34 protein-coding genes and 9 pseudogenes are annotated in these 43,356 nt (G+C 68.8%); 20 read left to right on the top strand and 23 right to left on the bottom strand.

Translation table 11 applies throughout. The features are described from left to right. Nucleotides 1-582, top strand: a 582-nt coding sequence (locus ACFYOH_RS41425) for a fumarylacetoacetate hydrolase family protein (protein ID WP_388636607.1), incomplete at its 5' end; no start/stop codon positions are given. Continuing rightward, the gene (locus tag ACFYOH_RS41420) at nucleotides 579-923 is read left to right on the top strand and encodes an FAD-dependent monooxygenase (protein ID WP_388636605.1); all 345 of its coding nucleotides are present in this window, start codon (nucleotides 579-581) and stop codon (nucleotides 921-923) included. The genes ACFYOH_RS41425 and ACFYOH_RS41420, both read left to right, overlap by 4 nt. 144 nt (nucleotides 924-1,067) lie before the next feature. On the opposite strand, the pseudogene ACFYOH_RS41415 reads toward ACFYOH_RS41420, so the two are convergent. The 5 genes and pseudogenes from ACFYOH_RS41415 to ACFYOH_RS41395 all read right to left on the bottom strand — a co-directional run. Continuing rightward, nucleotides 1,068-1,211: pseudogene (locus ACFYOH_RS41415) on the bottom strand (TniQ family protein); the annotation flags it as partial. Between the two features lie 893 nt (nucleotides 1,212-2,104). After that, nucleotides 2,105-2,740, bottom strand: coding sequence for a diguanylate cyclase (locus tag ACFYOH_RS41410; protein ID WP_388636603.1), 636 nt, complete (start codon nucleotides 2,738-2,740; stop codon nucleotides 2,105-2,107). A 128-nt stretch (nucleotides 2,741-2,868) separates the two neighbouring features. Next, nucleotides 2,869-3,194: pseudogene (locus tag ACFYOH_RS41405) on the bottom strand (plasmid stabilization protein). Between the two features lie 500 nt (nucleotides 3,195-3,694). Further along, a complete protein-coding gene (locus ACFYOH_RS41400) occupies nucleotides 3,695-3,865 on the bottom strand; it encodes a hypothetical protein (protein ID WP_055705189.1) in 171 nt (56 codons plus the stop codon). Nucleotides 3,866-4,923: 1,058 nt separating this feature from the next. Continuing rightward, nucleotides 4,924-5,799, bottom strand: a complete 876-nt coding sequence (locus ACFYOH_RS41395; RefSeq protein WP_388636601.1) for a YihY/virulence factor BrkB family protein — start codon at nucleotides 5,797-5,799, stop codon at nucleotides 4,924-4,926. 552 nt (nucleotides 5,800-6,351) lie between these two features. Here ACFYOH_RS41395 and ACFYOH_RS41390 point away from each other — a divergent pair. Then, nucleotides 6,352-7,206 (top strand): DUF2127 domain-containing protein, encoded by an 855-nt coding sequence (locus ACFYOH_RS41390; RefSeq protein WP_388636599.1) that lies wholly within the window; start codon nucleotides 6,352-6,354, stop codon nucleotides 7,204-7,206. A 489-nt stretch (nucleotides 7,207-7,695) separates the two neighbouring features. Here the strand turns inward: ACFYOH_RS41390 and ACFYOH_RS41385 are convergent, their stop codons facing one another. Continuing rightward, nucleotides 7,696-8,121, bottom strand: coding sequence for a hypothetical protein (locus tag ACFYOH_RS41385; RefSeq protein ID WP_388636597.1), 426 nt, complete (start codon nucleotides 8,119-8,121; stop codon nucleotides 7,696-7,698). 142 nt (nucleotides 8,122-8,263) lie between these two features. Continuing rightward, nucleotides 8,264-8,392, bottom strand: a complete 129-nt coding sequence (locus tag ACFYOH_RS41380; RefSeq protein WP_388636595.1) for a hypothetical protein — start codon at nucleotides 8,390-8,392, stop codon at nucleotides 8,264-8,266. Nucleotides 8,393-9,218: 826 nt separating this feature from the next. Here ACFYOH_RS41380 and ACFYOH_RS41375 point away from each other — a divergent pair. Next, nucleotides 9,219-12,569 carry a lectin gene (locus ACFYOH_RS41375; protein WP_388636615.1) on the top strand — a complete coding sequence of 1,117 codons (3,351 nt, stop codon included), beginning with the start codon at nucleotides 9,219-9,221 and terminating at the stop codon, nucleotides 12,567-12,569. Between the two features lie 185 nt (nucleotides 12,570-12,754). On the opposite strand, the gene ACFYOH_RS41370 is transcribed toward ACFYOH_RS41375, so the two are convergent. Further along, nucleotides 12,755-14,290 (bottom strand): glycoside hydrolase family 43 protein, encoded by a 1,536-nt coding sequence (locus tag ACFYOH_RS41370; RefSeq protein ID WP_388636593.1) that lies wholly within the window; start codon nucleotides 14,288-14,290, stop codon nucleotides 12,755-12,757. 99 nt (nucleotides 14,291-14,389) lie between these two features. On the opposite strand from ACFYOH_RS41370, the pseudogene ACFYOH_RS41365 reads away from it, so the two are divergent. Beyond that, nucleotides 14,390-14,496 (top strand): annotated as a pseudogene (locus tag ACFYOH_RS41365) (IS5/IS1182 family transposase); the annotation flags it as partial. Between the two features lie 62 nt (nucleotides 14,497-14,558). Here the strand turns inward: ACFYOH_RS41365 and ACFYOH_RS41360 are convergent. The 5 genes and pseudogenes from ACFYOH_RS41360 to ACFYOH_RS41340 all read right to left on the bottom strand — a co-directional run. After that, nucleotides 14,559-15,074, bottom strand: a pseudogene (locus ACFYOH_RS41360) (acetylxylan esterase); the annotation flags it as partial. A gap of 17 nt (nucleotides 15,075-15,091) precedes the next feature. After that, nucleotides 15,092-17,461 carry a beta-glucosidase gene (locus tag ACFYOH_RS41355; RefSeq protein ID WP_388636591.1) on the bottom strand — a complete coding sequence of 790 codons (2,370 nt, stop codon included), beginning with the start codon at nucleotides 17,459-17,461 and terminating at the stop codon, nucleotides 15,092-15,094. Then, on the bottom strand, nucleotides 17,458-18,276 hold the full coding sequence (locus ACFYOH_RS41350) for a carbohydrate ABC transporter permease (RefSeq protein WP_388636589.1): 819 nt from the start codon (nucleotides 18,274-18,276) through the stop codon (nucleotides 17,458-17,460). Before ACFYOH_RS41350 ends, ACFYOH_RS41355 begins: the two co-directional genes overlap by 4 nt. Then, nucleotides 18,276-19,208 (bottom strand): carbohydrate ABC transporter permease, encoded by a 933-nt coding sequence (locus ACFYOH_RS41345; RefSeq protein WP_388636587.1) that lies wholly within the window; start codon nucleotides 19,206-19,208, stop codon nucleotides 18,276-18,278. Before ACFYOH_RS41345 ends, ACFYOH_RS41350 begins: the two co-directional genes overlap by 1 nt. Before the next feature lie 9 nt (nucleotides 19,209-19,217). After that, on the bottom strand, nucleotides 19,218-20,522 hold the full coding sequence (locus ACFYOH_RS41340) for an ABC transporter substrate-binding protein (RefSeq protein ID WP_388636585.1): 1,305 nt from the start codon (nucleotides 20,520-20,522) through the stop codon (nucleotides 19,218-19,220). A 212-nt stretch (nucleotides 20,523-20,734) separates the two neighbouring features. Between ACFYOH_RS41340 and ACFYOH_RS41335 the strand changes: the two genes are divergently transcribed. Then, nucleotides 20,735-21,754: a LacI family DNA-binding transcriptional regulator gene (locus tag ACFYOH_RS41335; protein WP_388636583.1), complete on the top strand. Its 1,020-nt coding sequence runs from the start codon at nucleotides 20,735-20,737 to the stop codon at nucleotides 21,752-21,754. A gap of 957 nt (nucleotides 21,755-22,711) precedes the next feature. On the opposite strand, the gene ACFYOH_RS41330 is transcribed toward ACFYOH_RS41335, so the two are convergent. Beyond that, on the bottom strand, nucleotides 22,712-24,046 hold the full coding sequence (locus ACFYOH_RS41330) for an alpha/beta hydrolase (protein ID WP_388636581.1): 1,335 nt from the start codon (nucleotides 24,044-24,046) through the stop codon (nucleotides 22,712-22,714). Nucleotides 24,047-24,115: 69 nt separating this feature from the next. On the opposite strand from ACFYOH_RS41330, the gene ACFYOH_RS41325 reads away from it, so the two are divergent. Continuing rightward, nucleotides 24,116-24,733, top strand: a complete 618-nt coding sequence (locus ACFYOH_RS41325; RefSeq protein WP_388636579.1) for a TetR/AcrR family transcriptional regulator — start codon at nucleotides 24,116-24,118, stop codon at nucleotides 24,731-24,733. A 323-nt stretch (nucleotides 24,734-25,056) separates the two neighbouring features. On the opposite strand, the gene ACFYOH_RS41320 is transcribed toward ACFYOH_RS41325, so the two are convergent. From ACFYOH_RS41320 to ACFYOH_RS41310, 3 genes are all read right to left on the bottom strand, one after another. After that, nucleotides 25,057-25,194, bottom strand: coding sequence for a hypothetical protein (locus tag ACFYOH_RS41320; protein ID WP_388636577.1), 138 nt, complete (start codon nucleotides 25,192-25,194; stop codon nucleotides 25,057-25,059). Nucleotides 25,195-25,245: 51 nt separating this feature from the next. Next, nucleotides 25,246-25,788 (bottom strand): GNAT family N-acetyltransferase, encoded by a 543-nt coding sequence (locus ACFYOH_RS41315; RefSeq protein WP_388636575.1) that lies wholly within the window; start codon nucleotides 25,786-25,788, stop codon nucleotides 25,246-25,248. 429 nt (nucleotides 25,789-26,217) lie between these two features. Continuing rightward, complete coding sequence (locus ACFYOH_RS41310; RefSeq protein ID WP_388636573.1) at nucleotides 26,218-26,445, bottom strand: hypothetical protein; 228 nt, start codon at nucleotides 26,443-26,445, stop codon at nucleotides 26,218-26,220. A gap of 275 nt (nucleotides 26,446-26,720) precedes the next feature. On the opposite strand from ACFYOH_RS41310, the gene ACFYOH_RS41305 reads away from it, so the two are divergent. The 3 genes from ACFYOH_RS41305 (at nucleotide 26,721) to ACFYOH_RS41295 (ending at nucleotide 30,575) form a co-directional block, all read left to right on the top strand. Next, a complete protein-coding gene (locus tag ACFYOH_RS41305; RefSeq protein ID WP_388636571.1) occupies nucleotides 26,721-27,176 on the top strand; it encodes a DUF4232 domain-containing protein in 456 nt (151 codons plus the stop codon). Nucleotides 27,177-27,627: 451 nt separating this feature from the next. After that, on the top strand, nucleotides 27,628-29,472 hold the full coding sequence (locus ACFYOH_RS41300) for a trypsin-like serine peptidase (RefSeq protein ID WP_388636569.1): 1,845 nt from the start codon (nucleotides 27,628-27,630) through the stop codon (nucleotides 29,470-29,472). Nucleotides 29,473-29,870: 398 nt separating this feature from the next. Next, nucleotides 29,871-30,575 (top strand): integrase core domain-containing protein, encoded by a 705-nt coding sequence (locus ACFYOH_RS41295; RefSeq protein ID WP_388636567.1) that lies wholly within the window; start codon nucleotides 29,871-29,873, stop codon nucleotides 30,573-30,575. Here ACFYOH_RS41295 and ACFYOH_RS41290 read toward each other — a convergent pair. Next, the gene (locus tag ACFYOH_RS41290; protein ID WP_388636613.1) at nucleotides 30,477-31,244 is read right to left on the bottom strand and encodes a maleylpyruvate isomerase family mycothiol-dependent enzyme; all 768 of its coding nucleotides are present in this window, start codon (nucleotides 31,242-31,244) and stop codon (nucleotides 30,477-30,479) included. The genes ACFYOH_RS41295 and ACFYOH_RS41290 overlap by 99 nt on opposite strands. Beyond that, entirely contained in the window at nucleotides 31,130-32,884 is a 1,755-nt protein-coding gene (locus tag ACFYOH_RS41285; protein WP_388636566.1) for an MFS transporter, read from the bottom strand. Before ACFYOH_RS41285 ends, ACFYOH_RS41290 begins: the two co-directional genes overlap by 115 nt. A 53-nt stretch (nucleotides 32,885-32,937) precedes the next feature. Here ACFYOH_RS41285 and ACFYOH_RS41280 point away from each other — a divergent pair, with 53 nt between their 5' ends. Together ACFYOH_RS41280 and ACFYOH_RS41275 are read left to right on the top strand one after the other, a co-directional pair. Then, on the top strand, nucleotides 32,938-33,228 hold the full coding sequence (locus tag ACFYOH_RS41280; protein ID WP_388636564.1) for a hypothetical protein: 291 nt from the start codon (nucleotides 32,938-32,940) through the stop codon (nucleotides 33,226-33,228). Between the two features lie 4 nt (nucleotides 33,229-33,232). Then, entirely contained in the window at nucleotides 33,233-33,760 is a 528-nt protein-coding gene (locus tag ACFYOH_RS41275) for a YbhN family protein (protein ID WP_388636562.1), read from the top strand. Nucleotides 33,761-34,819: 1,059 nt separating this feature from the next. Here ACFYOH_RS41275 and ACFYOH_RS41270 read toward each other — a convergent pair. Together ACFYOH_RS41270 and ACFYOH_RS41265 are read right to left on the bottom strand one after the other, a co-directional pair. After that, a pseudogene (locus ACFYOH_RS41270) lies at nucleotides 34,820-36,213 on the bottom strand (phosphoketolase); the annotation flags it as partial. Nucleotides 36,214-36,354: 141 nt separating this feature from the next. Continuing rightward, the gene (locus tag ACFYOH_RS41265; protein ID WP_388636560.1) at nucleotides 36,355-36,729 is read right to left on the bottom strand and encodes a DoxX family protein; all 375 of its coding nucleotides are present in this window, start codon (nucleotides 36,727-36,729) and stop codon (nucleotides 36,355-36,357) included. Between ACFYOH_RS41265 and ACFYOH_RS41260 the strand changes: the two genes are divergently transcribed. Further along, a complete protein-coding gene (locus ACFYOH_RS41260) occupies nucleotides 36,612-37,319 on the top strand; it encodes an SPFH domain-containing protein (RefSeq protein WP_388636611.1) in 708 nt (235 codons plus the stop codon). The genes ACFYOH_RS41265 and ACFYOH_RS41260 overlap by 118 nt on opposite strands. A gap of 36 nt (nucleotides 37,320-37,355) precedes the next feature. After that, on the top strand, nucleotides 37,356-37,622 hold the full coding sequence (locus ACFYOH_RS41255) for a hypothetical protein (RefSeq protein WP_388636609.1): 267 nt from the start codon (nucleotides 37,356-37,358) through the stop codon (nucleotides 37,620-37,622). A gap of 42 nt (nucleotides 37,623-37,664) precedes the next feature. Here the strand turns inward: ACFYOH_RS41255 and ACFYOH_RS41250 are convergent, their stop codons facing one another. Beyond that, complete coding sequence (locus tag ACFYOH_RS41250; protein ID WP_388636558.1) at nucleotides 37,665-38,768, bottom strand: hypothetical protein; 1,104 nt, start codon at nucleotides 38,766-38,768, stop codon at nucleotides 37,665-37,667. Between the two features lie 258 nt (nucleotides 38,769-39,026). Here ACFYOH_RS41250 and ACFYOH_RS41245 point away from each other — a divergent pair, with 258 nt between their 5' ends. The 4 genes and pseudogenes from ACFYOH_RS41245 (at nucleotide 39,027) to ftsH (ending at nucleotide 42,057) form a co-directional block, all read left to right on the top strand. After that, nucleotides 39,027-39,173, top strand: a complete 147-nt coding sequence (locus tag ACFYOH_RS41245) for a DUF1918 domain-containing protein (protein WP_388636556.1) — start codon at nucleotides 39,027-39,029, stop codon at nucleotides 39,171-39,173. A gap of 30 nt (nucleotides 39,174-39,203) precedes the next feature. Next, nucleotides 39,204-39,710, top strand: a pseudogene (locus ACFYOH_RS41240) (dienelactone hydrolase family protein); the annotation flags it as partial. Next, the gene (locus tag ACFYOH_RS41235; RefSeq protein ID WP_388636554.1) at nucleotides 39,707-40,078 is read left to right on the top strand and encodes a hypothetical protein; all 372 of its coding nucleotides are present in this window, start codon (nucleotides 39,707-39,709) and stop codon (nucleotides 40,076-40,078) included. The pseudogene ACFYOH_RS41240 and the gene ACFYOH_RS41235, both read left to right, overlap by 4 nt. Nucleotides 40,079-40,191: 113 nt before the next feature. Beyond that, nucleotides 40,192-42,057, top strand: coding sequence for an ATP-dependent zinc metalloprotease FtsH (ftsH, locus tag ACFYOH_RS41230; protein WP_388636552.1), 1,866 nt, complete (start codon nucleotides 40,192-40,194; stop codon nucleotides 42,055-42,057). On the opposite strand, the pseudogene ACFYOH_RS41225 reads toward ftsH, so the two are convergent. Beyond that, nucleotides 41,959-42,420: pseudogene (locus ACFYOH_RS41225) on the bottom strand (universal stress protein); the annotation flags it as partial. The gene ftsH and the pseudogene ACFYOH_RS41225 sit on opposite strands and share 99 nt — an antisense overlap. Between ACFYOH_RS41225 and ACFYOH_RS41220 the strand changes: the two are divergent. Both ACFYOH_RS41220 and ACFYOH_RS41215 read left to right on the top strand, forming a co-directional pair. Beyond that, a pseudogene (locus tag ACFYOH_RS41220) lies at nucleotides 42,310-42,773 on the top strand (amine oxidase); the annotation flags it as partial. The pseudogenes ACFYOH_RS41225 and ACFYOH_RS41220 overlap by 111 nt on opposite strands. A 206-nt stretch (nucleotides 42,774-42,979) precedes the next feature. After that, nucleotides 42,980-43,267 (top strand): annotated as a pseudogene (locus ACFYOH_RS41215) (transposase); the annotation flags it as partial. Nucleotides 43,268-43,356: the final 89 nt, after the last annotated feature.

Below are 43,356 nucleotides of genomic sequence, written 5' to 3'. Positions count from 1 at the left end.
CTCCCGGTGGGCACAGTTGTGGAGGAGCAGGACCTTTCTTCGTACGTCGCCGGGCTCGTCCTCACCAACGACGTCAGCGCCCGCGACGTCCAGCTCACCAAGACCCAGTTCTACGAAAGCAAGTCATACCCGACCTTCACGCCGACGGGTCCGTACCTGGCCCTGCTGGAGCCGGAGGACTTCGACCGTCTGATCGACCTGCGACTGCGGCTGTCGGTGAACGGTGTAACGCGTCAGGACCGCACCCTGGCCGACATGATCGTGCGGCCCGCGCAGGCCCTCACCCGGCTCGCCCGCTTCCAGACCCTCGACCCGGGCGACCTGCTGCTGACCGGTACGCCCGGCGGCACCGCCCTGAAGGCCCCGCCCAAGCCGGTCGAGAAGATCGCAGCGCTGCTGCCGCCCGCGCTGAAGTGGAAGGCGTTCGAGTCGGCGAAGACCGCTACCGCTGGGAGTTCCGATTGGCCGAGAGTGAGACCTTGGACGGCCCGAAAGAGCTGGAACAGCTGCACGAGCTGGTCGCGCCCTGGGTCGACCTGCCGTCCGCTGCCCACGGGGGCGGGGGCGACGACTTCGAGGTGATCCGGCAGGCGCGGTACACCTTTCGGGCCCGCCTCGCCAACCGGTGGCGCCGTGGGCGCGTCTTCCTGCTGGGCGACGCGGCCCACCTCACCCCGCCCTTCATCGGGCAGGGCCTGTGCGCGGGCCTGCGCGACGCCCGCAACCTCACCTGGAAACTCGCCCGCGTCCTTCATCAGGGCGCGGACGACCGACTGCTGGACACCTACCAGCAGGAGCCCAAGCCGCACGCCCGCCACGTGATCCGTGTCGTGCTGCGGCTCGGCCGAGCAGCTCAGCTCTTCGAGTCGGGCATGGAGGTCGATGAGCGCCGAGGCAGGCGGGGGATACAAGTCCTCCGCTAGGTCCAGGGGTTGGCCGCATAGCGCATCTCTGCGAGAGACCGTGAGGCGGCACTGAGTCGGCCGAAGAGAGATGCGGCGGGCGGCCGTAAGGCGGGGGCCTGCCAGATGGCCGCAGGCCGGGCAGGTGTGCTGAAGGAATCGTTGGTGCTGCGGGCAGGCGAACAGGACGGGCAGGTGCCATTGCCGCTTCCATGGGCCGCCGTACCGGTTCTGAATTTCGGTGCCGGCCCCGGCAAGGCATGTCGGGCAGTAACGGGCCTCGGGGATGGTGACCCAGGAGTCGGTGCGAAGGCGCCGATGGACAAGTCCTTGCCCCGTTTATCCTGGCTGCCATCGCCCTTGTCATCCTCTGGACGGCGACCCGCAAGTGGCGTCAGCCCAAACCGGTCACGATCCCCGAGGACCTGCAGGCCACCGCCAAGCTCGCGCGGGAGCGAACCCGTCGAGTCGTCATCGGCACTGTGGTCATCGTCGTGGCGGCCACCGCGATGGCTGCACCCTACATGCACCGGTCCGACGACTTCGGCAGCGCCGCATCCACGGGACCCACGAATCTCACCGTCTCCCCGCCGGCCACCCTCAGCAGCTACAGGCAGATGACCGGCGCGCAAGCGGACCGGCTCAACGCCCAGATGGCCGGGAAGCTGCCCAAACACTACACCGTCGACTTCTACACCACCGCAAGCAAGCCCACTCGGCCCGTGCTGGAGGTCTTCAGCGACACCAGCACCACCGACCCACAACTCGCGCAGGAACTCGCCCAGCGCTCGGCTGCCTACGAGAACACCGATCTCATGGCCGGAGCACACATCACCGACGCCAAGGATTTCAGTCCTGGCTCGGCCGGCGGAAAGATGCAGTGCGGCAAGAACAACGTCGAACTGCTCTGCGGCTGGCGCCGACTCCGGGACCATCGGCGGACTCCTGAGCAACGTGACCAGTGGCCTCAACCTCCAGCAGGTCGCTTCCCTGACTCAGGAATTCCGGGCCACCGCCGAACACTGAGAGGCAGGACAGTCATCGCGCCGAGTGAAGTTTCCGGCGCGCGGTGGAGGCAAGCACTGACAATGGGTCAGGCACCGTGCGAGACAGGGACGGCAGCATCGAAGCAGCAGAGCATCGCACAAGCCCAAGTCGCCGACTTGACGGGGAGGTTGCTTCAGTTATGGGGGTCAACGATCCTATCGTCGCGGACGAGCCCGTACGCAGCGGATCATCTCTTCCGCGTACGGCAGGACGACGCAGAGGCCGACTCCGGCGGCGATGGCGCCGAGGTAGCCGGCGGACAGCGGGCGCTCCTTGGGAAGAAGCTTCCAGTCGTCGGCGCGGCGGCCGCCCTTGAGGGCTTTGCGGACCTGGTCCCAGTGCAGGCAGGTGGTGAAGGCTGCGGCCGTCAGCGGCAAGACTTCGAGGAAGCTGTGGATGTGCTGCTCGACGGGCGTGACTTCACGCTTGTCGGTGGCCAGCGACACGTCCCACAGCGCTGTGGCCCCATGCGCGAGAGCGGCGCCGCCCATGAGCGACAGCACCAGCGGATTCACCTTGGCGGTCAGGCCCGCGACCACCGGCAGGCCTGCCTCGGTCATCATCAGGGCGTGAACCGCTGATTCGCGCACACCGCTCGTGTGCTCGATATCGGACCGGCGGTGCATCACCCAGTCGGCGACAGCCGGCACGAACCACAGGGGCATGACGCCGTACAGCAGGAACCTGCGGTTGGCGTTCTCGACGTCGTCGGCGCCCCGCGGGATGCGCAGGGTGGGACCGGAGCGCCAGCGTTGCCAGCGAGTGAACGCGGAACGGCGAGCAATACGCATGGATGCCTTTCGTCGGTGACGCGTGCGGTGCAGGCTCCCCCTCGCTCGTCTGCCCTTCGCGGGGCCGGACTGCTGGGACGAGCTCCGGTGAAGGCTCCGCCCCTCGGGGCGCCCGCGGCAGCCGAGAGTCAGCGCCCGGCTGCCTTACGCAGCTGGTCCTTGTTCATCGAGGAGCGGCCCTCGATGTTCTTCTTCTTGGCCTCTTCGTAGAGCTGGTCCCTGGTGGGACCCTGCGCACCGCCGCGGGAGCGCTCGCCACCACGCTGCGACGCGGACTTCTTGTCGCCGGTGGAGGTCTTGCTCGCCGTCTTCGACTCCCCCGACCTCGCACGCTCCTTGTTGACCGCCGCGCGGCGATTTCCTTCGCCCGCCCCGCAGAAGCACCGCGCTTCTGCGCGCCCTCCTTGATGTGCTCGTACTGACGCTCACGCTTGGAACTGGATCCTGCCGGCATGACAACTCCCACAAAGATGGACGGTCCGCTCTCCGAAAAAAACGAGTTCCCGCCCCTGTGCAACCCACACGGCAGGAAACGCACCCTCCACTGCACCTGAAGGCTGGACGGGCCGCGACAGCACAAGGCCGATCGAGCGGTGGCGGCGTCGCAGAGCCATCCGCAACCGGGTCACCGACGTGCCCCGGCTGGGCAGCAATGAGGACCGCGCGGAGGCATACCGGGAAGGTCACCTGCGCCGGGGCCGAGCGGCCTGGCCACCCGACCGAACCAGACGCAAGCGCGTTACGCGCCGACCCCGCAGACAGGAGGAGCAGGGTTCCACTGCTGAGTCCACGGGGCCGGTGCATGACTCACGTACCCTGCGGTGCGTCCGATAAGCCCGATCCCTCCCAACCGCCGCAAAGAAGCGACTTTTACACGCCAGTGGGCCCGGCCGTAGCGGCCGGGCCCACTCATTGCTCGCGCGTGGCACGGTCCTCGCGCCGGGCGCCTTTCGCCTACCAGCGATACCAGCGGCCCCTACGGCCGCCGCTGTCCGCAGACCGGACGACGAAACCGAGCAGCCACACGATGAGCACGATCACCGCGATCCACCACAGTGCCTTGAGCGCGAAGCCCGCACCGAAGAGGATCAGAGCCAGCAGAAGAACGAGAAGCAGGGGAACCATCGTTATCAACCTCCTGGCCACCGAATGCCCTTACTCCAGCCCTACAAGCATACAAAATACGAGTTACTTCCAAGGAATGAGGGGTATATGCGCGCCGCACGCCGTGGACGGTTCCCCCTAAAGCGATGTCGTGGCTTGGATTTGCCGGGACCGTTACGGGGTAGCGCATACAGCCGACACCCGAGACCGGCAACCGAGGGAACTCAGTCGCACGACCGCCATCGAAAAGGCCGAGCTCAGGCCGAACAGCGCGCCACCGGCAACGAGGAGCTGAACAGGCGCCCACACAGGCAAGACCGTGGGCGACGCGCATGAGGCCAGTGCGTCGCTGTGAACCAATCACGTTCTCGGAAGTGAGTGACGCCATTGCTCCCCGCGGGTGAGCAGTCGCCTCAAGCGGTGGCGGGGCCGTTGGTGGTTCGTTTCTCCGGTGAACCCCCACCCGCCATCCGAGTGATACCGCTGACGGTACGCCCGCACCGGCGCGTTAGGGCCGCTACCTGTCTTGATCAGCTTCATTGCCGATCGAGAGAGATGAGCGCATGCATCCGTTCCACGCGAAGCTTGCCCTGGTGACCGCGGCGGTCACCGCGCTGCTCGCCCCTGTCAGCTCCACTCCCGCGGCTGCGGCCGCAGCCGCAGTGCCCGCCACCAACGTGGCCGGTGCCCCGAGCCTGCGCCGGGATCTTCCCGAGCCGCCGCCGGCCGAGGTCGCCCGCACGCCAGCCGTCCGGATGCTCCAGGACCACACCGCTGGGGCCGGGTCCTTCGAGGTGGAAGTCGAAGACGCTCCGCAGTCCGAAGGCGTCCTTGTACCAGGCCGTCTGGGCGGCCAAATCGCATACAGGCCAGCGGCACGCTGCGCAAGGACGCCGTCTCCCGTGGCGGTCACGAGCTGCGTGAGTTTTCGGGCGTCGTCCGCAGTGCAGGGCGTCGGCGCTGTTGCCGTCTTGTGAAGACATCGGCCAGTAGGGCCGATCGGGCCCCGCCACACCGACTCCGCTCTTGCTCGCCCCGCACCAGCCTCACGCACGCCTCACGCCGGTCGGCACCGGCCATCAGGGTTGTCGATGTCCGCGCGCATGAGTACTGGCGGCCTGCCGCGCGAGCTCGACGTTGAACTGGGCACCTGCCAGGAGTGCCAGGTTGGACAGCCACAGCCAGATGAGGAAAACCACGACCCCGGCCAGGGAGCCGTACAGGCGGTGGTAGGTGCTCACATGAGAGGCATAGACGGTGAAACCGAGGGAGGTCGACAGCAGGAGCACGATCGCCAGCCCCCCACCCGGCGCCATCTTTCGCAGCGGACGCGACGGTGCGGGACCGGAACGGTAGAGCACTAGGACCAGGGCGATGGCCACCAGTGCCAGAACGGGCCAGCGCAAGGTGTCCCATGCAGCTCTGGGAAGGCTGCCCATCTCCAGCGCTCGGCCCAGGCGTCGTACCAGGCTGCTGCTCAGCAGCAGAGCGAGCGTCGTGGTCAGGAGAAGGACGATCAGCACGATGGCCGTGCCGATGATGCGTGGGGCCGTCCGCCACACCGGCCGGTGCGAGCTGACGTGGTACATGGCGTGCAGGGCCCGGCGAAAGACACTCAGATAGCTGGAGCCCGACCACAGGGCACCGACGGCGCCGAAGAAGACCAGCAGCCAGGCTGCCGAGGACTGGCCGGCCATCTGCTCCAGGGCACTGCGCAGCAAGTCGCGGGATGCGGCAGGCGCCACGCGGGTGAGCCGGTCGATCACTTCCGGTTTCGCCGTGGGCATGGTGAGCCCCAGCACCGAGAGAAGCACCAGCAGCACGGGGAACAGGGCCAGGACCGCGTAGTAGGTCAAAGCGGCGGCCCAGTCCGTTACGTCGTCGTTCCAGATCGCCACGGGTGTCCGGCGCAGCGCAGCCCACCACCGGCCGATCCGGCCACCGGTCTCGCGCATGGCGCGGATGCTCTTGCTACCCACTGTCCACGCCCCCCTCCACCAGCGGCCGACCCCGACCGCCCTCTCGTCGCATCCCGGCATCCACCACCGGACGCGGTGCGTTGATGGCCGGCGTCAGCAGAGCGGAGGCCGGATGTCCGGCTGCCCGCCGCCTGCCTTCGTCCGGATGCCGCTCGGAGGACTCGATCCTCGTCGAGGATGTCCTGGACGGCGTCCTTGGTCCCTTCTCCGGTCGGTGCGACGCCCCCTTCGATCTGGTCAGGCCCGTCCTCCGCTTCAAGACGCTCGTTGCCGACTGCCTTCCGACCCTCTCTTTCGTCTTGCCCTTGATCTTGTCGCCCGTGTCGGCGGCCCTGCCCGACATCCTTATGGGCCCGTCCTTACAGATCCGTGATTGACGCGCGCACAGCCCGTTTACCCGCCCTGCATGGAGTGATGTGCCGCACCCACCCGGGGCTGAGCGGTTGGCCGTGCCGCCGACAAAAATGGCAAGGGGAGACACGGCCACGGGTGCTACGCAGACGCCCCTGGCGGCAAGACGATACGACCATGACCGAAGACATCGGTATGTATCCGCCCCCGGGCATCGGCTCCAAGCGACACCAGTTGTTCTGGTACGAGATTCTTGGGTGCGCGCGGCGCGGCCACTGCCTGGAGGGCACGAACGCGGCCCAGGTGCGTCCCGAGGACGGAGTCCTGGTCAAGGACTTCGGGGACGGACTTCGCTGGCACCGGTGTCTGCGCTGTGATGCCTGGCTGCCGGTACTGCCGACAGATCACCCGGACCGGGAGTTTCCACCAGGGCGCGCCGAGGTGGAGATTCCGCTGCGTGGCAGGCCTCTGCGTGACCGTTACGTGCTGCGGCTGATCGCGCTCGACCGTGTCGTTCATTTTCTGGTACTCGGCGTGCTGTCGATCGCCGTACTGGGCTTCGCACACGAACGCGGACGGCTCAGCGGGGCCTTCTACCGGACGATGGACGTGCTGCAAAACGGCGTCGGCGGGCCCACCGGAAGGTCCGGGCGAGGACTGCTGGGCGAGCTCGACAAGGCTTTCACCGCTCGGTCATCGACCTTGTGGGCAGTCGGGCTCGTCCTCGGCGCCTACGCGGTACTCGAAGGCATCGAGGCGATCGGGCTGTGGCTGACCAAGCGCTGGGCGGAGTACCTGACATTCGTGGCGACGACGGTACTGCTCGTTCCCGAGATCTATGAGCTGGCCGAAGGACGCATCACGCCGGCCAAGATTCTCACCCTGGCCATCAATGTGGCGATCAGCGTCTATCTCCTCATCGCCAAACGCCTGTTCGGCCTGCGTGGTGGTGGAAAAGCCGAAGCGGCGGAAAAGGCCCGCGACACCAGTTGGGAAGCCCTGGAGCGGGTTCTGCCGGGACCGTCGCGGTGACCGCACGTGGACCGTCGCGGTGACCGCACGTGGACCGTCGCGGTGACCGCACGCCACTTCCTGGCCCGACCGGGTACGCTCCGCGGGTGGAGGCTGGCTGAGCGTCCCCCGAGAACCGCCGTAGGAACCGCTGACCGGAGTCGTGTCACGGAGGGAAATTGCGGCTTGACCGGGATCCGCCCTGTTGTCTCGGCCTGTCCGGCATCCGGTCTTCTTAGCAGCTCGCCCGTGATGTTCTGGGCCATGGCGACCCGGTTCCGCGGCTGCCGACGGATCGGGAAGGCCAGGTGCACAAGCACCTCGACTGCCTCGGATCGGGTGCCGAGGTCTTGCCCGAGCCACGGCACCACCTGGCCGAACGCGCCTGCACCCTGAGGCGGTGGAGACCACCGAAGGTCGGCTGAAGCCGGCTGAAGAGATGCTCGTCCGATACGTGAGGGGGCGCCTGCGGAAGTAGTGGTGCCGGCTGTCCGCAGCCGCGCTGACGGCTCAGCGGACGTGCACCGTCACCGGGTCAGACATGCGCCAGCGCACTGGGTGGTGATCACTCGGGTTAGTCAGGCCGTACATCACCGCGCGGAACTCCACCGGGCCGCGCCTCGCGTCCTTCACGTGCGCGGCGGCCCGCGCCTCCGTGCCGCTGGCGACTACGGCACCGCAGGCCACCTGGCGCCACGCGTCCCCGCCGCCCCGCTGTTGCAGGCACATCCGCAAGTAGCGGACGGCATCGTCGTCCCCGTGCGCCGTGACCGTGAAGGTCTCGCCGACATGCGCGGTGTGCGGCGCCGTGACATCCACATCACCCTTGGCGTACGCAGGCACCGCGACCAGAGCCAACGAGGCCGCCCCCAGCGCACCGGCCACGGCCAGGGGGCCGCCACGCGCCTTCATCCCGGTCCTTGTCGTCCTGGTCATGGGCTTCCCTCCCGTGGATCTCCACCCAAGGCGCCCGGTGCGCCTCGCTGATCAGCAAGATGAGCCGGCCGACCGCCCGGTTGCTTCGCCGTCACGCGTGTTTGCGCAGCTTGGCGCCGGACGATCCGGAGAGCCCGGCGGTCTAGGCGGCATCCTCGTCCTTCTTCCAGGTGGGCAGGAAGTCCGGGCGGTTCGGCCACAGGCGTGTCCCGCGCGTCAGTTCCTGCCACACACCCTCCTGGACCGCACCTTGATCCGGGACCAGAGCCACCTCCTACATGTGCTCCGCGAGTTCGAGACCTTCCACAACTGGCATCGGCCGCAGCGCACCATGAATCAAGCCGCACCGCTGCGACCGCTACCCAAACCGATCAGCGTGCCGGCACAGATCGGGTACCTGGAGGTCCGCCGACGAGACCGACTCAGCGCAACCCATCATGAGTACCGACGTGTCGCTTGACCCGGCCGGATGTTTCATCGGCACCCGCAGTGGTGCCTCGGCCCGACGCTTTTGCGAAGGAGTGAACGCCGGAGGGCGCGCGTGCGTCGGGAGGGGCGTGGCGGGCCGCGTCGTGGATGACACCCCGTCGCGACGGGAGAAACGAGCCCTCGCACGCGTCTTGGGTGGTGCACGCTCGCGACGGCGGAGTGCAAGGAGCCTTTGCTGAGGTCCGCACCTCCATCACGGTTTCAGCCCTGCTCCTGGCGGGTCCGGTGAGGGCGGGTCCGCCTCCTCCGCCTCAGGTGCCTGCGCGTGAAGGCCAGTTGGGGCTACCGCCGGGTCCGTCAGGGATCCCGGCACCCGTAGGCCCGGGGACCGTGACGCCGACGGCGCCCGGCTGTGAACTTCGCACTCAGAAAGTCCTGTTGGCCTCGTTGACATGCGGCAAGCACAAGCGTTTCACTCAACAACCGTGCATGGCAACGTTGTCAGACCGTCGGAGGGACCGGCACCGTTGCCTCTCGCTGGCATGCCCCTTGTTCGGCACGTCAGCACCTCATGTGCGAAGCGCGAACCGCTGCGGAGGCAACCAATGGTCCGACCCCGACGTTCAGTTGCGCCACGTGACCGAAAGAGATTCCGTCAACGCTTGGCCGTGGTGTCCGTCCTGGGCATTGCCGTACTCCCGCTCCCGGCGATCGGGGGCGCCTATGCCGCGAGCGCCGCGACGACGGCCTTCGTGAAGGACCCCGCGTCCCTCGTCAACCCCCTCATCGGCACCTCCGGTGCGGTGGATACCTTCCCCGGCCCGGACATGCCCGCCGGCATGGTGCAGTGGGGTCCCGACACGACGCCCGACCGCCCTGCGGGCGGGGGCTACGAGTACAACGACAACAAGATCTCCGGCTTCAGCCTCACCCACCTCTCGGGACCCGGCTGTGGCGTGGCGGGCGACCTGCCCATCCTGCCAGTGACGGGCACCCTGTCGGGCGACCTGGGCAACGCGTCAGTCGGCTTCAGCCACGACGACGAGCAAGCGGGCGTCGGGTCCTACAAGGTGACCGACGCAAACGGAGTCAAGACCCAGCTGACCGACACCACCCGCGCGGGGCTGGGTACCTTCACCTTCCCCGCGGGCCGGCAGGCGAACCTGCTGTTCAAGCTCAGCGGAGGCGCCACGCAGGTGGACGGGACCCGCGTCCAGGTGGTGAACAAGAAGGAGATCAGCGGCGCGATCGACAGTGGTCACTTCTGCGGCGCGAGCAACAGGTACACCCTGCACTTCGACATCAAGTTCGACCAGCCGTTCACCGCGAGTGGCACCTGGGTCGGCAACACCATCAACCCTGGCGCGACGTCGCTGAAGGCGGGCAGGTCCCAGCAGACCCTGCAGGCGCACCCGTCGAAAGCGCTCAAGGAGAAGCACTTCACCGTTCCGGCGGCGCCGCCCCCGACCGTGCACGGGAGCGGCAGCACCTCCTCCGGCACGCCGTCCCCGGCACCGAGCGCCGGTGCTGCACCCCAGGCGTCCGCCACGGGCAAGGCCGTCGGGCCCCCCACGACGGGTGCGAACGGCATGTACCTGACCTTCGACACCTCCTCGAATCCGACGGTGAGCGCGAAGGTGGGCATCTCGTACACGAATGACGCAGGTGCGGCGGACAACGTCGCCACCGAGATCAGGAATTGGAACTTCGACGCCGTCGAGCAGGCGAACCATGATGCCTGGAACGCGGTGCTGAACAAGATCCACGTCGGCGGCGGGTCCTCGGATCAACAAGTGCAGTTCTACACGGCGCTCTACCACGCGCTGCTGCACCCGAACGTCTTCTCGGACGACAACGGCCAGTACATGGGCATGGACGACCAGGTCCACAAGCTGACCCGGGGGCAGCAGGCGCAGTACGCCAACTACTCGGGCTGGGACACCTACCGCTCCCAGACCCAGCTGATGGCGATGGTCGAGCCCAAGGTCGCCGGCGACGTCGTCACCTCGATGCTCAACGGCTACGACCAGACGGGCCTGCTGCCCAAGTGGGCCTCGAACAACGGTGAGAGCTACGTGATGGTCGGTGACCCGGCCGCCGGCATCATCGCCGACGCGTACGCCTTCGGCGCGACGGGCTTCGACACGGGCAAGGCGCTCGCCGCACTGCAGCACGAGGCCACCGTCGCGAACAACGACCGCCCGGGCGAGTCGGTGCGGGACGCGAAGGGCTACCTCCCGCTGGACGAGAACGACTACGGCTGCTGCAATTTCTACGGCCCGGTCTCCACGCAGTTGGAGTACGACTCCGCCGACTACGCCGTCGCTGCCTTCGCGAAGTCGCTGGGCGAGATGGCCGTCTACACGAAGTTCGCCTCCCGTGCCCAGGACTGGATGAACGTCTTCAACCCGCAGACCGGCTACATGCAGGGCAAGAACAAGGACGGCCAGTTCGCGGGCGGTTTCACCCCCGGCACCTCCAACGGCTTCGTGGAGGGCACGTCGGCCCAGTACACGCCGATGGTCCCGTTCAACCTGCAGCAGCTCATCCAGGCGCGCGGCGGTAACAAGGCGTACTCGTCCTTCCTGGACAGCCTGCTCGACAACATCACGAACCCCGGCGACACCAACGCCAACCTGAGCAACGAGCCCAGCGTGGAGATCCCCTGGGAGTACGACTACACGGGCCAGCCGTGGAAGACCCAGGCGGCCGTCCGCGCGGCCCAGCAGGACCTGTACTTCAACGCTCCGGTCGGCTCGTTCGGCAACGACGACCTCGGCGCGATGAGCTCCTGGTACGTCTGGTCCGAGCTCGGCATGTACCCGGAGACGCCGGGTACGGACACCTTGGCACTCGGCAGCCCGGCGTTCCCGGTGGCCAAGGTGACCTTCACAAGCGGCAAGACGGTGCAGATCAACGCACCGCAGGCGGCACCCGACGCGCCGTACGTGCAGTCACTCGGTGTCCAGGGCAAGGAGTGGAAGACCTCCTGGTTGACGTACCAGCAGCTCCAGGGCGCGGGCACGATCGACTTCACGCTCGGCACCCAGCCCAACACCTCCTGGGCGTCCGACCCGTCGGCGGTGCCGCCGTCGGACACTACGGGCGGCGGCCGAGTGCTGGCGGCGACCGGTCCCTCCAGCGACGGCCTGGTGCTCCAGCCGGGCACGTCCGGTGACGGGACACTCGACCTGACCAACCTCGGCAGCAAGGCCGTCACGGTCGACTGGAAGGCGACGGCGCCCTCCGGCGTCACGCTGGACACGGCATCGGGCTCGTTGCAGGTGCCCGCCTCGGGCAGCGCCGAGGCGCAGGTTCACGTGACGGCGGGCGCGAACGAGGGCACGTTCCCGGTCACCTTCGCACTGACCGACCACAGCACCGGTACCGCACTGAGCGGGGCGACCCTCCGCGTGGCCGTCGCCAAGGCCGGCGCGCTGTGGCCGTACGACACCAACGAAGGCATCTACCCCGACGGCACGAAATTCTCCGGCGGCTTTGACGACGACGGCTGGGCGTTCTCGCAGAACGCGCTCTCGGCGACGGGCGTCACGAGTGGCTCCACCGTCACCGTCGACGGCATCTCCTACACTTGGCCGACGGTGACGTCCGGTCAGCTGGACAACCTGGAGATGGCCGGCCAGACCGTCCACATGCCGGTTGGTACGTCGGGTGCGTCGCTGGGGCTGCTGGGCACGGCGACCAACGCGCCGACCGACGGCAGCGGGGTCTCCGGCACGGTGACCGTCACCTATACCGACGGGACCACCTCCCAGGCGACAGTCGGCTTCTCGGACTGGACGCTCAACGGCGGGTCGAGCAAACCGCTCGCGGGTGACACGACGGCCGTGACGACGGCCTACCGCAACACCGGGAGCGGGGGCCGGGACAACGTGAAGACCTACGTCTTCGCCACGAGGGTGCCGCTCGACGCCTCCAAACAGGTGGCGTCGATCACCCTGCCGGTGACGGGCTCGACGGGCACCGACCACCTGTTCGCCTACGGCTTCGGCCAGTGAGGCGCGGCAGTCGCTGACGACGACGGGCCGGTTCCCGGGCGTGAGCCCGGGAACCGGCCCCACGAACGTGAAGCGCGGCGGGACGCTCTCCCTGGTCCTCCTGGTACGCGGTGCGCAGGTCTCGCGGCATGCCGCGTGCGGTGCCCGCACGGACGCAGGTGTCGCACGCGGCCGAAGGCCGAGCGTCAAGCGGAGGGCGCCGAGGTCTGGGCGTACTCGAACCAGTCGAAGGCGACCGCGCCCTCGGTGGCATACATGCCGATAACGCGGCCGGTGAAGCCGCAGGCGACCTCGGTGGACAGGTAGCGCCCGTCCAGTTCGACGAGTGGCTGGGCGTCCGGGACGTCGGGATCGCCGAGCCAGAAGGCGACGGTGTCGGGGCCGGTGGTCCCGCCATCGGTGAGTTCGGGCGACGCGGGCACAAGGTCGCGCGTCCGGATCGCGACGGTGAGGGTCAGCGGCCCGGACGGGACCGGTCGGCTGACCACGGTCTGGCGCAGCGGCCCGATCCGGGCGACGACGCTGGCCTCTCCGTTCCCGACCTCCAGTTCGTAGTGGTGAGCTTCGTCCAGACGCACGCAGAGGCCGCCGCGTCCTGTACCCGGGTCGATCGCTGCGGTGACGCGGCAGTCGTGGTGTTGCTGGCGGCGGCCGACGAAGGTGTACCCGGGGCGGTCGAGGGTGGTGCCGGTGGCGTAGAGGGCCAGCCAGCCAGGGCGCTCGGTGAGCGACCAGGAGCCCTCCGGGCGGGTGAACGGCGAGACCCACTGCGGAGCGAGAGCGGACTCGTCGAAGTCGTCGCGGGCGGGCAGGGCCGGAACGGGGTGCCAGGCACCGCCCGGGGCCGCGTGGCTCTCGAGAACGGGCGCGACGACGGGCCAGCCGTCCTCGTCCCACTCCACCGGGGTCAGGAACGTCTCGCGGCCGAGCACGTGCACGTCGGGCGTGAAGCCGCGGGGCCGGACGCCGAGCAGCACCATCCACCAACTGCCGTCGGGAGCCTCCACCAGGTCGGCATGGCCGGTGTTCTGGATGGAGCGGGCGCTACCGCTGTGGGACAGCAGGGGGTTGGCGGGTGCGCCTTCCCAGGGGCCGCGCGGCGAGCGGCCGCGGGCGATGGACACGCTGTGGCCGCGTTCGGTGCCGCCTTCCGCGATCAGCAGGTACCACCAGTCGCCGATGCGGTAGAGGTGCGGCGCCTCGGGATACTTCAGGCCGCTGCCCGACCACGTGGCAAAGGGCCCCTCCAGAACCTCTCCCGTGACCGGGTCGATCCTGGCCATGTTGATGCCGCCTTCGGGCCCGGAGAACGCGCACCAGCAGGTGCCGTCGTCCTCCCACGCCAGATCGGGGTCGATCCCGTGCAGGTCGATCCACACCGGGTCGCTCCACGGACCCTCGGGCCGCTCGGCCGAGACGACGAAGTTGCCGCCGCCGTCGATATTGGTATTGATGACCCAGTAACGGCCGTCGTGGTGACGGATCGTGGGGGCGTAGAGGCCGCCGGACGCCTTGGCGCCGGGGAGAGGCAGCGGCAGTTGTTCGGACCGGTCGAGCACGTTGCCGATCTGCTCCCAGTGCACGAGGTCCTTGCTGTGGAAGATCGGCAGCCCGGGGAAGTATTCGAAGCTGGAGCACACCAGGTAGTAGTCGTCACCGACCCGGCACACGCTCGGATCGGGGTGGAACCCGCTGATCACAGGGTTGTCGTACGTACGCACGGAATGTGTTCCTTTCGGGCAGCCGGGTGCCGTGGAGCGAGTCCAAGGGCTGCCGTAACTGCTGGTTACGGGTCAGATGATCATGTCGTGGCTGGTTGAATCACGGCGTTGAACCGCTCCTGGACAGCCCTGTTCACCGGGTTGAGTCCGCGTCAGTTCGGAAAGCTGATCACCGCGTGCGGCAGGAGGGGGCGGACCCGGTGCGCAGCGACTCACTCGTCGCCCGTCCGGCAGTTCGGCGTAGGAGTCGTGGCGCCAGGTCGGGGACCAGGGCGGCGACGGCGAGTGCGGTGCCGCCGCCCTGGCTCTGTCCGATCACGGCGACCCGGTCGGGGGCGACGCGGTCCAGCCGGCGGACGGCGTCCACGGCCCGGACCGCCTCGGTGAGCAGTCGGCGGTAGTAGTACGTGCGCGGCGAGCTGATGCCTCGGGTCATCACGCCGGAGACCTCCGGCCCGGTCGGGCCGGAGTCGGGGGTCGCGCCCCGGCTCCAGCCCGAGCCCGGCCCGCGCGTGTCCACCTGGAGGTGGGCGTACTCGGCGGACGCCCAGAGCAGGTTCTCCAGCACATGCCCCCGTCCGCCGCCATGACCGACGTACTGCACGACGGCCGGAAGCGGGCCGGTCGCCGTTCCCAGCAGGCGCAGCCACGCCTTGACCGGCTCCCCGCCGAAGCCCGGGAAGGTGACGTCGAAGGTGTCCACGGTGCTCGGTGCGGTGCTGACCGGCGTCAGCCGGACCTCGCCGCCGTACGAGCGGGCCTTCTCGGGCAGGTCGGTGTACACGCGCGGCTCTCGTTGCGTCAGCGGCACTCGACGGTGACGACGGGGTGCAGCCTGCGGGTGTGGTCGACCTCCCGGACCTGGCCGGTCAGGCGCAGCGGGACCGTGATGCGGTGGTCGGTGCTGCTGGCGGAGATCCGCAGTTCCAGCTCGCCGGGTTCGACGATGCGACGGCCCGCGCGGCCAGTGAAGGAGGCCAGGTCCGCGGGAAGTTCCAGGAGGACCCGGCAGACTTCCCCGGTTTCGAGCGGGAGGCGCCGGTAGCCGACGAGGCGATGCATCGGCTGGACCACGGAGGCCACCGGGTCGTGCAGGTAGAACTGCACCACCTCGCAGCCGGAGCGTTCGCCGGTGTTGCGGACCTCAAAGGCGATCCGGAAGCTGCCGTCGGTGCCGGTCTCCGCGACGCTGACGTCGAGCGCGGACCACTCGAATTCCGTGTAGCCGAGCCCGTGCCCGAACCCGTAGGCCGCGCTGGTACTGGTGCTGGACACGTCGCTGTCCTGGGCCAGCCGGGCGGCCAGGTAGGTCGAGGGCTGAACACCCTTGTGCCGCGGCACACTCACGGGCAACCGTCCGGAGGGGTTCACCCGCCCGCTCAGCACGCCGGCGATCGCCTCGGTGCCCGCCTCCCCAGGAAAGAAGGACTGCACGATCGCCGCCGCCTCCGTGTCGGCGCGCCCCAGTGCGTAAGGGCGGCCCGCCAGCATGACGAGCACCACGGGCGTGCCGGCATCCAGCAGGGCGTCGAGCAACTGCTGCTGCACGCCGGGCAGTTGCATCGATTCGGCGTCACATCCCTCACCGCTGGTGCCGCGACCGAACAGGCCGGCGCGGTCCCCGAGAGCGAGCACCACGACGTCGGCGACGCGGGCCGCCGCGACCGCCTCGGCGAAGCCGGCCGTGCTGTCGCCGTCGACCGTCGCACCGGGCGCGAAGAAGATCTCGGCGTCGGGGAACTCGGCCGCCAAGGTCTCGCGCAGCGTGGGCAGCGCGATGCCGGTCGGGACCTCAGGGTGTTGTGAGCCGACGTGCACCGGGAAGGAGTAGCAGCCCAGCACGGCAGTCGGCGTGTCGGCGTTGGGGCCGATCAGCGCGATCCGGCGGGGGCGGCCGAGCGGCAGCGTGCCGTCATTGCGCAGCAGGACGACGGCCTGCTCCGCCAACTCGCGCGCCAGCCGCCGGTTGGCCGGGGGGTCCAGGTCAACGCTGCCGCGCAGCGCCTCGGGAACGGCCAGTTCCGCTCCGCAGAGCGCCTGCGGAACCGGGTTCCAGTCAGGGTCGAGCAGGCCGAGCTGTGCCTTCTGGACGAGGATCCGGCGCAGGGCGCGATCGATCAGCTCCTCAGGGACGGTGCCGGCCTCGACCGCGTCGAGCAGCGGCTGTCCGAATGTCTTGACGGTCGGCAGCTCGACGTCGACGCCGCTGGCGAGGGCAAGCCCGGCGGCCTCGGCCCAGCTTCCGGCGACGCCGTGCAGGAGCTTGAGGAAGGCGATGCCGAAGTAGTCCGCCACCACGGTCCCGTCGAAGCCCCAGGTGTCCCGGAGCAGACCGGTGAGCAGTTCCTGGTCGGCGGCCGAGGGGATGCCGTCGGTGTCCGTGTAGGCGTGCATGACCGAGCGCGGTCGGCCCTCGCGCAGCGCCATCTCGAACGGGGGAAGGATGACGTCGGCGCGCTCGCGGGCGCCCATGGAGACCGGTGCGAGGTTGCGGCCGGCCCGCGAGGCGGAGTAGCCGGCGAAGTGCTTGAGCGTGGCGACGATCCCGGCGGACTCCAGGCCCTGCACGTAGGCGGTGGCGATGGTGCCGACCAGGTACGGGTCCTCGCCGATGGTCTCCTCTACGCGGCCCCAGCGGGCGTCGCGCACCACGTCGAGCACGGGGGCGAGGCCTTGGTGGACGCCGACGGCGCGCATGTCGGTCCCGATGGCGGTGGCCATGGAGCGCACCAGCTCGGGGTTGAAGGTCGCTCCCCAGGACAGCGGGACCGGGTAGGCGGTCGCCCCCCAGGCCGCGAACCCGGCCAGGCACTCCTCGTGAGCGATCGCGGGTATGCCGAAGCGGTTGGCGGCAACGATGCGCTGCTGGGAGCGCGCCAGCGAGAGCGCACCGACGGCGGCGTCCACGGGAACGGTGCCGAAGGGCCGAGTCAGCTGGCCCAGACCGTGCGGCAGCAGCTCGTCCAGGTCCGGCGGCTCCTCCATCTCGTGCTGGTGCGGGGCGACCTCGCCGCCCTCGTCGGAGGCGCCCACCCAGACGCCGACCAGCTGCGCTGTCTTCTCCCGCAGGGTCATCGCCGCGATCAAGGCGTTGGCCCTGACCGCGGGGTCGAGCGAGACGTCCCGCCACACAGGGGTGGCGAGCTCGGCGGGGTTCATGTTGCCGGTCACTTTCCTCCGACCCCCATGAGCCCCTGGACCAGGGCGCGGCGGGCGAACAGGTAGACGATGAAGATGGGGAACATGGACAGCACCACGGCGCTGAGCAGTCCGGGGACGTCGGCGCCGTGTTCGGTCTGGAAGTTGTACAGACCGAGGGTGATCACCTTGGTCGAGTCCGACTGGGTGAGGATCAGCGGGAAGAGGAAGCCGTTCCAGGCCTGCAGGGCCGAGAAGACGACGATGGAGGAGAGCCCGCCCTTCGACAGCGGCAGGACCAGTTGCCTGAAGACCCGCCATGGGGAGGCTCCGTCCATCGCCATGGCCTCGTACAGCTCGGGGGTGATGTCGCGCATCGACCCGGTCAGCACCAGGGTGCACACCGGCAGCGAGAACGCGGCGGTGGGCAGGATGACGCCGATCAGGTGGTCATAGAGCCCGGCCTGGCTGATCACGTAGAACATCGGCACGATCACCGCCTGCGCGGGGATCGCGAGTCCCAGCAGGAAAACCCGGAACACGACGGTGATGGCCCGGCCCTGGGCGCGCACGATGGCGTAGGCGAGCGGCGGCACCACCCCCAGCACGATGCCGACGACGCTGGCGGTGACGATCAGGGTGTTGAGGAAGTCCTGGCCGAAGCCGTTGGAGAACGCGTTGAAGTAGTTGCTCAGGGTCAGCTGCGACGGAAAGCTCAGCGGGCCCTGGGTGGAGTAGTTGGAGGTGGTGCGCAGGGTCGCAATCAGCAGCACGTAAAGCGGCAAGCCGATCAGAGCGAGCCATATCAGGGAGCCCAGCCCGGCAAGGTAGTTGGGGCGCTGCCGCATCAGATCCCCTCCGCCGTGCTGCGCATCTTGTCGTAGCCGGAGAGCCGGACCACGGCCAGGGAGATGAGGGTGGCGACCACGACCAGGACCAGCGCGATGGCCGAACCGGCGCCGAAGTCGTATTCCTTGAAGCCCTGCTCGTACATGTAGTAGGCGCTGACCGTGGTGTCCGTGCCGGGGCCGCCCTGGGTGAGGATCAGCACCGTGTCGAAGGTGGTCAGCCCGCCGACGACCATGAGGATCATCGAGGTGATCGCAGTGTTGCGCAGTTGCGGCAGGGTGATGTGGAAGAACTGCCGCACGGTGCCGGCCCCGTCGATCGCCGCGGCCTGGTAGAGCACCTGCGGAACCGCGCGGGCGCCGCCCTGGTAGAGCAGCGCGTGCAGGGGGGTGAACTGCCACATTCCGACGAAGGTCAGCACCGCGATCGAACCGGCCTGGCTGCCGAGCAGGTTGCCGTTGCCGAACAGCCAGGGAAGCTGGCCCGGCATGCCGAAGTTGGGGTCGAGCAGGGCGCGCCACAGCACCGAGACGGCGGTCGCCGAGAGCAGCAGGGGGACGAAGAAGATCGCGGACAGCACGGCCCGGTTGCGCTGAGGGCCGGCCGCCCAGACACCCAGCAGGATGCTGACGGGCGTCTGCGTCACGACCCCGAGCACGGTGAGCACGAGGGTGAGCCAGACGCTCTGGGTCATCACCGGGTCGTGGATCAGCTTGGTCCAGTTCGCCAGGCCGTTGAAGTGCGGCGAGGTGATGCCGTCCCAGCTGGTGAAGGACAGCACCGCGACCAGCACCAGCGGGAGGATCGCGAACAACAAGAAGAAGAAGGTCGCGGGTACCGCCCAGACGAAGCCCGGGCGGGTCACCCCGACGCCGGCCCGGCGCGCCTTGAGGCGGCGGCCGGACACGGCTGCGAGAGAAAGTGAGCTCATCGGTCCTACTCAGGAGTTGGACAGCGACTGCATCGCCTGGATGAAGCCGTTGGCGTCGGTCTTGCCGTCGAAGAACTTCTGAATGGCCGTGTGGAGCGGCGTGGCCGCCGCCGGCGGGTAGGCCTGGTCCCACGACAGCTGGAACGACGGCGCCGCCTTGACCAGGTTGAACTGGAACTGCGAGTAGTCCGGGCTGGCCGAGGTGGACAGGAACTTGGCCGTGTTGGTGGTGGTCGGCAGGTTGCCGATGCCGAGCTGGGCCTTCACGAACTCGTCGGAGTACATGAGCTTGAGGAAGGCCGCCACGGCGTCGGGGTGCCGGGTCTTCTTCAGGACGGAGTAGAAGTTGTTGGTGTTGCCGACGACGTTGTTCGGGTCGCCCTTGCCGCCGCTGACGGTCGGGAAGGCGCTGTAGCCGAGGTCGTTCTTGGCGAAGTCGGGATTGTTTGACTGCTGGGTGGAGTACTCCCAGGAGCCCATCAGCTCGAAGGCGGCCTTGCCCTTGGCCAGCAGCGCCGGGGAGCCGCCGTCGGTGAACTTCACCGAGTCGAAGTTGCTGCCGAATGCGCCGGCGTCGACCAGCTGCTTCAGCATGCCCAGAGCCTTCTGGCTGTCCGGGCCCGCCCACGCGCTCTTGTCACCGGCGAGCGCCTTCTGGAACAGGCCCGGTCCGGCGACCCGGTCGAAGACGTACTCGAACCACATGAGGGTGGGCCACTGGTCGCCGCCGCCGAGCGCGATCGGGGTCAGGCCCTTGGCCTTGAGCACCTTGACGGCGTTGATCAGGTCGTCCCAGGTCTGCGGGACGCTCAGGCCGGCGCTCGCCAGGACCTTCTTGTTGTTGAAGAGCAGCACGGGCTGCGTGCCGCGCATCGGGACACCGTAGGACTTGCCGTCGACCACCGCGGTGTTGAACACCGAGGGGAGGAAGTTGGCCTTGAGCCCCGGGTCCTTGGCGATCATGTCGTCCAGGGGGAGCAGGAGGTTCTTCTTGGCGAAGGGCGCGATGCTGCCGCCGCCCCAGTTGAAGAAGATGTCCGGGGCCTGCGGGGTGTTGATGATCGTGTTGAGCTTTTGCTGGTAGTCGGCACCCGGAATGGTGTCCAGCACCGCCTTGACCTTCGAGGTCTTGTTGAACGTGTCGACGATTTGCTTCTCGACCTTGTTCGCGGCGTCCCCGTAGACGAGGACGTGGATCGTCCCGGAGTCGGAGCCGCCGCTGGACCCGCACGCGGCGGTCAGACCGAGCACCAGCGCGGTCGTTGCCGCTACTGCGGCGAATCTGTTCCGGGTCGCACGGTTGCGAACGGTCATGCGAAGAGAACCCATTGGATTGCCACTCCGTCGATACTTTCGAAGAGATTGCCGAATGATGCGGGAAACCTAGGCGTAACATCGATCTCCGTCAAGGGTTTGGAAGATCTCGATTCGGCCGTACCGGCTCGGGGCCCTGACCAGCTAATATCCGTCTCGTACAGCCGCAACGACTACGTACTTCGCACACCAGGGCAGCACAGGAGGGGCTCGTGACCAGAGCGGCGACACTCGCCGAAATCGCGCGCGAGGCGGGGGTGTCCACGCCGACTGTTTCGAAAGTCGTCAACGGCCGCGCGGACGTCGCCCCCGCCACCCGGGAGCGGGTGGAGGAGCTGCTGCATCAGTACGGCTACCAGCGGCGACGCAGCAACAGCACCCCGTCCAGCCCATTGCTGGAGCTGGTGTTCCACGAGCTCGAGAGCGCCTGGGCGATGGAGGTCATCCGCGGGGTCGAGAACGTCGTCCGCGAAGAGGGGATGAGCGTCGTCCTGTCGGAATCCTCGGGCCGGCTCAGCCTCGGGCAGTCCTGGATGGACGGGGTGCTCGCCCGCCGCCCCACCGGCGTGGTCCTGGTGCTGTCGGGGCTCGACGAGGCCCAGCAGGCGCAGCTGACCAGTCGTGATATCCCGTTCGTGGTGATGGACCCGGCCGGGGACCCCGGTCAGGACATGCCGGCGGTCGGTACAACCAACTGGAACGGCGGCCTCGCCGCGACCCGCCACCTGCTCGACCTGGGCCACCGGCGCATCGGCATGATCGCCGGACCACGGCGGATGATGTGCAGCCGCGCCCGGATTGACGGCTATCGGGCCGCGCTGGAGACGGGCGGCGTCGCCTTCGATCCCGCACTGATCCGCGAGGGCAACTTCCACCACGAAACCGGCTACTGGGCGGGCCTGGAGCTGCTACGCCTCAAGGACCGGCCCACCGCGATCTTCACCGGCAACGACCTGCAGGCGCTCGGCGTCTACGAGGCCGCGCGGGAGTTGGGCCTACGCATCCCGGAGGATCTCAGCGTCGTCGGCTTCGACGACCTGCCCATCGCCCGCTGGGTCGGCCCACCTCTGACCACCGTCCGCCAGCCGCTGACCGAGATGGCCGAGGTCGCCGCGCGCATGGTGATCGAGCTCGCCCGCGGCAACCCACCGTCCGCGCTGCGCGTTGACCTGGCCACCAGCCTGGTCGAGCGCAGCAGCACAGCCCAGCCCCCGACCGCCGGCCGCCACTGAGTCGTCGGCACCTTCGAAATTTCGACAGCACGTGACGCATCGCTCCGGTCGCGCACCGCGGGCTCTGGAGCCATTCCCGCCGTCCTGCCCCACTGTCGGCTGCCAGCCAGGTGTGCCCCGCGAACATCGCTTGCTTCGGGCGCGTCCCACTTCCCGCAACGGCATGCCCTGGGACGACTCGAGCCCCAACGGAACCCAGGTGAGCGGTGTTAAGAGGGCTTCTCGAAACCGAGTGGGGGGCTGGGTTTGTGCTGGTCAGCGATTCAGCGCACATTCGGTGCGCGCCGGGGGCGCGGTAAATCCCGTGGCGTGCGCTGGAGGTACTTGTGTCTGCCCTGACGTGGATTGATGTGGTCCGCTTGCCGGTCTTCGCCGTGTAGGTGCCTTCCTGCAGCCACGAGGAGGCGGTGTGCAGGGCGTCGGAGGCGTCACGACGCATGGCGGCTGACCCGTGGTCGTGGGCGTGGGCGTAAAACTTCGCCATGGCCGTGTCCATGGCACGCACGTTGACGGCGCCGATCCGGCCCGGCGGGGCCCCATCCCGTGGGGAGAGGACGGGAATGAGCGACAGGGCCGCGCCTGCGCTGTCGGCCATGAACCCGCGGCGGTTCACCTGCTCCTCCTCTGCGTTCGCCGTGCCTGCCGGTACGCCGGGGCGGGCCGGGGTGCTGAGCTTGAAGCCCAGCTCCTGCATGGTGCGTCCAGTCAGCCGGGTGAGGATCCGCCGGCAGACCGACCTGGGGAGCTGAACGTCGCCGTCTTCCCACGCCGCCACGAGGCGCGCGGTGCAGGCGACTGGCTCACCCATCTCCTCGCCTGTCTCCACGATGAGCTTCGCGAACTCCTGGCGGGACCTCTGCAGTTCGTCCACGCGCACGGCGCGCAAACGGGCGTTGGGGTTTGGGGCGGTCGGCCTCGAGTCTCGCCCGCCATTGCCGGTGACGGGCTGCAGCGTCTTCATTTGTGGTCGCGCAGGAAGGTAGGGATCTCGTCGCGGGTCGGGTGGTTCGGCAGGGGGGCTGGCTTGTCCTGAAGGAAAGCAGTGATGACGGCGGCGGCTCGGTCGTTGTTGTCGTCCAGGCCGTTCCACATGTGATGTCCGACTCCGGGCATGTACTGCGTGCGCTGGATGGCGGGGTCATTGGCAAGGACGGTGGTCGCCCATTGACGGACCTGGGAGGAGCACTCGGCGATCATCAGCATCGCGGGGGTCCGGGACTGCCTCAGTTGCGAGGCGATGGAGGGTGAGTCCTTGACCGTCTGCTGGATGCGGAGGCTGGCGGCGGGACTGAAGGAGAAGTTCTGTGCGGTGTCCTCGGCGGGGATGCGGTGCGCGTCGCGTGCGCAGTAGGCGGATGCGGTGTCACTGCCGAGGTCTGCGGCGGTGAAGGCGTTGTCGCCTTCGGCCTGTCCGATCAGTCCGGTGTCGGGGGTGAGCAGTCCGAGTCGCATGAGGCCGAATGCCACGGCGTACCGGGGGACGTGCGTCGATCGCGGTCCGGTCGGGGCCGGCGCGAGGCCGCGTGCGGATTTTCGGCCCTTGTGCCCGGTGATGTGTGCGGTGGGGCCGTCCATGGGGCCGGGCTCGGCGATGATCGCCCGGTGCAGGCGTGCGGCGACGCGCGGGTCGGCCAGGGCTCGGGTGAGCACGGCCCCGCCTGAGGAGAATCCGAGGATGTCGACCTTGCCTTTGTTCAGGCGGTCAATGAAGGCGGCGAGGTCGCTGACCGACCTGGAGATCGTGTACTGACCCATGGGGAGCAGGTCGCTTCGTCCGCCGCCGGCCTGTTCGTAGGTGTAGACGTCGTAGCCCTGGCGGGCCAGGAGTTGCAGGAACCGGTGGTCGAGCACCGAGATGCCACGGACCGGTCCGCCGTTGAGGTACACGAGCGGGATGGGATGCCGGGGGCTGGGGTGCGCGGGCGGGTACTGGTACACCGCGACCCGGCTGCCCGTGGTCAGACTCCAGTGCTGCGTGGTCACGAAGGGTAGGGCGGGCGGGTACCGCCGGGCCGTCGGCACGGCCGGGATGCAGACCGACGCCGTCAATGCTGCCGCGACAGCCACCGGCAGGAACGGCGCGAGCCGCGCCGGCCAAGTGCGGCGCCGGCCCCGCCACGCCGCGAGGACGGCCCCGACTCCAAGGGTCGGCAACCATGCGGCGAGTCCCGAGCCTGCCCCGTCTGTGAGGGCGATCAGTGCGAGAAAGACGACGACCAGCATCGCGACGGCGGCCAGGGCCAGCAGTAAGCGTCCGGTGAAGCGGACAAGACGTATGGCGGATGTGGGCACAGCGGACCTCCGACAGTTTCAGAACACCGTTTCAAAACGACGTTATCAAACAGAGGTAGGCTGCCGGCCGTGGGTAGGCCGAGAACAAACGACGAGGCCGTCAAAGAGCGGCTTGTGGAGTGCGCGACCGAGATGCTTGCCACCCGTCCGCGGGAGTCGCTCACGGTCCGCGCCGTGGCCGCTGCTGCCGAGGCGTCGACGACGGCGGTGTATTCCTTGTTCGGCGGTAAGGACGGGCTGATCGGTGCGGTGCGCGACAGAGCCGTTGCTGGCCTGTTCCAGGACCTGTCGGCGGCGCAGACCTCCGCGGACCCTCTCGCCGACCTCTACGCGCTGGCCGTCGCTTACCGTCGGTGGGGGCGCGGACACAGCCACCTGTACACGGTGCTGTTCGGTGGTGTGCAGTCCTTCGACCCGTCGGGGGAGGTCGGTGCCAGTGACCCGATCCTTCCGCTCCTCGCGGCGATCGATCGCGCTTTGGCGGCGTCCGTCCTCGTCGGCGATGCAACGTCGATCGCCCTGTCGATCTGGGCCACCCTGCACGGACTGGTGACTCTCGAACTGGCCGGGGCCCTCGACGCCGCCACGGCCGAGGCCGCATTCCGCTCGACGATTCACGCCACGCTGCGCGGATGGACGACCCCATCGGTGTTCTGCAGCCTTCGCCAAGCCGAACTCGCTCATTGACAGGATCAGGGCCCGTTGTCCGGGCCCTCCCGGTCCCTGCCGGGGGCGGGATGCATCGTCGGTGAAGACCGGCATGCCAAGGTCCACCAGCTGCGGCCGGCCATCGGTCGGAGCCCGTTTGAGGCTGTTGAGCTTGGCCATCGCAGCGTCGAGGCTGACCTGGAGTCCCTCGACCTCGCCGAGCCAGCCGTTGGCGCGGGCCTCGGTGATGCGCTCGCGGAGGTTCTGGACGATCTCGATGAGGCGTGGCCTCTGGCGGGGATCCATCTGGAGAACGGGGCAGCGGATGCAGGCTTCTCTGAACTAGCGCCGGCGGGTGCGGATCACGTCTCGTCGGAGACGATTGCGGCGTTCAGCACGCGCAGAGCGTCATCGTATTGATGACGGTCGAACTGGAACGGACCGAATGCCGTGTACTCGCGGGTCTTGCGATGGGGTTGCTCGAAAGAGTCCCAGATCACGCGGACCGCCGTCGCCCCGGTGCCGGCAGTCGAACCGGATCTCATTGCTGGTCATTCACCGGACCCGGCCCCGAGCTGACCGGCAACCGCATCCGCACCACGGCCGCCAAGCTCGAGCTGATACCAGGTGCCCGGCTTACCGCCGAGGTCGGCCGGGTCCGCCGGGCCAACCGGGACGAACCCTGTCTTGGTCAGCACCCTCTGGGACGCGGCATTGTTACGGGAGGTGGCCGCCCGCAGTGTGCGCAGCCCGTGCCGCGCCACCGCCAGCCGGCACAGCTCCCGGACGGCCGCGGTCGCCACGCCGCGGCCGGCGACGTGCTGTGCGACCCGGTAACCGAGCTCAGCAGTGGCATCCCTGAAGCGGTACAGGTTGAACCGGCCCAGAATCGAGCCATCCTCGGCAACGCGCACGTAGAAGGCGCCGATGCCGGCCTCTTGCTCAGTCAACAAGGCGCTGTACCGGTCGGCGAACTGGTCGAAGAACTCGTCTCCGCGGTCGGAGACCGAGGCAGCGAAGTAGGCGCGGTTCGCCAGCTCGAAGGCCAGGACCGCCGGGGCATGGCCGGCATGCAGCGGCTTCAGCTCGGGCACCGCCCGACTCTACCCTGATGATGCGTTGAGGCCACCTGAGTTTCCGCCGGCGGCAGACGAGCCCCGCGGGTTCGACCGGGGAGTGTCGGCGAGCTCGTATCGGCCGAACTCCGTCAGGACAACCCCGCGCGATGCGTCTCTGCCTCCTTGTCACCCCTCCGCCGGAGGTGGGGACGGCTTGGGGCCGTGGGGCGCGGAGTCGGGGAGGAAGAAGTGCATGTGCGAGTCAGTACGGCATTCACGTATTTCCCTCCCCCTCCGCCCCCACCCGGGAGCGACATGGACACAACAATCATCGGTTGCCTGAATGATCGTCAAGGAAGTGCGGAGAATATGAGGGAGACTTGTGGTAGAGATCTTTACCGCCTTCGGCATGTCAGGGCGAGGGGTGGGTCGTTGAGTGTCAGGCCGGTGCCCGCTATGAAGCCGTCAATGGTGTGGGGCTTGCTGCAGGCGTTCGAGCCGGTTGCGGACGGGGACTTCGAGCCGGTCGAGGGCCATGACGGAACGGGCGGGGGTGTGGGTCACATCATGATGGACGGCGGAGGGCCCGGTGCCGTCGTGTGCCGGGCGGCGGGTGAGGGGCCGGTGGAGGGAAGGTTGCCCGCGGGCGAGTTGGGGGAGTTCGACCTCAACATCGACGACGCGGGTGTCCACGTGTCCGCGTCACAGGGTGCCGCTTCGGGGGAACCCTCGCGGGGGCGAATGCATCTCCCTGGCCGGGAGGCAGGAGCGGTGGCACCCGGCCTCCGCAGGGTCGCTTCCCAGGGGGAGTTCTCGTGGCACGGCGGACAGCGACAGTCTCCGCTATCAGCCTGACGGTGATGGCGGCTGCTGTGGCGTGCGGTCCAGCGCATCCGGACGCCAGGAAGCCGGGCGCCGAGCCGTCGTCCCGGGCGACGGCGGCGACCCCCGGCGGGGGACGGACGAGTGTGTCCCCCACGGCCTCGGCGGGAGCCGCATGCGGGACCGCGCAGCTGCGATGGAAGCTGACACTCCTCGCCGACAAGCCGAGCAAGGCGCCGACGGCTCTGCTGAGCGCGACCAACACCAGCGCCGCGCCCTGCGCCTTCGACGGCTATCCGAAGGTGCAGGCGTACGCCGGCAAAGGCCCTGCCGTCTGGTCGGAGCCGAAGGCCAAGGCGCCGGTCCAGCTGGTGTTGAACCATGCCAAAACGGTGGACTTCCCGCTCTTCTACCCGGCATACCCTTCCGCAGACGGTTCCTGCGCCATCCCCGTCGACGACGCCCCGCGCATCGAGGTGCTGCCACCGCACCCCGCGTCCACCGACTATGGCGCTTCGCTGCAGATCACCGACCCGCACGGCCGGCATGTGACCCCGGTGTTCTGCGACACCATTCACGTGGGCGCACCCCATCCGCGGTAGACGGCGACAAAAGCCGTACGTACGTTCGATTGTTGTGCGATCATGGCAACGGTGACCGCTGACCACGGTCTACCGCGATGCCGTCTCACGGGACGGCAGGGGGAACGCATCGGGGGGTGCACTGTGCGCTGGACTGGATCATGGGGGCGTCCCGGCCTGTCCACACATGAGGGCCCGCGCGTCGAACGGCCCGAGCCGGGCCGTCTGCCGAGCATCTCATCTGTCATGACGCCCGGTGTGCCTGACCGGCGAGCACGATCAGCCGCCACGGCTGAAACGCCGACACTCCGCTCCGTGGCGAGGAACTGAACTTCTCGCCGGCAAGACCGGCCGCGCACTCCGCGCCGGCCGTCCATTCTGTGCGTGGCCCGGACTCGTGGAGCTCTCCGGCCTGCCTTATCTGGAGCAAATTAAGTTGCATAATACACGAATAGCGGGGAGTGTGTTCGCGTTGTGCGCCGCACTTCTGCTGGGCAACGCCGCCGTGGCCCGAGCCGCCGCATCTGCCCCGGCCACCACCAGACAGGTGACGGCCAAGCCGAACCGCACCGACCACACGACGGCCGTCGCGAGCCCTTCGGCGTCCTTCACGCCTTCGTCGGCCAACAGCGGCAGTTGGACGGTTCAGGACGCCATCCGGTTCTGGACGCCCCAGCGCATGGCCTCGGCCACCGACCCCTCGGGTCGCATCGCTCAGCCGCAGGGCTGGACGGCGCCGCACCGGAAGCGATCCGTCGCCACCGGGATCAACGGCGAGCACTTCGACGGCATCAAATCCGTCGGCACGCTCTTCACCACCACGAGCGACATGAAAGCCCATCACTGCACGGCCAGTGTGGTACGCAGCCCCGGGCGCAACCTCATCCTCACCGCCGGGCACTGCCTCGGCAGCAACGCGGCGTTCGTGCCCAAGTACGACCACACCAAGTCGGCGGGCGACCAGCAGTACGGCATCTGGCCCATCAAGGAGTGGTTCCGCGACTCCCAGTACGCCTCGGACCGGAGCGCCAACTCCGATCTGGACTTCGCCTTCGCGAGCCTGAAGGAGAACGGCGGGCGCAACGTCCAGGACGTCGTCGGCGGCGCCAACACCCTCGCCCGAACGCCCGGGTTCGTCAACCAGGTGACCGTGATCGGCTATCCCATGGTCAAGTACGATGCGCAGGACCGCGCGTTCCACTGCCCGAATGTCTGGACGACGCCGCTGCCGGCCTACAACCAGATGCAGATCGACTGCGCCGGCATGTGGGGAGGGGTCTCCGGCGGACCGTGGTTCTCCAAGTTCGACGCCTCCGGCGACACCGGCGAGATCATCGGCAACGTGGGCGGCTTCCTGCAGGGTGGTCCCGATGTGAAGACCGACAATCCGCTGTACAACCGCATCACCTACAGCCCGCTGCACGGCGACCGGTTCTTCCAGCTTTACGACGACGCCCAGCAGGGCCTGCACACCGACCACGGCCCCTACCACCAGCCGCCCCTGCCCTACTCCATGGGCAGCGGGACGACGTGGGAGCATGCCAAGCTGATGGCCGCCGGCGACTTCAACGGCGCCGGACACAGCGACCTGATCGTGGTCTGGACCGACGGCGAGGTCACCCTCTACACCAACGACGGCCAAGGCCACTTCATCTCCGAACGGCAGTTGCTGGCCCCGAACTCGACCTGGACCCATGCGGAGACCATCACCGCGGGCGACTTCACCGGGTCGAACCAGTTCGACCTCATGGTCCGCTGGTCCGACGGCGAGGTCACCCTCTACGGCGACGTCGGCACCAATGGCCTCAACGTGCCCGGCACCCAGTTGGCCGCCCCCCACACCATCTGGGAGCACGCGACCCAGATCGCCGCAGGCCGCTTCGGCTCCTCGACCTACGTCACGGACCTGATGGTGCGCTGGTCCGACGGCGAACTCACCCTCTACACCAACGTGGGCGCCGGAGGCTTCGGACAGGAACACAAGCTCCAGGACTCCAACTCCACCTGGACCAACGCCACACTGCTGACCGCCGGCGAGTACTCCGGCAACCAGAAATGGGACCTGATGGTGCAGTGGTCGGACGGCGAGCTCGACAACTACGTCGGGACCACCACCTCCGCCCTCGGCACCGAGGCACGCATCCAGAACCCCAACGACCTGTGGACCCACAACACAGTCATGACGACCGGCGACTTCACCCCCAACCACCGCACTGACGACCTCATCGTCCGCTGGTCCGACGGCGAGACCACGCTGTACGCCGACACCGGCATGAGCACCCTGGGCACCGAGCACAACCTGGTTCCCAAAGCCTGAGGAAGCGGTCCGAGCCCTACGAAACTGGTTGAGTGCGGTCGGCACCATCCGCCTCGCCGTGCTCAACCGGGACCTGTCCTCAGCCGGGGCCCCGCCACGCCGTTCCGGGCCGTACCTGTCCACGCCGTGGTGACGGAGCCGGGCGAAGCGCCCCTGATGAAAGACGGCGGTGGTCGGGGTGGTGGCCGACCCGGACAAGGGGGTCATGGTCGGGCTCGTGGTCGGGCCGACCATGGTGGATAAGGGAGCAGAAATCTGTGCCCTCTGTCCACAGGGCGTTAGTTGGAGCCTGCTGGGACGACGCCGTGACCCGCAAGGCGGCCACCGTAAGGAGGGTTGATGCCGTATCTGATCCCGTCCCGCACGCCGCTCACACCCGGGCAAGTGTGGAGCGGGGCTTGGTTCGCTACACCGACCGGCTCGCCGAGGTCGGGGTCGCCGCGTCCGTCGGCTCGGTCGCGGACTCGTATGACAACGCGATGGCCGAGGCGCTGAACGGCACCTTCAAGGCAGAGCTGATCGAGATGCAAGGACCGTGGCGCGACGTCGACCAGGTCGAGCGGGCGATCTTCCAGTGGGTCACCTGGTACAACAGAGGAACGGCTCCACTCCACCCTCGACTACGTACCGCCCGCCGAGTACGAACGCGAGTGGTGGCGACAACAGGAAGCCACCCCGCAGTCCGCCTGAAACAAGATCACGGACTCTACGAAACTCGGGGCAGCTCAATCAGACCCGGAGCGGAACTCCCGCCGGAGGTGCGGGTGATCCTGCACTTCACCGGCGAGACGATGCCGGCGCAGTGGCTGGAGGCCGTCCGGCAGAACGGCGAGAGCTACAGCAGTCGCGACCAGAGCGTCGCGATGGAATTCCAGAGCCTCTCACCGGCCCTGGCCACCGAGCTTCCCTGGGGGATCGAGCGGCAGGTGCAACTGGGCATGAACATCGACGCCGAGGCCACGGCGAAACCGCGGCTGACTACGGCGGCCGGCCTGTCAGCCGGGTCAGGGTGCGGTGAACAGGGTCGGGAAGCGGGGGGCCAGCCAGGGCCGAGGGCCCCAGGCGAGGACCTGCCCCCGGGCGATGGCACGCCAGGGATTTAGCCGGCCGAGCGCGATGAGCAGGAAGGCGACGGGGTCGAGCAGGATGGTGCAGTCCGCGCGGCGTCGCGTCGCGCCCGGGATAACCTGCACGGCCCCGTCGGCCAGGGCCACGCCGAATGTCTCGCCCCCACGCAGCCGGATCCGGTAACGGGCCGCGAGCCCTGCCGTGGCTGACGGGTCCGCGACACGCGGCATGACCGAGAGCATGAATGGCATGCACAACCCCACCCGTGCCCGGTCGACCATGTGCGGGCGTTTCAGGGCGCGGGCCAGGTCGTATCCATGACCGAGCATATGCGTGAGCAGATACGACGCCAGAACGGACCGGTTCATCGTGCCCAGGGGTGTGGCTGGTGCGGGGCCGTGGGCCGCAGGGTGTGAGACAGCGTCCAGGAATGCCTCGGCCTGCTCCGCGATCATCGTCGCGAGTGGCTCCGCCCGACGTTCTGCGAAGTCGGCGAGGGACTGGGCGTTGGCCTCGGCCAGGCTTTGAGGCGTTCCGTCGCCGTAGGGGCGCTCCCGTCCGGCTGCCAGGTCGGCCATCAGTTCGTTGGCTATGGCCAGGTGGGCGGCGGCCTCGCCGACGGTCCATTTTGACCCCGGCACGGCAAGCGCAGTGTCGCTCGCGCTGCGCACCAGCGCGGCGATCTCCTCAGCAGTGCCACGAATCGCCTGCGCCAGCCCGTCGGGCAAGGGCCACGAGCCGTCCTGCCGTACCGTCGTGTGCACGTTGCTCGCTCCGCTCCCCACCCTGCCCGGCACGCGCCATATGCCGGGGGCGGTGGTACCCAACCAGACTTGCACCGCGCCCGGCAAGCCCTGCGGCCGTGAGCCCTGTTGCCACTGCTTCCTTTTCTACCGGGCAAGGCCTGTAAGAGTGAAGCATTGCCGGTCGGGAGCGGGACAGAGGCGCTGATGCTCGCGGGCGGCGTGGTAGCTGCTAGAAGGCTCATGAAGATCTTGGTGAGGGGCTGTCCGGCCGGAGGCCGGGCGCCCCTGTTCGCCGTGCGCGGTTCCTCGGCGAGGTAGGTGAAGACCATCGCCTCGAAGTGCTTGCGGACGAACTGCCCCGGCCGCGTCCCGTCGACCACGGCCTTCTGCCAGTTCTGCGTGGCGAAGGAGATGTCGACCCGCGTGCCGTCCTCGCCGATCGCGCTGATGTACTCGCCGCGGGCGGCCTCATTGCGCTGCGCGTGCGCGAGCGCATCCAGCACTCGCCCGTCCTCCGAGGTGGCGGTGAACTGCTTCTCGGCCAGGTCGAACATCAGCGTCCGGTCCCGGCCGATCTGCCCGTACAGCAGCACCTCCCAGAAGTTGCCGTGGTGAGCGGAGACCTTCTCGATCTGCTCGTACTGCTTCGCGAACCCGCCGAAGCTCTCCACGGTTTTCGTGACTGTGCCGAGCCCGGCGGCCTGCACCACCAGGGCCTTCATCAGGGCGAGGACGGCCGGGGAGACCTCGCCGTCCAGGCGCCGGGCGACCTCCTCGACCGACGCCTGTTTGTCCAGCTCCTGGAGGGCGGCCACGGCCTCCGCGGTCATCGCGAAGGCCATCTGAACGGAGGCGACCGTGCCGGAACGCCCGGGCGGTGCTTGGGAGAGGACCGTCTCGGACACCGAAGTGGAGGTGACCAGCGAGCCAAGGTTGCACAGCCATGTGGCCAGCACGAGCAGCCACACCGCCATCGTCGGGCCCGCGGTGCCCGCCAGCAGCAGCCCGCTCGCCGCCATCACCCGCAGACCGGTGACCAACACCGGCCGCGGGGTGTACTTCCCCACAAGGCGCCCGGCCAGGATGACGGCACCGGCGATCAGCAGGGTGCCGGGCAGGTACAGCAGGCCGATGGCCTCGGCGGACAGCGACAGGACGATACTCCCGAACTGTCCCAGGACGATGCCGAGTCCGGCCGCGAGAAAGTTCAGCGTGAGGGTCGCCGCCAGGGCCACGCTGAACGGTGTGCTACGGAACAGCGCCAGGTCCAGCGCAGGCTCACGAGTGCGACCTTCGTGGAGCACGAAAAGCACTGCGACGACCGTGCTGATCGCCAGCGGCACCCAGGTCTCGGGCTGGGAGATGCCGTTCTGCGCCGCCGCGAGGCCAACGACGAGGGCCAGCAGGGCGGTCCCGATCATTGCCACACCGACCATGTCCAGGCGACGGCCCTGCTGGACGGGTGACTCCGGGACGCAGCGGGCCGTCAACCAGAGCGAGACCAGGCACAGCAGCGGGGCAATCAGGAACAGAGACCGCCAGCCGATGGCCGCCACCATCCAGCCCGTGAACGCGGGGACCGCCCCGCAAAGGATCATCGTAACGGCCAGGCGGGACCCGCTGGAGCCTGCGGCGCACGACGGCTCTCGTGATGGCCGCCAACGCCGTGTCGGGTGCGCTGCCCGGCGGAGCGGCGTTCTCCGCCGCCTGGGGCTTCCGGCAGCTGCGCCGCCGGGGCGTCGAGCAGGTGCTCACGGCCGCCGTGCTGGTCGTGGCCGGTGGACTGTCGGTACTCGCTCTGGCTGTCCTGCTCGTGGCCGGCGTGGTCGCCGCGGGACCGGCGGGGCTGCGCACCGTTCTGCTCCCTGCGGCCGGGGTGCTACTGGTCCTGGGGATCGCCCTGGCCGTCTTCGGAGCAACCCGTCTCCCCGTGCCTCCGTAAAGCGGTGGGTCGAGCGTGGACAGACGCCGGGCTGCGCTCCCGCCGCATCCCTCAGGGCCAGGAGGCACTCGTCCACCTGGTCGAGCAGGCCCGCAGCCTGCAGCCCGGCCTGCGCCCCTGGCTGCCACCGTTCGCGTTCGCGCCGCTCAACTGGGTCTTCGGCGTCGCCTGCCTGGCCATCGGCCTGCGGGCGCTGGGCATCGGCGTGCCCTGGCACAGTCTGCTGCTCGCCTATGTGCTCACCCAAGCCCCCCAGCAGCCTTCGCCTGACCCAGGCAGCCTCGGCATCGTCGAGACGAGCCTGTCCGCACTGCTCGTCCTGTCCCGTCTTCGGCCCGGACCGGCGATCGCCGCGACGCTCCTGTACCGGGCCGTCAGCTACTGGGCCCTGCAGCCCGTCGGCTGGGCGAGCTGGCTCGCCCTCACGCTCCGGACCAGTCCGCCGCGCCCTCCCCGCCCCGCCACTCGACACGACGCAGAAATCCCCGTCCGTAACAGTCGAAGAACGTCGCCTGCATTGCCTCCGGGGTAGGTCCGCGACCACCGCCAGCGTCCCCACCGCCACGGCTCCGACCACCACAACCAGCACCACGTCCCCCGGCGGACAGCGACACCGCACCTCCCCCGGCGACCAAGTCGAAGGCAGACACCGCCCTCCCACTTTGTCTATCGCTGGTGCGAGCCCCCTCAGCTTGATGCTCCACGCCCGGACCAGGATGGGGCCGACCAGGCCCGCCGCAGTACCGTTCGGGCAACGCCGAGCCGCCGGAGGTTCCGGGACCATGGGCTGGGTGGCTGCGGCGCCAGGTCGGCGAGGGCGGTCAGGGCTTCGCGGCTGGGGCGGCCGACGCGGATCGGCGGTGATGGACTGGAGGCCAGGACGGCGCCGTGGAGCACGGGCCCTCTGAGCTACTGGTGACACGGCAGGAACAGACGACACCCTGCTGGCCATCCTGGACGACGCCATGGCCGCCCAATCCGTCGCCGACCGTGCGGTGGCCGCGTGCGGCCGTCCGGGCCGCAGAATCCAGGCCGGGGCCTGGAGAAGCCGCCCCGCCCTGCCACGTCGACTGGGCGATCTGCTCACACATGGAAGAATTGACCTAAAAACTATTGACTCGGGGCATACCGCGTGCATCGTGGTTAGTAGCCCACAACACCGAAAGAGTCACAAAATCGACGAGGACGTCTAGTCGGCGGAGTGAACTTGGACAGGATGTGGATCAGGCCCCCGGCAAGCCGGCGCGATACCGGAGCGACAGTGACGACTGAAGCCCCAGGACACGTGCAGCACTACCGGGGACTGTTTTTTGCTCTCGGAGCCTTCACGCCGGATCCTGACCTTGGTGCGAAGGCTTTGCCACGGCTACGCTCTCCCCACGGAACCGAAGAGCAACAAGCGCGGCCTCCGTCGCCCGCCGAGCGGCGCTGTAGAGGACCCCGGCCAGGTCCCGCGCGGTGCTCTTCGACACGGCCAGCCAGCAGTGCGTATAGCACGCCACCTGCCCGGTCCTCGTCGTCCGCACCGCCAGCCGCTGAGCATGTGCGGCTCCGACTGACCCCCAGCCCCTGACGCATCGGCGGCAGGTCCTCAGCCGGGCCGGCTCCAGTCGGCGGCCTCGGGCAGGTCGGTGCCGTGCTCGCGGATCCACCCCTGGTGTCCGAAGCGGACATCGGCCATCTGCTGGCGTACCCCGGCGGCGCGCACGCCGAGGCCGGACACGCGGTCGATGACGTCCATGACCAGCCTGTAGCGGTCCAGATGCGGACCACCATGTCGACGGGGTCGTGGTGGTTCCCTCCTCCTTGTATCCGCGCACGTGCAGGTGCGGGTGGACGGCGCGGCGATAGGCGAGGCGGTGGATCAACCACGGGTAGTCGTGGTAGGCGGCGACCACCGGCTTGTCGCGGGTGAACAGCGTCGAATTCGGCGTCCGGCATGCCGTGCGGGTGTTCCTTGGCCGGCATCAGGCGGGCGATGTCGACCACGTTGACAACCCGCACCGTGTGCTGCCGCAGGAGGCTTGCGGCGGCCAGCGCCCGATGGTGGGGACGTCCCCTGCGCAGGCGAGCACCACATCCGGCTCCCGGGCGCCGTCATCGGTACCGGCCAAGTCCCAGATGCCCGCGCCGCGGGCGCAATGGGCGCGCGCCTCGTCCAGCGACAGCCAGTCGTGGCAGGGCTGTTTGCCCGCGACGACGAGGTTGACGTAGTCCCGGCTGCGCAGTACGTGGCCAGCGACCGCCAGCAGGGTGTTGGCGTCCGGCGGCAGGTAGACCCACACCACCTCGCGTGCCTTGTTCAGCACGTGGTCGATGAAACCGGGGTCCTGGTGGGAGAAGCCGTTGTGGTCCTGGTGCCACACGTGGGAGGTGAGCAAGTAGTTCAGCGAGGGGATCGGGGCCCGCCAGGGCAGGCGGCGCGATGTGCGAAGCCATTTGATGTGCTGGTTGGCCATGGAGCCGACGATGTGGACCAATGCTTCGTAGCAGGAGAACAGGCCGTGCCGGCCGGTCAGCAGATGGCCCGCCCAGCCAGCCCTGGCGGGTGCGCTCGGAGAGGATCTCCATCACCCGACCGCCGCGGGCCAGGTGTTCGTCACTCGGCAGGATCTCGGCCTGCCACGCCTTGTTGGTGGCGCCGTAGAGGGCCTGGAGCCGGCTGGCGGCGGTCTCGTCGGGGCTCACGACACGGAAGTCTCGCCGATGGGCGGTGTCGGCCATCACCTGTTGGAGGAGGCGGCCGAGCACAGCGGTGGGTTCGTGCAGGCTACCGCCGGGGGTCTCCACCGGCACCGCGTACTTCTCCAGCGGCGGCATGGGCAACTCGCACACGAGCAGGCCGCCGTTGGCGCGGGGGGGGGGCGCACCCAGCCGCCGCTCGCCCCCGGGGATGTGAGCCAGCACCTGGGTGCGGGGACGGCCGTGGTCGTCGAAGAGTTCCTCGGGCCGGTAGGAGCGCAGCCACTCCTCCAGCTGCCGCAGGCTGAGCCGCCTTGTAGCGCGCTTGGTGCCGCTGGGTGTCCTCAAGGGCTAGCAGGGGACGGCCTCGCACATGGCCGGCACCGGGCCGCAGCTCGCCGGCGGGGAAACGCACGACATCGCGCTCCTCGACGGCAGGACCGGTCAGTGAGGCGTGGCCTCGGCCGTCAGGCGGTGCTGCAGACGGGCGTCGAGGGAGTAGCGGCCGGCGCCCACGATGAGCAGGAAGACGCCGCCACACAGTTGGGCGACCTCTACGCGGGACTCGTGGGCGAAATCCCACCAGCCGGTCTCTCCCTTGAACAACGCCCCGTGTCCCCACAGAAGCGGCAGTTTCGTGATCGCCAAGGCGCAGATCATGTCGATCACCATGGGCACTGCGGCCAACCGGATGGGCAGCCCTGCAAGGATCAGCAGGCCGCAGCCGATCTCGAAGACTCCGTCGAGCGTGGCGAAGAAGGCAGGCGCGGGGATACCGACCTTGTCGAACCGGCCGGTGCCCAGCGAGTCGGTGCGCACGAGCCGCGGTCGTCTACTTCCGCCGCGTCGACCCGGTGAAGTCGATCGTCGAGATCGAGGACGTGTCGTCCGCGATGAGCCAGATCGCCCAGACCACCGTGCGCAACGTCGTCGGCCGTTCCCTGCTGGACCAGGTGCTCACCGACACGGAGACCCTCAACAGCCGGATCAAGGACATCCTCGACGGGCTCACCCAGCAATGGGGCATCTACGTACTGCTGGTGGAGCTGAAGGACATCGAGCTTCCGGCGGGAATGCAGCGGGCCATGGCCCCTCAGGCCGAGGCCGGGCGGGAGAAGCGTGCCAAGATCATCGCTGCCGAGGGGGAGGCTCTGAGCGCCAACCGCCTCGCCGAGGCTGCCGACGTCATCAGCGACCACCCGATCGCCCTGCAACTGCGCAACCTGCAGATCCTCGCCGAAATCGCCGCGGAGAAGAACTCGACCATCGTCCTCCCGGCCCAGTTCCTCGAAGGCGTCCGCGCACTGACCCGGTTTGTCGAAGGCGAAGCCGGAAAGGGCGCGGCGTCTCCGCCGGAACTTCGGACACGCAGGGAACCGGTGGGAAGCGGCAGCTCCGTCCCGGTCTGAGCCGGGCGGCGGCGCTGGAGCACCCAGAAGCGGGAGCTGTCGGAAAAAGGGGTCCCTGCCCGTACCGACGAGGCCGGAATCGTCAGCAGGGAGCTGAGCGTGCATACCACCTGGGACGGCAGGCAGGCCGATGTGAAGGTCCGGTACACCGGCACCTCCGAGTGGTTCACCCTGGCTGGCAGCCCGGTGCCGTGCCCTTCTCAGCAGGACAGCCGGAACCTGCACCAGGCGGTGGTGGAAGCCGTGCGGGCCGACGGCGGCACCACCGTCCCGCAACACGACCGGCTGAGGGCGCACCCTTGAGTACCGGTGAGAACCGGCGTTCTGCCGCTCCCAGAAGGCTGTTCAGTCACGGGACATGGGGTCGGCGTAGCGCAACAGCACGCCCACACCCTCGCTCAGCCACAGCTCCTGCTCGGGCACCACGACGAGTTCGGCCCTCGAGCCGACGAGGGCGCGGGCCAGGGCCGCGTCGGCCCGTTCTTCGCTGATCTCCCGTATTCCGTAGGAGCGCAGTTCTTGTTCGGTGAGGGCGAGTTGGCCGGGTTCCGGGCCTGCCCACAGGCGGAACGGCGACTCGGGGTGGTCGTTGAGGAAAAGGGCCTTGACCATGCCGCGTTGCAGCGCCGACACGGCGGGCGCAACGCCTTCCGCGAACGCTCCGTCGCGGGCCCGCTCGGCGAGGAAAGCGTCCAGCAGTGCCCGGTCGTGCGCGGCCATGCGCCCTGTGAAGAGGCTTTCGAGCCGCCGCTCCAGCAGTGCCCGCCCAAGCTCGGACTCGCCGGCTCCCTCCACGGTGGAGACCTGCCCGCGCAGGGAGGCCGGGAGCCGGTGGACAAGGATTCCGCGGGCCCAGACGTCTCCGGCGACGACCACCGTCTCGACGTCGATGCGCCGTGCGTGACCTTCCAGCTCCCGGCCGACCTCTCCGACAGCGCGTGACCAGTCCGATACCGGGATCTCCTCGTCCAGACGGTGGCCCGGCGTGACCTTGGTCAGCGGCCATGTACCCGCCTCGGCCTCGATCCGTACGGTGCCGGTGGCATCCGTCGAGTGACGGCCGCCGTAATGCACGTGCACCGCCAGGTACGGGATCGCGGGCGCATGCTGGACGATCAGCGGCATGGTGTCCGGCAGCGTCCCGAAGTGCGCGGTGTCCCGTGCAGGCGGTGCGGGCAACTCGTCCAGCAGGGCCAGGTGTCCGTGAGCGGTGAACACGGCCTGACCATGCGTGCCGGGAACGTCCGTGTCGCTGCCCATGGTGCCCGCCACCGCGGTGATCGTGTCCCGGTCCGCTCCCTCGGACATCAGTGCGTCCCGAAGATGCCGCCAGCGGAGTTGTACGGCGGCATCGGGCTCCTCGATGGCGGCGTCACGTGATGTGTCCAGATAGACGGACGCGAAAGGACCGGGCTGCTTGTAGAGAGGTTCCAGGAAGGAAAGTCTCATGGTCACTCCCGAGTGGGCTGCCGGCGCCACGTGCCACCACGCCCGGGATGCCGCCGTACCAAGGCACGTTCCGGTTGGCGCGCCGCGGCTCTTCCAACTCCAGGATGCGCCCGCCCGACGAGCCGCGCTTGCCCACCGCACGAGCCGCGGGCGCCTGGCACCGACGGGCCCGACAGCCCGCCGGAGGTACCCGAACGGCGCTTCTGCGCGCGCCACCTCCCGGGGGCATCCTGAACGAAGTCAGGGAAAGACGGCAGGGTGCTCGGCCAGAACGGCGAACCGCCCTATCGGGTGCGCTACGAAGACGGTCGCGAGACAGAGATCTTTCCCGGCCCAGGATGCGTGATCGAGACCCGTCCGGCACACGAAGCCCCGTTCGGGCAGCCGCACCGGGAGAGGCAGTGACCGGGTACACCGCAGGCGGGAACAGCTCCGCGCCGCCTCGCGGCCGGCCTGAACCGCGCGGGGCTGGGCACCCCGCTGTTCGACCTGCTCACCGACATGGAGGAGGCCGACCGGGCCCATGTCTTCGACACGGGTATCCTCGCCCGGCGGCTCACGCACGCCACCGGCTCGCTGCGCGGGCAGCCCGAGGCTCAGCGGCTGGCCATCGGCTAATTCGGCGCCAGCACCGGTGCTGCCCCCGCGCTCTGGGCAGCCGCCGAGCCTGACGTGCGGATCGCTGCGATCGTCTCCCGCGGCGGCAGGCCCGACCTCGCCGGACCACAGCTGCCGGCTGTGACCGCCCCCACCCTGCTCGTCGTCGGCGGCCACGACCGACTTGTACTCGACCTCAATCGTGCGGCGCAGGCCCTGCTGCGATGCGAGAACCAGCCCGCGATCCTCCCCGGCGCGACCCACCTCTTCGAGAGGACCGCCACCTCGCCCACGTCCTGCGCACCTGGCTGCATACATTCCGCGACAGGCTCACCGTCGATGTGACCGCCAACTTCGCCGCGCGACTGCCCGAACTGGTGCGTGGCGCCTACTACGACGGCTTGGGCCCCAGTGTCGCACCGGTCAAGTATGTCCGCCAGGCGTACGTAGACCGCTTCGTCCATGAAGCCGAGGTCACCGTCCCCGATGTTCCCGGGGGCCGCACATTAGGGCGCGCTTCGTTGATGTGGCAGCTCGAGGACGTACACACCTGTCAGTCGGCTTTTGGTCACTGGCTGACGGTGGCCTCGGTCCTGAGAGGGCCTGACCGGAAGGCCCCCATCAGGGCCGTTCGACCCCTGCCACCGAGGAACGACCGGGTTGAGGCTGGTAGACGGGGTTCATGCCGACCGAAGGGGGCGTGGGATTGGTGATCACACGAGTGCGGATGCCGCACCGGCACCTGACACCGCCCGCCAAGCCTGGGCCGCCGCGCGAATCGCCCACGCCTCCCTCCCGGCAACCACAGCCGCTCGGCGGACGCTGGATGTTCTGGTGGATCCTGATGACGCTCGTCATGGTCCTGCTGCTCTCGCGCGCTCGGTCCGGGCCGCACACGAGTTCACTCTCCTACAGCGACTTCGTCGGCAAGGTCGGCGCCAGCCAGGTGCAGATGGTCGACATCAACGACAAGGGCGCGGTCAGCGGCACCCTGAAGGACGGCACGAAGTTCACCACCCAGATCCCCACCGCGCTGGGCACCGGGGCCCAGCTCCAGCAGCAGCTGACCTCGCACCACGTGCAGATCAAAGCCAGCCAGAGCAGCAGCGGCGGTTCGACATGGTTGTCCGTGCTCTTCTCGTTCCTGCCGTTCCTGTTGCTGATCGGCATCTTCGTGTGGATGGGGCGCCGTGCCGCAGGGTCGGTGACCGGCGGGCTGAGTGCCATCGGACGCTCGCGGGCAAAGATCATCGAGGCGGAGCGACCCACCACCGGGTTCGGCGACATCGCCGGCTATGGCGGTGTCAAGCAGGAGATCAGCGAGGTCGTCGACTTTCTGCGCAATCCCGCCCGGTACACCGCCGCAGGCGCCAAAGGCCCCCGTGGCGTGATCATGGTCGGGCCACCCGGTACCGGCAAGACGCTCTTCGCACGAGCGGTCGCCGGCGAGGCGGACGTGCCGTTCCTGTCCGTAACCGGCTCCGCGTTCGTGGAAATGTTCGTCGGGGTCGGCGCCTCCCGGGTGCGCGACCTGTTCGACGAGGCCCGCAAACGCGCCCCGTCGATCATCTTCATCGACGAGATCGACGCCCTCGGAGCACGACGCGCCGGTGGGGCCCAGCTGGGCGGCAACGACGAACGCGAGCAGACCCTCAACCAGCTGCTGTCCGAGATGGATGGCTTCGACCAGTCCAGCGGCATCGTCGTCCTCGCCGCCACCAACCGGCCCGACGCCCTCGATCCGGCCCTGCTACGCCCCGGACGCTTCGACCGGCAGGTCACCGTGCCGCTGCCCAACCAGGCCGAGCGAGCCGCGATCCTCGCGGTCCACGCCCGGGACAAGATCCTGGCTCCGGACGTCGACATGGATGCCGTAGCGCGCGCCACGCCCGGCTTTTCCGGCGCGGATCTCGCCAACCTGGTCAACGAGGGCGCCATCAACGCCGTACGGAATGACCGCACCCGGATCGAGCCGCACGACCTGGATGCCGCCCGCGATCGTGTGCTGCTGGGGCGCCGAGAGTCCTCCAACGCGCTGCTGCCCGAGGAACGCCGCTCGGTGGCTGTCCACGAATCGGGCCACGCCCTGGTCGCGGCGTTGTGTGAGCACGCCGACCCGGTGGCGAAGGTCACCATCCTGCCGGCCGGCGTCACCCTCGGCGTCACCGAGCAGCTCCCCGAAGCGGAACGCCACTTGTACAGCGAGAGCTACCTGACCGACCTTCTGGCGGTGCGCCTGGGCGGGCGCGCGGCCGAACTCATGGTCTTCGGCGAAGGATCGACAGGAGCCGCCAACGACCTGGCCGGAGCCACTCAGATCGCCACCCGCATGGTCCGCGAGTTCGGCCTCTCCCCCGAACTCGGCCCGATCGGCTATGCCTCCTCCCACCCACACTTCCTCGGTGAAACCACCGACGAGCCCGGTCGCCCGGCGTACTCGGAGCAGACCCAGCGCATCGTCGACGAGGAGGTCGCCCGCCTGCTGCGCCAGGCCGAACAGCACGCGATCACACTGCTGCGCGGCCACCGGGCCGCCCTGGAACACCTGGCCCAACAACTGGTCACCCACGAGACCGTCGACGGCTCCGTCGTCCTAGACGTCCTGCGCCAAGAACGCAGCCAGGCGGACGGAAGAGTCGATGACCACGCCCTCAACGCGTCGTCGCCTCCTGGACGAAGCGCACCCGGGTAAGCCGTCCAGCAGGACACGGTCGCCCCGGATAACGGCGATGGGGCAGTACGCGTGGTGCAGCAGGGCCATGGTGACCGAGCCGGGCAGCAGCCCCGAGAAGCCACCACGACCACGGGCACCGGCGACCATCAGCTGTGCGTCGCGGCCGGCCTCAAGCAGAGCCGAACGGACCCGGGAGCGCACCAGTCGCCGCTCCACGGCAACCCTGCCCGGTCGGCATCGTGGCCGCGTATGAGCTGATGAAGATGGGCGGCGTTCAAGTCCTTCCGGCGCCGTGAGATCTTCGGCCAGGTCGGCTTCGGCACCGGCGGCTGGGACACCGACTTCCCGAACTCCATCCTGGAGATCCTGCGAGTCGTCTACACCGAGGCCGGCGACCGCCACCGCGGCATCGTCGGCGGCAGCCAGCAGCTGCCGCTGCGCCTGTGGGAGCGCGAGCCGGGGAAGATCGTCCACTGGCCACAGGACACATCGCTGAAGTCCCTGCACGACGGTAAGCCGCGTCCTGCCGTCACCCGGCTGGACCGTCCGGAGGGAACCGCATCGCGGTCACCGATGCGACCGGGGGAACGCTCACCTACAAGGCGGCTTGCTTCACCGCTCAGAGCTGGGAATCGTCCAAGCTCTTCGTTCCCGTCGACCGGCCGTTCTGCCTGGACAAGGTGATGGAGTCGTCCCTGCCGCTGGCGCACGGGAGCGTGACCTTGTCCGCCCGATCCGAGGCCGCATGCCGGTCGACGGCCTCGTGGGCGATGTCGAGTCCGCCGCCGGCCAACCCAGCGAGTGCGTTGCGCTCCTGCGACCAGAGGAACGCGGAGCCGACCCGGTCGTAGTCGCTGAGCGGGGAGGGACGGCCGAAGCGGTGTCCTTGTGGATGGATTCCACGTCCCGTACACAGACCACTGCCGTAGCCGCTGGTTACTACGTCTACGTCTGGGCCGACGGCATCCACCTGCGCATCCGTCTGCGCGAGGCGAAGGCGTGCGTGCTGGTGCTGATGGGCGTGCGCGCGGACGGCACCAAAGAGCTGATCGCCGTGAACGACGGCTACCGCGAATCGGCCGACTCCTGGGCCGGCCTGCTGCGCGACTGCCAACGCCGCGGGATGCGCGCCCCCGTCCTGGCGGTCAGCGACGGGGCCCTCGGCTTCTGGAACGCCCTGGCCGAGGTGTTCCCCGAAACCCGGCATCAGAGGTGCTGGGTCCACAGAAGCCGTAAAGAATCAACCTGTCGGTGTGTCGGTTTCTTCATGCGAGGCGGCAAGGAGATCGGGGGCGGTGCGGTAGCGGGTCGTGGCCG

It is taken from the genome of Streptomyces sp. NPDC007856, from assembly GCF_042868225.1.
In the GTDB taxonomy this organism is placed as follows: Bacteria; Actinomycetota; Actinomycetes; order Streptomycetales; family Streptomycetaceae; genus Streptomyces.
Note: the sequence above shows the minus strand (reverse complement) of the source record. Positions and strands in the feature narration are given on the sequence as shown.

What these genes read in the sequence shown, in the direction of transcription:
- ACFYOH_RS41410 (WP_388636603.1), bottom strand. Translation starts at nt 2,740, where the DNA reads ATGCGTATTGCTCGCCGTTCCGCGTTCACTCGCTGGCAACGCTGGCGC.
- ACFYOH_RS41400 (WP_055705189.1), bottom strand. Translation starts at nt 3,865, where the DNA reads ATGGTTCCCCTGCTTCTCGTTCTTCTGCTGGCTCTGATCCTCTTCGGT.
- ACFYOH_RS41395 (WP_388636601.1), bottom strand. Translation starts at nt 5,799, where the DNA reads ATGCGCGAGACCGGTGGCCGGATCGGCCGGTGGTGGGCTGCGCTGCGC.
- ACFYOH_RS41390 (WP_388636599.1), top strand. Translation starts at nt 6,352, where the DNA reads ATGACCGAAGACATCGGTATGTATCCGCCCCCGGGCATCGGCTCCAAG.
- ACFYOH_RS41385 (WP_388636597.1), bottom strand. Translation starts at nt 8,121, where the DNA reads ATGACCAGGACGACAAGGACCGGGATGAAGGCGCGTGGCGGCCCCCTG.
- ACFYOH_RS41350 (WP_388636589.1), bottom strand. Translation starts at nt 18,276, where the DNA reads ATGCGGCAGCGCCCCAACTACCTTGCCGGGCTGGGCTCCCTGATATGG.
- ACFYOH_RS41345 (WP_388636587.1), bottom strand. Translation starts at nt 19,208, where the DNA reads ATGAGCTCACTTTCTCTCGCAGCCGTGTCCGGCCGCCGCCTCAAGGCG.
- ACFYOH_RS41340 (WP_388636585.1), bottom strand. Translation starts at nt 20,522, where the DNA reads ATGACCGTTCGCAACCGTGCGACCCGGAACAGATTCGCCGCAGTAGCG.
- ACFYOH_RS41285 (WP_388636566.1), bottom strand. Translation starts at nt 32,884, where the DNA reads ATGATCCTTTGCGGGGCGGTCCCCGCGTTCACGGGCTGGATGGTGGCG.
- ACFYOH_RS41280 (WP_388636564.1), top strand. Translation starts at nt 32,938, where the DNA reads ATGGCCGCCAACGCCGTGTCGGGTGCGCTGCCCGGCGGAGCGGCGTTC.
- ACFYOH_RS41250 (WP_388636558.1), bottom strand. Translation starts at nt 38,768, where the DNA reads ATGAGACTTTCCTTCCTGGAACCTCTCTACAAGCAGCCCGGTCCTTTC.
- ftsH (WP_388636552.1), top strand. Translation starts at nt 40,192, where the DNA reads ATGTTCTGGTGGATCCTGATGACGCTCGTCATGGTCCTGCTGCTCTCG.